Origin of the sequence: Halomonas sp. OfavH-34-E (genome assembly GCF_024124525.1) — a bacterium.
GTDB classification, from domain to species: Bacteria; Pseudomonadota; Gammaproteobacteria; order Pseudomonadales; family Halomonadaceae; genus Halomonas; species Halomonas litopenaei.
This window is the reverse complement of record NZ_JAMXRY010000039.1, coordinates 1-50630: the sequence shown is the minus strand read 5'-3', so window position 1 is coordinate 50630 and position 50630 is coordinate 1. Positions and strand designations below refer to the sequence as shown.

Below are 50630 nucleotides of genomic sequence, written 5' to 3'. Positions count from 1 at the left end.
GTGCAGGAAGCAGGACTGGATGGCGGTGCAGGTCAGTCCCCGGGCAGTAACGCCGCCAGCAACAGCGAGACCACCGACGGCCAGTTCAAGAGCAGCACCGGCAACGATGACCTGGTGCGCTACGAGGTGAAGGACAAGGACGGCGACTGGGTCCCGATCAATACCGATGGCACCACGGTCACCGGCGATTACGGCAGCCTGACGGTGAACACCGACGGCAACTGGTCGTACACCCTGACAAGCAGCGCGAGTCAGGACGACAAGGACAAAACGGGTCTGGACGATAGCGTGCCCGAGACCTTCGGCGTGCGGGTGGTGGACAGCGATGGCGATACCTCCGACCCGGCCAATCTCACTATCGACATCGGTGACGATGGCCCGAGTGCGGTGGCCGACACCACCAGCACCGATAAAGGTACGTCGAAATCCTACAACGTGCTGAATAATGATGACGGCACCAGCGACACCCAGGGTGCCGATGGCGCGATCCTGACCGAGGCCAGGGTGCAGGGCGGGGCCAGTGTGGGTTCAGTGAGCTTCACCAGCGACGGCAACGTCACCTTCACCCCGGCGGCGGGCTTCGAAGGCAAGGCGGTCATCGACTACATCCTCACCGACGGCGACGGTGACACCGCGTCCTCGACGCTGACCGTGACGGTGGAGCCCGACACCACGCCAACCACACCGTCGACCGACACCGATCCGACCACCCAGAGCCCCGTGGCGATCGTCGATGAGGATGGTTTGTCCGGTGGCAACAAGGGGGGTACTGGCGATGTGGACGGACAGTTCACTGTCGCCACCGGAGATCTGGGTTACCGCTTTGGTGACGATGGTGCGGCCAGCACCAAGGCTTTCCAATGGAATCTGAAGGATCTGCCCGAGCTCTATACAGCAGACGGGCGCAAGGTCGCGTTCTCACTTGTCGACGGTGGACATACCGTGGCCGGCAGCGTAGCCGGCGCCAGCGGCGCCGAGTCAGTCATCACCATAAAGCTGACAGATGAGGCCGCCGGCGATTACCAGGTGACGCTGCATCAGGCGCTCGAGCACGCCGAGCGCGAAGACGAGAATGATGTGTCATTTGACGTCGGCTATACCATCACCGATGGCGATGGTAGCAAGGCGATTGGCAAGTTGACGGTAGTGATCGATGACGATACGCCGGTGGCCTTCGATACCGTCGATGGCGTGTTGTCTTCAGGCACCGTTGGCGATATCAACTTCGCAGATGCAGCGGGAGCCGACGGTATCGGCGCCGTGCAGTTTTCCTCGGCGTTGGATGGCAGCGCTGTGCTGAGCCTGAACGGCGCGACCCTGGTGACCTCAAATGGCGAACGTCTCACCTACCAGCTGAACGATGGAGGAAAGACGCTTGAGGCGACGACTGCCGGTGGCGACGTGGCCTTCGAAATAGCTCTGGCGGCGGATGGCTCCAGCTACGAGGTGAATGTCCTTGATGATGCCATCATGACGCTGGCGGACTCAGGCCAGGCTATCAGCGATGGCAGAACAGAAGTCTTCTATGAAGGGCACAATACCTCTACTCAAGGCCATCGGTTTGTGGCGTTTGACGGTAGCGATGGCGGCCCCGATGTGGTGGTGTCCGCCTGGTCTTTCAATTTTCCGGGCGAGTCCTGGTTAAGAACGGATGGCGGCACCCAATTGGCACCAGGCGGTGACGACAGGACCACGTACAACGAAGTGGCACGTTTCGACTTCGTCGATAATCTGAGCTTTTCCGACGAGGAGCCTAGTTGGGAGCAACACCGGGGCGTTACTCGTTTTGAACAGGTAGTCGACCTCGCCAACCTGGATGGGCGGACAACACCCGCATCGTTCAAGGTAACCGCCATTGCCTTGGCGCCTGACGACGACAACACCAGCGGTCATCCGCACGAGGTCAGCGGCGATGTGCTTGCCCTGGACCCTGATGAGCTTCGTTTTCTGGATGGCGCCGGAAACGACATTACCGCGTCCGTGACGATCGTGGAGAATTCTGATGGAACTCTTTCGGTGTCTGGGGTTCCCGATGGCGCTCGACTCGTCCTCGAGACCGAGAGTGCGTTCGAGGCGATCGAAATCCGCGCCACGAATACCAATACGCGAGTCGGTTTTACCCTGGGGGATTTCGAGTACACCTGGCTGAACGGGACCTTCGATGCTGACGACGCTTTGTCCCTGGCGCTGCAGGGAACCGACGGGGATGGTGACACCGCCGAGGGGACTCTGGAGCTTACGCTGCCGGGCAGGGCTCAGTTGGCCGGACTCGACCCTTTCGCTTCCGAACTGGTCGTCAGCGAGGCCAACCTGGCCGATGGTAGTCAGCGCAATAGCAGCGAACTGACACGCGCCGGCAGCTTCGATGTCGATACGCCGGATGGACTCGAGACGCTGAGCATCGGAGGTCGAAGCCTGACGCTTGCCGACCTGCAAGCCTTGTCCGGCGATCCCGTCGCCCTGGATACCCCGTACGGCACTCTGACCTTGACGGGATACAGCGGTGATGCGAGCGGAGGTACGCTCAGCTACGAGTATCTGCTGGAGCGTAAGGTCGACAACGACAGTCAGAGCGGGGCCACGGATACGGAATTCGCGGATACCTTCGCTGTTGAGGTGGTTGATGTCCGGGGCAATACGGCGTCTGGCGAACTGGATGTCGCCATCATCGATGATACTCCCTCTGATTTTGTGGCAGACACCGGGCTCCTGGTGACGGGCTCCAGCGGCCATATCAACTTCGAAGAGGCCGGCGCAGACGGTCTTCGCGATATCGGCTTCGACGCCTCGCTCAATGGACAGCGAGTGTTTGATCAGGATGGTAACGCGCTTTTCCTGGTGACTCGGCCGCTATTCTGGAAGTTGAGTGCCGACGGCTCGACCCTGCAAGCGGTCGGTGGTGACACAGTGGCCTTTGAGGTGGGCCTGTCCGGCGATGGGTCACAGTATGATGTCACCAGCTTCGAGCGCATCAACGCTGGCCAGGTACAATCTGGTTTCGTTCAACGGGATGCCAAGACCTTCGGGGGAGGAAACAGCGCTCGTACCTTTACCAACTCCGCTGATGACGATGCCCCGGTCGTGTTGTTTACCGGCTATAACACCAATGCCAACAGTGCGATTGGCGCGAATTTCAACAGTGCCAGTAGTGCGGATCGGCTCTTTGTTGGCGGGTTCAACCGCAATGATGCGGGAACGCAGAAGACCGGTGCCAACGAGGTGATGCGCTTCGATTTTGTCGATTCAGCCGCCTATGGCGGCCAAGGCCTGTCCTGGGGGGAGCATCAAGAGGTCGTTCGCTTCAGCTACGGTATCAACCCCGGCGCGGCCGGCGGTCCTTTCAGTCAGGCAACCTCTTCCCATATCTTGCAGGCTATCGTCTATGACGGTGATGGGGGCGGTTCAGGGATACCCTTCGAGCAGCAAGGCAGGGTGCTTGCGCTTTCGCCAGACGATGTGAGATTGCCGTCGGGTGGCAACGTGACGGTGCTGGCTGACGGTAGTCTGAGGATCAGTGGCGTCCCCAGTGGCGGATACGTGCATCTAAACACCGATGAGCCGTTCGAGGCCATCAACTTGTATGGCGTCAGCAATGCCAGTGCCTTCTATCTGACGCGCACGTCGAACTCGGCCTTGACCGAGGCCGGCAGCATCGACATCGCCCTGAGTGCGACCGACAACGACGGGGATGCCGCCAGCGGCACGCTGACGCTGGAAAACAGGGAGGCATCCATCCCGTCCACGCCGGAAAGCGATGGCGATCCGAGCAGCCTGAACCCGACGGCCACCCTCGACGAGGATGGCCTGGCCGGTGGCAACGCTGGCGGCAGCGGCGATGTGGCGGGTGAGGACACGGTCACGACCGGTAAACTGGGCTACAGCTTTGGCAACGATGGCGCTGCGGCGAGCGGGGCCTTTACCTGGAACGTCGCGAGCCTGCCGGGCGATCTGAAGACGGCAGATGGTCGAGCGGTAAGTTTCCAGTTGAGCAGCGATGGCCACACCCTGACCGGCACGGCGAGCGATGGCAGTGGCGGCAGCGAAGACGTGATCACCATCGCCTTGACCGATCAGAGCAGTGGAGCCTATCAGGTGACGCTGCACCAGGCGCTCGCTCATGCGGCCGGCAACGACGAAAACGATCTGGTGTTCGATGCCACCTATACCATCGTCGACGCCGATGGCAGCCAGGCCGATGGTGCCCTGTCAGTGGTCATCGATGACGATGCCCCGGTGGCGACGAGCGACACCAACGCCATCATCGAGAACATGGCGCCGGTCTCCGGCAACGTGATCGGTGGTCCGGGGGCATCCAGCGGTGATCAGGCCGATGCCCCCGGTGCTGACGGGGCCAGCGTCACCGCCGTCAGCGTGGGTTCTACCACGGTGTCCTCGTTGAATGCCGACGGCAAGCTGGTGATCAAGGGGCAGTACGGCACCCTGACCCTCGACGCCCAGGGCGGCTATAGCTACGCGCTTGATAGTGACAATGCCGAGGTCGCGGCGCTCGACAAGGGCCAGACCGTCGATGAGAGCTTTACCTATACGCTGACCGATGGGGACGGCGATGCCAGTGACGCCAGCCTGACCATTACCGTGACCGCCACCGACAACGACGCCCTGGTGGTTGGAACCAACAGCGACGATACCGTCCAGGGTGGTGGTGGCAATGACGTCCTGATCGGCGACACCGGTGGCAAGTACACCGTGGTGGAGCCGGCGCAGAACTATAACCTGTCCTTTATCCTGGATACGTCGGGCAGCATGACAGCCGAGCTTGACGATACCGGAAAGACACGGTTTGAGGTGGCGGTTGAGGCTCTTAAAGCCAAGATCGACGAGTTAGCCACATTTGAAGGTATCATTAATGTGCAGATCCTTGGTTTTTCCGACACAGTAAGTGAAGACGACAAGGCCGAATTTTTGGCACTGTCTCCTGCCGACCTGGGAGACGTCCACGCGTTTCTAGATGGCCTGACTGCCAAGGGGGAAACCAACTACCAAGCGGCCTTCGAAGCTTCTGGTGAATGGGTGAAGGGCAAGAGCGATAATGGCTTTAATAATGTTGCTTATTTCTTGAGCGATGGAAGCCCGAATCAGAATAGTGCAGTAAATTCTTCGAACAGTGAAATCAATGAGGCTGATATTGCCGAAGGTCTGAAGGCGTACGCGAAGCTTGCCGAGATTAGTCAAGTCGAGGCTATTGGTATCGGTGACGGTGTGACAAGTCAGCTGCTCAGGCTGTTTGACAATACCTCGGAGGATGGGCTGCAGTTGGTCCCTCTTCCTTACGCCGAGGGAAAATTGGTCGGCGCCAAGGAGTTTCTGGCGACCTTTGATAAAGATGATCAAAGTGTTCTGGGGCAACTGGATAAGTGGACGCTAAACGACCCCGATGGTACGGGGGTCCTCACGATTGACAGGAACAATGGGAATTCGCTGCGTATCGACGATAGGGGAACTGACAACAGTGTCTCCGCGACCAGCGCAGCCTTCACTATCCCGGAGCCAACCGAGGGCAACCAGTTTTACAGTCTGAGCTTCTCTTACCACACACAGATTCCGACGACGGCGAGCGACGATCGATTCGACAACATTAGCTGGCGGCTGGAGAAGCAGGCGGAAGAGGGCGAGTGGGACCTCGTGGCAAACGGCAACGATAGAAGTTCTACCGGTGGAACCGAGCAGGTCATCGCCAATAGCTTGAAGGGTGGCACTTACAGGTTGGTATTTGTTGTAGAGAACGTCGCGAGCGCGCAATACGTACTCGAAGTAGATGACATTACTCAGAGTCTCTACAGCTATGCCGACGATGAACTGGTGCCAGCCGGTGAAGAAGTCATCGTCAATTCCGCCGAGGAGTTCGAGACCGCGCTCGATGGTGGCTCGTCTTCCGATGTGCCGCAGGAGGTGGGTAACGACCATCTGATCGGGGGCGCTGGGGACGACATCCTGTTCGGCGATCAGATCGAACCCGCAGGCGTCGGTGGTGAGGCCGGTAGTGGCTACGACGGTCTGGTCGACTATCTGACCCGCCAGAACGGTGCGGAGCCGACCCAGGAAGAGACGCTCGACTTCATCAAGGCCAACTACGACAAGTTGATCGATAAGACCCGTGCCGATGGCGGCCAGGACATTCTGGAAGGCGGCCAGGGCGACGATCAATTGTTTGCCAGCGCCAACGATGACATCTTGATTGGCGGCGCCGGTGACGACTTCCTGCTGGGTGGACTGGGGTCCGACACCTTCAAATGGAATCTGGGAGACGCCGGCAGTGCCACCGACCCGGCCCTCGACGTGGTCAGTGATTTCCACGTCGAGGACCAGACACAGAGCATGGATCCGAATGCCGACAAGCTGTCCCTGGAGGATCTGCTCAACGACTTTGACTCCTCGAGCACTGACCCTGACCAGTCGGCGTTGGATAGTTTTGTCTTCGCCCAAGAGGAAGACGGTGGCACCGTGCTCTACATCAAGAGCGATGGCGGGCTCGATGATCAGCACAGCAACGCCGATCAGAAGATCACCCTGAGCGGTGTCAGCATGGACGGTCAGTCGTCGGAGGCCTTCCTGACGATGCTGCGTAATTACGGGCAGCTCGACGTGGAGTAGGCCTGGGTCATCATGACCAGAGTTGCCATAAGAGAGAGCCGGGCCACCTTTGGGTGGCCCGGCATTTTCTTGTTCTTGGATTGCGAACAGGATGTCAAAAGGAAACTTTTATTTCTGCTCGATTCCTTTTTTCTTCGTTCTTTGCCCCTTTTCCTTTCGCCTTTAATTGCCTATTAAAGATTCGCCTTTCCTGTATGTTCTCCAGCCGGCGGTCTCTTGCAACGGAGTATCTAGTGACACGCTGTTCTAGATCGGGCACAACAGAAAGGAATGTCCTACAAAATCTGCAATAACAAGCATATCCGTTTACAGCGGAGAGCAGAAAATACCGCAACTGCAAAGAAAAAAGGAAAAATCAGGGCGATACATTTCGATGTCTAATGTCCTATTGTCCATTGGTACACTGTGTATCCTCCTGTTACATGGATAGCATTATTCGTATTAGTTTGTGATTATATTATTACTTTTATATGCGAATATTGCGAGGTCCATGTGCCTGTGACAAACGTCGTCGTCACTTCTCTGCAAGGTAAGGCCTGGGCTAAACGCCCGGATGGTGAAGTTATCGCTCTGGAAGAAGGAGATAGCCTGAACGCCGGCGATATCATTGTCACTGCCGAGGATTCGCGTGTGGCTCTTCAGTTCGATGATGGTAGACCCGCGGCCCTCCTCGTAGGAGCCCAACAGGTTTCGTTGCCCGAAGAGCAGGGACAGGGCGATGCAAGCTCCGTCGACTTTTTGGGCCGGGAGGATGTTTCGAAACTGTTGGAATTGATCGCTGAGGGTTCCACCGACATTCTCGAAGCGCTCGAGGAGCCCAGTGCGGGTGGTGGGGAGGGGGTAAGCCATGATGGGTTTGACTTTGTACGTTTGATGAGAATTACCGAAACCTCTGGCTCACAGTCCTATTCCTTCGGTGATCCTTTCATTGTCGAATCGGCTGGGCACGGGGAGGTGGGTAGTATAGCTGATGACATGGATGATAGCGATGCCGACTCGGGCGCTCCGTCAATAGAGTTTGAAGACGGTGATGGAGGGGCAACTGCCGGGTTCCACAGTGCCGTCGAGGGCAGTCAGGCGTTTGTGGCCGGCCGTTTTACTGTGTCTGCGCCGGCTGGAGTCGCATCGATCAGTGTTGGTAGGCGAGACATCGCAGGTACTTCCGACGAGAGTCCACTGGTGCTTGAAGGGGAGCACGGTACGTTAACCATTACCGGTTTTAATCCGGAAAGCGGAATCGTTACCTACCAGTACACCGAGAATGGACTGGCTGCCAACCACGCGGCTGGTGACGGTAGCGTGTTTGATCGTTTTGACATCGTGGTGACCGATTCTACCGGTGAAACTGTCAGCGAGAGTCTGGACATCAATATCATCGATACCGCCCCCGACGCCAACGATGACAGCGCGGCACTGGGTGAAGAGGCGGTGACGGCCATCAGCGGTAATGTGCTCGACAATGACAGCGCCGGCGCCGACAGCATGACCTTTGATGGTTTCACCGGCAACGCCTCCGCCAGCTATGGCAGCTTCATCCACAATGACGACGGTAGCTGGAGCTACCGCGTGGATCCTGACAACGCCGACGTTCAGGCGTTGAAGGACAACCAGACGCTGAAAGAAACCTTCAGCTACACCCTCACCGATGCCGACGGTGATACCAGCAGCGCGACGCTGACGATCACCATCAACGGCAGCGACGACGACGTGCCGACGATCGAGATTCCCGACGGCAACGAGCCGGGCGGCAACGAGCCTGATGGCAACGAGCCGGACGGCAGTGATCCGAACGGTCCAGAGGTGGTGGCCGGCGATCACAGCGTGGTGGAAGGTAGCGGAGCCACGGTCACTGGCAGCATGACGGTGGCGGCAGATGCCGGCATCAAGCAGGTGAGCCTGACCGACCAGAGCGGCAAGACTGTCGATATCACTGGGGCGAGCACTGGTCCGGGGGCACCCAAGAGCGTTGTGGTGGAAGGCAAGCACGGCAGCGTCACGGTGACCGACTACGATGCGGCTAGCGGCAAGATCACCTACTCCTACACCGAGAATGGCGAGAGGGCTGATCACAGCGATGACGCCACGGTGCTGGACAGCTTTGCGCTGACGGTGACCGACAACGAGGGCGATAGCACGAGCGCCAACCTGGAGATCAACATCCTCGATACCTCACCAGCGGCGGTCGCCGACACCACCGAGACGGCGGAAAACACGGCGAAAACCTACAACGTGTTGACCAATAATGACGGCACAAGCGACACCAAGGGCGATGATGGCGCAATCCTGACCAAGGCCTCGGTCCGGGGTGGGGAAGGCGTCGGTACGGTGGCCATCGCGTCCAACGGTGAGATCACCTTTACTCCGGCAGGGGCCTTCGAAGGCGACGCCGTGATCGACTACACCATCACCGATGGTGACGGAGACAAGTCGTCTTCGACATTGACGGTGAAGGTGGCGCAAGACTCCACGCCCAGCGTTCCCGGAGATGGCGACAACCCGACTACCCAGAGCCCGAAGGCGACCGTCGACGAAGACGGACTGGCCGGTGGCAACGCCGGGGGTAGTGGTGATGTGGCAGGAGAGGCCACCGTCGTGAAAGGCGAGCTGGGCTACCGCTTTGGCGACGATGGCGCCGCCGACAGCAACGCCTTCCAGTGGAACCTGGCTGGTCTGCCCGACGACCTCAAGACGGTGGACGGTCGTGAGGTGAGCTTTGAACGAAGCACCGATGGGCACACGCTCACCGGAACGGTGACCGATAGCAACTCCGAAAAAGAACCGGTGATCACCATCACCATGGCCGATGAGGCCGAGGGCAAGTACAAGGTGACGCTGCACCAGGCGCTTGAGCATGCGGCAGGCGATGACGAGAACGACCTGACGTTTGACATCGGCTACACCGTGAAGGATGCCGATGGCAGCGAGGTCCAGGGCAAGCTGTCGGTGCTGATCGATGATGACAGCCCGGTGGCAGTCGACGACAGCGTGACCCAGAGCGCCGCTCAGGAAAACCAGCCGGTGACGGTCAAGGTGCTGGCCAACGACGCCGTGGGTGCTGATGGAGGGAGGCTGACGAACGCCACCGAAGTGGTGGCGGACGGTGCGTCTTCCAAGGGCAGCGTCAGTATCGACAAGAACACCGGTGAGGTGACCTTTACCCCGAATGCCGGCGCCGAGGGCCCGGTGGAGATTCGTTATACCCTTACCGATGGTGATGGGGACACCAGCGTGGGGACCCTGAGCGTGACCCTGGCGCAAGACTCCACGCCCAGCGTTCCCGGAGATGGCGACAACCCGACTACCCAGAGCCCGACGGCGACGGTCGACGAAGACGGGCTTTCCGGTGGCAACGCCGGGGGTAGTGGTGATGTGGCAGGAGAGGCCACCGTCGTGAAAGGCGAGCTGGGCTACCGCCTTGGCGACGATGGCGCCGCCGATAGCAACGCCTTCCAGTGGAACCTGGCTGGTCTGCCCGACGACCTCAAGACAGCGGACGGTCGTGAGGTGAGCTTTGAGCGCAGCCCTGATGGGCACACGCTCACCGGGACGGTGACCGATAGCAACTCCGAAAAAGAACCTGTGATCACCATCACCCTGGACGATGAGGCCACGGGCGATTACACCGTAACGTTGCACCAGGCGCTGGAGCATGCGGCGGGCGATGACGAGAACGACCTGACGTTTGACATCGGCTACACCGTGACCGATGCCGATGGCAGCGAGGTCCAGGGCAAGCTGTCGGTGCAGATTGACGATGATTCGCCTGTTGTCTGGGAGGCGGAGCAAGCGCAGTTAAAATCTGGCCAGACGGGTGAGGTTCGCTTCGAGGCGGGTGCCGATGACATTGGTAAAGTGACATTCAGCGACGTAATGAACGGTACCGAGGTCACGAGTGTCAATGGCGGGACGCTGCTCACGTCGAACGGCGAGGTTCTGACTTACCAATTGAGTGACGACGGCAAGACGTTGGAGGCGAAGGCCGCGAGTGGCGGCGTGGCCTTCAAGGTGAGCCTGTCGGCGGATGGCTCTACCTACGAGGTAGAGGTCATCGATGAGGGGGTCAGGGCATTTGATGATGCCAGCAAGGAAATCAGTGAAGGCAGCAAGCACGTAGTGCGTGAGTATGGCACCGATGGGTCCGGGTCGGGCCATCGTTTTATCGCCTTTGATGGTGCCGATGGAGCAGCCGATGTCGTGGCGTCCGCCTGGACCTATAGAGGACCCTGGGCCTCCTGGTTGCGAACTGATGGGGATACGCAACTAGCCGCGGGTCACGACGACCTGACGGGACTAGACGAAGCTGTGCGCCTGGATTTCGTTGATAACCTGCGTTTTTCTGACACCGCACCAAGCTGGGATAACCACCGAGGCATTACGCACTTCAGCCAGTTTATCAATGCGGAAAACGGGACGTTGACGGATGTCGGGATCAAAGCGATTGCCTCGGCTCCAGATGGTACCGATACCAGTGGCCATCCGGTTGCCGTCAGCGGCCACGTGCTGGAACTTGCGAAAAGTGATGTTCGCCTCGTGAATGGTGCCGGCAAGGATATCACCTCGTTGGTGACGATTGAGGAAAACGCCGATGGCACCCTCAATGTGAGAAACATTCCCGCCGATGCCCAGCTGGTGCTTACAACCGGCGAGGCCTTTGAAGCGATCGAGTTTCGTGGCTTGGACGGCACAAGGCCATTTTCGGTCGGCGACTTCGCCTATTCCGAGGCGGAGAAAGATCCTGCGCTGTCCTTGTCACTGGCCGGAACGGATGGTGACGGCGATACTGCCGATGGCTCCCTGACCCTGTCACTGCCGGATGATGACCAGTTACTCGTCGGAGGCGGTGGCGATGACAGCATCACCGGTGGGAGTGGTAATGATGTGGTTCTAGGTGACGCTGGCGGGAAGCATTCCGTGCTTGAACCTGCCAAGGACTACAACCTTTCCTTTATTGTTGATGTTTCGCCGAGTATGGGCGCCGTGTTGGAAAACGGCAATTCACGCTTCAAGGTGGCGATCGAGGCGATACGTGCCAAGCTTACCGAACTTGCCGATTTTGAGGGGACAATCCATGTCCAGATCGTGGCGTTCGGCGGGAAGTATTCGCCTTCGATCGCATTCAATGATTTCTCACCTGAAGATATGGGTGACGTCAATGAATTTCTGGATAGTAGAGCGATTATTTCTGGCACCAATTTCGAGCAAGCCTTTGTTACCGCTACTGAGTGGGTGACGGATGTTAGTCGGAGCGGTTTCAATAACGTTGCCTACTTTATGACGGATGGTCAGCCTAATTCTCACAATTACAACGGTCAAATTGGTGTCAGTGATGCGGGGAATATTACCACCTATAAGGATGTGACCAATGCGCTTGAAGGATACAAACCTCTGGCCGCCATCAGTCGGGTGGAGGCGATCGGGATAGGTGATGATGTAGGTCGCGATTTTCTGAAGATTTTCGACAACACGGCAGATGGTGAGTTGGAGATGGTGCCGATTCCTCTGGAATCCGGGGCTTCGGTAGGCAGTACGGAAATGCTTGCCACTTTTGACACGGGTGACACGGGAAGACTCGCTTCCATCGATAATTGGTCGGTGGAGACAACCAATGGCCACATAGCCATTGATAGAACCCCGGTCGGCACCTATCTGCGAGTTCGAGACAGTGGCACTGGCGATGGCAGTACTGTCGCCACCAGTGATGCTATCGTCCTGGAAGAACCTGCTGGTGCCAATCGGTTTTATACCTTGTCATTTGACTACGTGACCGACACCCCCAACGATTTCGAAAAGGAAGGGAATCCAAGCGACAGATTCTCTTGGTCACTGGAAATGCAAAATGAGGAGGGCGGCTGGGATGTTGTCGCCACCTCGCTGCCAATATTGCCGTCGGGCAATATCAATAGTAGTTCGACTCAGATTATGGCAAATGGGTTGAAAGGAGGAACATACAGGCTGCAGTTCGAAGTAGAGAACGCTGCAGGGAACTTCTTCTCACTGCTTATTCATGACATCTCACTCGATCTTTACAGCTACACGGACGACCAGCTTGTACCGGCTGGTGAGGTGGCCATCGTCAATTCTGCCGAGGAGTTTGCAACGGCGCTGGACGGAGGGTCGTCCTTCGATCAGCCGGCGGACCTTGGCGGTGACAGCCTGGATGGTGGCGCGGGTGATGACGTGCTGTTTGGTGATCAGATCGACCCTGCGGGTGTCGGTGGTGAGGCCGGTAGTGGCTACGCCGGGCTGGTCGATTACCTGACCACTCAGAACAGCGGGACAGAGCCGACCCAGAAAGAGATATTGGCCTTTATCAAGGACAACTATGAAGCCCTGTCGGGTGACAGCAGTAACGACGGTGGTCAGGATCGCATCGATGGTGGAAAAGGCAACGATCAGCTCTTCGCGGGCAGCGGGGACGACGTGCTGATTGGCGGTGCTGGCGATGATCTTCTGCTTGGTGGGCTCGGTTCCGACACCTTCCAGTGGAGTCTGGGTGATGTCGGTAGTACGACGGACCCCGCCCACGATACGGTCAGTGATTTCCACGTCAAGGATGCGGCTCTGAGCATGGACCCAGAGGCCGATAAGCTGGCATTGGGGGATCTGCTCAACGACTTTGACTCCACGAGTACTGATCCCGATCAGTCGGCGCTGGACAGCTTTATCTTTGCCCAGGAGGAGAACGGAGACACCGTGCTCTACATCAAGAGCGATGGCGGGCTCGACGTCCAGCACAGCAACGCCGACCAGAAGATTACCCTGGACGGTGTCAGCATGGAGGGTCAGTCGTCGGAGGCCTTCCTGACGATGCTGCGCAATAACGGGCAGCTCGACGTGGAATAGTTTAGTGCCGTCACCACCTGGGTTGGGGTTTATACAGCCCGGAGTGTCATAAAGAGTGCCGGGCCACCTTTGGGTGGCCCGGCCTTTTCTTGTTGGTGGATCACTGATGAGGAGGCAGTGGAGAGGGCGTCAGTAGGGAGCGCGGAAATGAGGGTTGCCTGAACATAGACAACCGGTGCAGAAGACGCTGAGCGACGGCTACTCGGAGTAACTCAGCCCAACTCAGGTCAGCCCGATTCAGGTCAGGCGTTCGAGTTCGTCAATATTGGCCAGCGCCTGGTCTCGATGGCTGCCACAGATATCGGCATCGTAGTCGAAGCGCTCGCACACCGCCGGACGCTCGGGTCGGCCGAACAGGCAGCACAGGTTGTCGTCGTCGAGCTGCACGCAGCGGATGCCGGCGGGCTTGCCCGCTGGCATGCCGGGAATCGGGGAGCTGATCGATGGCGCAATGCAGCAGGCGCCGCAGCCGGGGCGGCAGCCCTGTTCGCCGGTCGCTGTGTGGGCCTCGTGCGGCGAGGAGGAGGCGATCAGTTCGCTCATGACGTTGGTTGGCTCATTGCATTCTTCAAATGCGCTTGGTTGTCTCGGTGGTCGGTCACTCTTGCCGATCTCGAGAAGTTATCGAGAAGTTATCGAGACCGTTCGCCGGGGCTTCTTGCCGTGGCGCCCTTGTCGACGCCTTCATAGGCGCGCACCGCGGTGTCCTCTCCGGTGTCCCGGGCGACGGTCGCCGCCAGCCACTGGGCGATGCGTTCCACAGTGGTGGCGCCGGGCAGGATGTGACAGCGCTCGCGGGGCAGGCGCAGGTGAAACAGGCCCTGGGGCGAGCGGTAGCCGCACTGCAGCATGTCGCCCAGGAGCTGTTTCAGGTCGTGTTCGTCCACCAGGTAGGTATCGTCGAGCCAGCGGGCGTAGCGGCGCTCGAGCTCCGGCTGTCGCACGCCGCGCTGAACGATTTCCAGCCGCGAGCGGTGGCCGTGGGCGATACGCTGGCAGTTGCCGGCGTGGCGGCGAAGGCCGTGGCTGTAAGTGTAGGCGGCGCCATCGATGGTCTCATCGGCGAGGTGCAGTTCGATGCTGGATACCCGCTCGGGCGGTTGGCGCATCAACTGGCGTGACAGGTGCTCGGCCATGGCCTCGGGGGTGATTCTGCGCCAGGGTAGCAGGGTAAAGGCCTGGCGGGGCCCGCGCACCTCCATGGCGTAGGGCGTCGTGGTGCGTACGCAGATACCTTCGCGACACTCGCTGACGCTGACGCCAGGGGCTTCGGTAGGCACCAGCAGGGTGTGATCGGCGCCACCGTCGAGACGCGCCTTGATCCAGGGTTTGACCTCGCCGAAGTCGAACAACATGCCGTCTTCACCGAGCTCTCCATCGAGTTCGACATCGACCAGCCAGCTTGCGCCGATCAGTCCACGATCGGGACACCACAGCGATACGTCGAGATGTGTCAGTCGTCGTACAAAGAGTGCCATCAGTCGATCCCCGCGATCTTGTGGGTCTGCAGCGACAGCCGCCAGCGTGGATGCGCCATGCAGTGCTCTACCGTGGCTGAGAGCGGCTCCTTGCGAGCGTCGCTGGCCATCAGCCCGGAGGTGTCCATCGGCTGCAGCAGAAAATGGTCGAAGTCGAGCCCCTCGAAACGTTCCGGCGGGGCGTCGGTCTGGGGATGGACGAGCTTCAGCTCGTCACCGCGGGTCTGCACCAGCGGCGCATTGCCCTTGGGGCTGACACATAGCCAGTCGATACCGTCCGGCGCGGCCAGAGTACCGTTGGTCTCCACGCCAATCTCGAAGCCGGCAGCGTGCACCGCGTCGATCAAGGCGGCATCCAGCTGCAGCAGGGGCTCGCCACCGGTGAACACGACGTAGGGCGTGACACCCTCGTGGGGGTGTGGCCACAAGCGGGTGATGTGCTCGGCCAGGGCGCCGGCGGTGGCAAAGCGTCCGCCGTTCTGACCATCGGTGCCGACGAAGTCGGTGTCGCAGAAGCGACACTGGGCGCTGGCGCGGTCCTGCTCGCGACCCGACCAAAGATTGCAGCCGGCAAAGCGACAGAAGACGCTGGCGCGGCCGGCCTGTACGCCTTCTCCCTGAAGGGTATAGAAGGCTTCCTTGACGCTATACATCCTGGTGCGCTCCGCCCTGGTCTGCCTGTGCAATCGCCGGCTCCTGCCGGGTATTGGCGGCGTAGGCCAACGGATCTTCGACACCCTGGTCGGCGAAGGCGGCGAGCCGCTCCAGACAGCTGCCGCAGCGGCCACAGGCCAGGCGCCGGCCCTCGTAACAGGTCCAGGTGTCGCGGTAGTTCAGTCCCATGGACAGTCCGTCGGCCAGGATCTCGCTCTTGCTGGACCGTAGATAGGGTGCGTGGATCTCTACCGGCGAGAAATTGGCGATGGCGGCTACCGCATTCATCTGCTCGACAAACTCGGGACGACAATCCGGATAGAGCACGTGGTCACCGCCGTGGGCGCCGTAGTCGACGCGACTGGCGCCGATATTCACCGCCTTGGCGATGGCCAGCGACAGCAGCACCATGTTGCGATTGGGGACCACCGTGGCGGCGAGGTTGTCTTCGGCGTAGTCACCGCCAGGGATCTTGCGATTGGCGTCGGTCAGCGCAGAGTTGTCGATCAAGCCATGAATGGCGGTGATGTCGACGACCTGATGAGGGAGCTTCAACTCCTGACAGACATGGCGGGCCACCTCGAGTTCGCGGGCGTGGCGCTGGCCATAGTCGAATGACAGGGCGTGAACTTCGAGGCCTTCGTGCAAGGCGCGATGAAGTACGGTGAAAGAGTCCATGCCACCGGAGTAGATCACCACGGTGGAGCGGGAAGTCGTGCTCATGAAGGGGGTCTCGATTCGGAGAATTTGGGGTGGCGACAAGAATCGCCAGCGGCCGGGGTCCGGTCCGGCGCGACAAGGGTAACGAAAGCCGGACGGCAACACCAGTGCGGCGTTGATGCCGGCGACTTGCTCCTTGTCAACGTCCGTTGCTCGCGGTTGTGGCAGGCTGCGCGGTTTACTGCTGTCTGCCCGGCTTAACCCTGGCCAAAGCCCGGCCCACGAGAGAGACGCCTGGATGAATGCCCCTGAACTACTGTCACCGGCCGGCACCTACCGGCATATGCGCTTCGCCTTCGCCTATGGCGCCGATGCGGTCTATGCCGGTCAGCCGCGCTACTCACTGCGTGTACGCAATAATGACTTCGGCCTCGACAACCTGACCCGAGGCATCGCTGAGGCCCATGCGTGTGGCAAGCGCTTCTACGTGGCCTCCAATATCGCTCCGCACAATGCCAAGCTCAGGACCTACCTGAAGGACATGGCACCGATCGTCGAGGCGGGGCCGGATGCGCTGATCATGTCCGACCCTGGCTTGATCATGATGGTGCGAGAGCGTTGGCCTGACCAGGTGATACATCTGTCGGTGCAGGCCAACGTGGTCAATCACGCGGCGGCTCGCTTCTGGCAGTCCCAGGGTATCTCTCGGGTGATCCTGTCGCGAGAGCTGTCGCTTGAGGAAATCGCCGAGATCCGTGCCGAGTGCCCGACCCTGGAGATCGAGACCTTCGTTCACGGTGCCCTGTGCATCGCCTATTCCGGACGCTGTCTGCTGTCGGGCTACTTCAACCGGCGCGACCCCAATCAGGGCACCTGTACCAACGCCTGTCGCTGGAACTACCGGACCCACCCGGCCGGCACTGACGCCTGTGGCGATCTGATCCCGGCGCAGGACGTGGCACAGGGCCGGGAGGAGAACTCGGCGCTGATCGAGGACCCACAGCGGCCAGGCGAACTGATGCCGGTGTTCGAGGACGAGCACGGCAGCTACATCATGAATTCCAAGGATCTTCGCGCCGTCCAGCACGTGGCGAGGCTCGCCGAGATGGGGGTCAGTTCGCTGAAGATCGAAGGGCGGACCAAGTCGCCCTACTATGTAGCACGTACCGCCCAGGTCTATCGTCGTGCCATCGATGACGCCGTGGCCGGGAGGCCCTTCGACATGGGGCTGATGGATGAGCTCGAAAACCTGGCCAACCGGGGGTACACCGAAGGCTTCTACCGACGCCACGTCCACGACGAGTACCAGAATTACGAGCGTGGACACTCGGTGGGCGTTCACCAGCAGTTTGTCGGCCAGATCCTGGAGCAAGCGCCATCAGGTTGGCTGGACATCGAGGTCAAGAACCGCTTCGAGGTCGGTGATTGCCTCGAGCTGATGCTGCCCTCCGGCAACCGTCGTTTCACCCTTGAGGCGATGGAGGCGGGCAACGGCAGCTCGCTGAAGGTGGCGCCCGGGGACGGTCACCGGGTAAGGCTCAAGCTGCCGGGGAAGGCGCTGTCGCCCGACGAGTTCGAGTTCGCTCTGTTGCTGCGGGACCTGCCGTCAGCCTGATGATAGGCACGTCTTTACAAGGGCCTGGGGAACCGGGATGCTAGGCTCCGTAGCAGCCTTACCTTGGAGCATCCCTCAGGCAAGGAGTCGGTCTGGCCATGCCCACCATCGAACACAGCGCCACGCTTCCCGCGCCTCCCGAGCGCGTCTTCGCCCTGCTCGAAAAGGTCGAGGATTTCGCCGACTATTCGGATCTGATCACCGAGATCGAGCCGCTCGGGGACGATCGCTATCGCTGGCATGTCCACGCGGTCGGCATGGACTGGACCTTCGAGGTGCAGGTAACCGAGAAGTCGCCACCCAGCCGACTGGCCTGGGAGTCGATCGACGGTGTGCGCAATCAGGGCCGCTATGAACTCGAAGCGGTCGATGAAGGTACCGCGGTCAGCCTGATCGTCGACTATCAGATCCGCAATCGGCTGGTCGCCAAGGCGGTCAATCGCGCGGCTCGCCCGCTGGTCGCCAAGGTCAGCGCCCAGATCCTGGAGCGGGTCGAGGCGCGTCTCTAGCGAGCGCCTTGGCGTCTACTGCTGCGGCGTCTGGCAGAGATCTTGTTCTGATCAAGTGCTGCTTCAGGGTGTTTCCCCGGCGCGCTCCTGCAGTTGTTCAGCTTGACTGATGCGGGCACGGCCGGCCTGCTTGGCCTGGTACATCTGCAGGTCCGCCTTTTCCACCAGCGACGCTGCGTCGATGCTGTCCATGCCGGGCTGCCATTGGGCGATGCCGATGGAGGCGCTGACGTAAAGGGGGCGCTGGTCGACCTGGGCCATCGGCTGCTCGGCAAGCCACTGCTGTAGCCGCTGCGCGACCCGCAAAGCTCCTGGCTCCGGCGTGTTCCGCAGGGCGATGACGAACTCCTCTCCGCCGTAGCGGGCCGCCAGGTCCGACTCACGGATGGCGTCACGCAGGGTAGCGGCGACATTGACCAGCACGATGTCGCCGAGTCGGTGGCCGTAGCGGTCGTTGAGCGGCTTGAAGTGATCCAGATCGAGAAACAACACCGACAGCGGCTTGTCTCGCGCATGGGCGTCCTCGAGCATCTCCTCGAGGCGCCGTTCCAGCGCGGCGCGATTGGCAAGACCGGTGAGGGCATCGGTGCTGGCGCGCACATCCAGCGCCTCGTTGTCGCGTTGGAGCGAAATTAGCTGGTCCTCACGATGGTGCAACCGCTCGGCCAGGCTCATGGTCAGCCCATGCAGGCGCTGCTTGCCGGCGACCAGCAGGCGTTCGATATCCTCCTCTGCCGACAGCGTGGTGGCGAGAAAATCCGGCAAGGTCTCAAGGCGACTCGCGAGTTCATCGACAAGACGTGCCTGGGCATTGCCGTCCATGTTCATGCGTTGCTGAAAACGATGAAGCACGGCGGGGATGGCGTCGCTGTCGTCGTCCAGACAGCATCCGGCCAGTTCGTCGGCGAGCTCCAGGCAAAGGCCGTCGAGCCATTCGTGGTGACGCTGGCCTTCCGGCTCGACGGGGCGCTGAAGGAACAGGTTGGTGGGCAGCTGCCAGCGCTGTGCCAGCCAGCTCGACGCCTGATCGCGGTCGCAGCCAAGATGCCGGTGTTCCAGAGCCAGGCGCTGTTCGCGGGTGGCGGCCTGGGCGGTCAGATCGAAGTAGTTCGGGTCCAACGCGTACAGCAGCAGTACCCCGACCTCGCGAAGCAGGGCGCGCGTCGACAGCTCGCCCGGCTGGCGGGGATTCACCACCTTGGCGATGGCCGGAATCAAGTGCGCGGCTGCGAGGGTGCGTCGCCAATAGTCGGCCAGGGGGCCGCGGGTCGCGTCGCGCACCAGGGTGAAACCCAAAAGCGCGGTGAGGGTGCCATCGATACCGAGGCGTGTCACCGCGTGCTCGCAGCAGATGACGGGATCGCAACCGCGGCGATAGTAGGGGCTGTTGGCCAGCCGCAGCAGCTGCAGGCACAGGGCCGGGTCACGGGACAGCAGGGTCGCGAAGTCGGTCAGCGGTGCGTCGTGATTGCTCGCCAGTACCAGCAGCTCGGATACCACGGCAGGCAGAGAGGGAAGACGCGTGGCGGGCTCGAGCCGCGCTTCGATATCAGGGGGAAGACAGGTCACGTCGAAAAGGCCATCGATTGTCGTTGTGCGATTGGTGTCAGGGCCGATCCATCGGCCTGATAGTGGCGCGAGCCGCCGACATCAGCGGCTCGCGCAGCTTGTAAAGGACTTGTCCGAAGAGTCGACGAGCGCAGCTACTTTTCAGACGAGCGCCAGGCTTTATACGAAAAGTCGACGAGCGATGGTTAGACAAGGCAAAAATCGGTGAGAAAGCGCAGTTTACGAGGTGTAAATGAGCGTCTTGACCCGATTTTTAACGCCGTATTACCAAGCGCAGGCACTTTTCGCACAAGCCCTTTTCACACAAGCCCTAGGGTTTGCGCAGTGAAGCGTCCAGATGATCGACTACCTCGGCCCAGTCGGCATCGGCCTCGATGGCTTCGCGCAGAAATTCCGACTGTCCCTCATTCCAGCAGGCCGCATCGGGCAGTTCGACCCCCTCCGGAATCGGCGAGTTGCGATCGATGAATCGTTTGATGGCTTCCGGCTCGGAAGCCAGGCCCAGCTGTTCAAACAACTCGCTGAAGGGATGATCCGGGTGTTCCATGAGCAACTCCTTGTCATGACGGGGACTCCCTAACCTTACTCCATCATGGCCCCTTGAGTGTCAATAGAGCATAAAATTGCTCTGTGACCTGCGGGATGTCAACCTCGTTCTCCGACCAGCGGGGTTCGAAACAGCCGACGTCTCTGTTCCAGCGAGAGGGGCAGCGACAGCAGATGCACCAGTTTGGTATAGGCCGACTCAGGGGTCATGTCGTCGCCGGATACCACCTCGGCGTCGGCCAGCATCTTGCCGGCAGCGTAGTGTCCGATGTCGATGGTGCCGTGTGGGCATTGGCTGATCGCGACCAGTAGCTTGCCCTGGCCGCTGGCCTCTGCCAGCACGGCGCCAAGCTCGGGGTCGTCAGGTACATTGCCGCCGCCCCACACCTCGATCAGGGCGCCCTTGACGCGGTCATCACCCAGCCAGGCCGCCAGCTGCCAGGGTTGAATGCCCGGCCACAGGACCACCCGCACCACCTGCTCCCCCAGGCCATGATAGTCGCCGAGCTCGTAGCGGGGTGCGCCGCGCTGCGTAGCCTCGAGGCTGTGCTCGCGATGCAGCCGGAAGTCGTTGCCGTGGCGCTTCCCCAGCAGGTCAAGGTTGGGGCTTTCGAAGGCATTCGGCTCGCGAGTGTGCCACTTGCGAGCCCGGCTGCCCCGCAGCAGCTTGTCACCAAAGCTCACCGCCACTTCCTGCAATTCAGGCATGGCGGCGTAGCGCAGCGCGCTCTCGAGATTGTACAGGGCGTCACTGTGCTGCTGGGCCAGCGGCGCCATGGAGCCGGTCACCACCACCGGGCGATCGATGCCCTGAAGCTGGTAGGCCAGGCTCGAGGCGGTCCAGGCCAGGGTGTCGGTGCCGTGCAGCACGACCACGCCGCGATGGCGATTGGCCTGCTCGGCGACAAGCGCGGCCAGCCGGGCCCAGTCCTCGGGACGGGCGCCGCTGGAGTCGATGGGTTGGTCGACCTCGATCCAGGTAAAGGGTGGCAGAGCGGTTCGGCGATCGTCGGGTAGTGTGGCCAGGGCGTCGCGCACCCGGGCTTCCATGTCGGGGCCGGGGGCGAGGCCTGAGGGGGTCTCGATCATGCCGATGGTGCCGCCGGCGTAGATCACCAGCACCGGGTCCAGGGGTGAGTGGGTCATGGGTGGGCTTCCTGCACAAGGAGTGAAGACACGAGTGACAGTATCAGCGTGAGCCTCGGCGAGGCGCGCAGCGGGTGATGACGTTATCGTCGGCGTCGAAGCAGAGCTGACGCTGACGACCGGCGAACCAGGCGAAACTGGCGGCGGCGGCGGCGATCCCCATCAACAGCCAGGCGATGGCGGTGATCGGTGCCTGCAGGTCAAGCATGATGCCGACGCTCAAGGGGCCCAGGGCGGCCAGGGCATAGCCGCCACCCTGGGCCAGTCCGGACAGGCGGCCTGCCAGACGCGAATCTGCGCTGCGCAGCACGATCAGGGTCAGCGCCAGGGAGAAGTTGCCGCCCTGGCCGAGCCCCAGCAGCAGTGCGCCGAGGTAGCGCAGGGAGGTGTCGGCCATCAACAGGATCCACAGGCCGCTGGCGGTGCTGGCGAGGACCAGCAGCAGCGCCGGGCGCTGATCGCGACCGAAGCGGGCCAGCCAGGGTGCCAGCAGCGCAGAAATCAGCTGGACCATCACCGACATGCCCATCAACAGGCCGGCCTCTGCCTCGCCGATGCCGCGCTGCATCAACAGCGTCGGCAGCCAGCCGAAGACGATGTAGGCCAGCGACGATTGGGTGCCCATCAATAGCGCCACCTGCCAGGCCAGGGGCTGGCGCAGCAGGCCACGGGTCATGCCGGTGCCGGGGTCACCCGCCATCCGCGGGGTAGCGGCGGTGCGCGGCATGTAAAGCTCCCAGGCGATCAGCGCCGCCATGGCCAGCAGCGACCAGGCCGCCAGACTGCGTGTCCAGCCACCCAGCAGGTCGCTCAGGGGAATCGCCAGACCGGCACCCAGGGCGCCACCCAGACACAGGGCCATGGTGTAGACCCCGGTCATCAGGTCGGCGCCCCGGGGCAGCTCGCGCTTGACCAGCGCCGGTAGCAGGGCGCCCGATACACCGATACCGGCACCCACCAGCAGGGTGCCGGCGTAGAGCGCGAGGGGACTTCCCTGCCAGCGCAGCAGCAGACCGCTGGTGATGACCACCAGACCCAGCGACAAGGCGCGTTCCGGGCCGTACTGGCGCGACAGGCGGGGCGCCAGCGGAGCGAACAGCCCCAGGCACAGCACCGGCAGGGTGGTCAGGGCACCGATGGCGCTGGGGGACAGGCCGGTATCCTGCTGCACACGGGCGAGCAGCGGGGCAAGCGAAGAGAGTGCCGGTCTCAGGTTGAGGCCGACCAGTACCATCAGCACCAGAAAGCGCCAGGGCAGGGACGTGACCTTCATCGGGGGCTCCAGCGGGTGGACCACCGCAGCGGGGAAGGCGCGCCGCCGGAGGCGCAGGCCCCGCGGACGGCGGCCGATACGGTTATTTCAGGAAGCGACGCAGATCGCCACGCACCTGATCATTGAAGGTCAGGAACTGGCTGTGGCGATCGCCGTCTACGCCATCGATGCGCACGGCCGTGGCCATGCCCTTGTCGACCAGCAGCTGGTCGTAGATCTCCAGGGTGATCTTTTCGACCGGGGTGTCGCCGGGGGCGCACTGGCCATTCTCCAGGCGGAAGGTCTCGAGCAGGCTGGCGCGTACGCGAGTGGCACCGCCTTCGGCCAGCACGCGACGCACGAACATCCAGCCTTCGCAGGTCAGCGCCACGCCGTCATGGTCGCGCAGGTAGAGGGTGCGATAGCAGGCCCCCTGCTCGGCGCCTTTCTCTGCCATGCTGCGGTAGGCCTCGGTCATGCGAGCGGCACTGACCCGCGCCTCGTCGATCTTGGTCTGGGCGCCGCGATGCTCGTTGTCGAGTTGCGCCTGCTTCTGGAAGGCCCGGAAGCGGCGATATTCCTTGATCAGTTCTGGAGATGCCATATCGCTGTCCTGCTGAGATGGAAGGGGGCGGCAAGCCGCCCCCTGGATTGCTCTTGTCTAGCCGCTCGGGGCTATGCCTGAGGCGATGCTCGAGCTTATGCCTGTCCCTGGCGGTTGCCCTGGCCGGAGCCCCTGCGCCTGCGACGTGCAGGCTGCTCGCCATTGCCGTTGCGGGCATTGCCGCCGCCACCGCCACCGTCACCACGTCGTCCGTTGCCGCGCTGGGAGCTATTGTTGCCACCCTGGCTGCGGCGCTGACCACCACCGCGCTTGTTGCGGCCGTTCTCGATGGGCTCCGGCTTGGCGTTGGGGTCAGGCTCGAAGCCCGGCTCGATGCGCTTCTCGAGGTCACGCTTGATCATGCGCTCGATGTTCTTCAGCAAGCCATGTTCATCGACGCACACCAGCGAGATGGCCTGGCCTTCGTTGCCGGCACGGCCGGTACGACCGATGCGGTGGACGTAGTCCTCGGCGACGTTGGGCAGCTCGAAGTTGACCACGTGGGGCAGTTCGTCGATGTCGAGACCACGGGCGGCGATGTCGGTGGCCACCAGAACCTGCAGCTCGCCGGCCTTGAACGCCGCCAAGGCGCGGGTACGGGCTGACTGGCTCTTGTTGCCGTGGATCGCCATGGCAGAGATGTCGCGCTTGTCGAGGTGCTCGGCCAGGCGGTTGGCGCCGTGCTTGGTGCGAGTGAACACCAGCACCTGGAACCAGCGTTGGCTAGTGATCAGGTGTGACAGCAGCTCGCGCTTGCGTTCCCGGTCCACTCGGTAGACGGCCTGGTCGACGGTCTCGGCAGTGGTATTGCGGCGTGCGACCTCGATCATCTCCGGGCGGTCGAGCAGCTTGTCGGCCAGCGCCTGGATCTCGCTGGAGAAGGTCGCCGAGAACAGCAGATTCTGACGCTTCTCGGGCAACAGCTTCAGCACACGGCGGATGTCGTGGATAAAGCCCATGTCGAGCATGCGGTCGGCTTCGTCGAGCACCAGGATCTCGACGCTCGACAGATCCACGTGGCCCTGCTGGTGCAGGTCGAGCAGGCGGCCAGGCGTTGCCACCAGCACATCGAGACCGGGCCGCAGGGCGTCGATCTGGGGCTGCTGGCCGACGCCACCGAAGATCACGTGGTGACGCAGTGACAGGTGCTGACCGTAGTCGCGCACGCTCTCGCCGACCTGGGCGGCGAGTTCACGGGTGGGCGTGAGCACCAGGGCGCGGACCTGGCGCTTGGAGGGGCGAGGGCCATCGGCCAGGCGCTGCAGCATCGGCAGGGTAAAGCCCGCTGTCTTGCCGGTGCCGGTCTGGGCACTGGCCAGCAGGTCACCACCCTTGAGTACCGCGGGGATGGCCTGACGCTGAATCGGAGTCGGGGTGTCATAGCCTTGCGCCGTGACGGCGCGAAGCAATTCGGCACGCAGGCCGAGATCGGAAAAACTCATGCAAACTCCAGCACGCACGCACTCGCTGGACGCCACCGTTCTGATGGCGTCGGTCCCGGACAAGGCGTGGGGAAAAATTCGGTGACCGCTCTAGCGGGGGACCCCCGTCACCGTTGCGGGCATGATGCCAGATTTGCCGGCCCGGCGCATCGGCGGGGGTGAAAAGAAGTCGGGCCGGCAGAACCTTGATGAGGGGCGGGGAGGCGTTGTCGAGACGCTCAGGGGGCGACACGGACCCGGGCGGCGATATCATCGGCCACCTGATCCCAGGTGCGCCCCAGCGCCCGTACCAGTGCCGAATAGCCGTCGCTGTCCAGCGACTCGGTGGCCTCGAAGCTGTCGCTGTCCACCACCTTGCGCTGGCCGTCACGCAACAGCCACTGACCAGAAGCCACGGCGTAGCCGTCGTAGTGGCCCTGGAAGCGGTCGACGCTCAATTCCAGCGTCAGGGCGTTGCCACTGTCGCCGGACAGCAGCACCCGGCGTCCAGGCAGCCTGGCCTCCAGGCGGTCGCGCAGGCCGCGTTCGAGTTGCTGTGCCAGCGGTGCCGCCCATTGGTGGGACTTGGCCTCGTTCAGCGAGATGTCGTCGAGCTGAAGGACGATGCCTTCGGCCTCGAGGTAGTTGGCGAGCCTGGGTGTGGACACCAGCAACGGCGTTTCGTCGGCGCTGGGGACCCGGGCATCGCTGCTGCCTGCATCCGAGGGCAGCACGTAGTGGTTCATGGGGGCGGTGCCGCTGGCGCAGCCGCCCAGCCACAGCGCCAGCAGGGGAACACACAGGCGATGTATCGGCCTCATGGAGAACTCCTTTCCGGTGAGGTCAGTGTTGTCGATGCTTCCGTCTATCCCGCCCGAGTCCGCAGACTCGGGCGGGAGGCGATCAGCGCGGTGCCCGCGGGATCGGGTCCTCGGTCTGGATGCTGTCGAACAGCAGCGCGCGGGGATCGTCGCTGATCTTGCGAGCGGCCGGCTGCAGGTCACGCACCAGGCGTTCGACCTCGTTGAGGGTGCGGGTCAGGTCCTGGTAGACGCTGGATTCCGGCGACAGCCCGTCGAGGGTGCGGCGCAGCTCGACCAGGGTCTGGTTGAGGTTGCCGGGCAAGCCCTGGGTCTCGGGGTTGTCGAGCAGACTGTTCATGCTCTGCACCAGTGAGCGGGCCTGGGTCAGCATCGCCTCTGAGACCTGAAGGTTGCGGTCGAGTCCCGACAGGATAGGCTCGATCTCGAGGCGGTTGAGCTTGTCGAGCAGGGCGGTGACCTGGGCCTGGATCTGGGCAAGGCCAGCCGAGGCGGTGGGGAACACCGGGCGGTCGGCGAAGGTCTCGGCCAGATACTGGCCCTGCAGCTCTTCGTCGATCTTGAGGTCGACGAACAGCGCCCCGGTCAACAGGCTGCCGCTCTTGAGGGTCGCGCGCAGGCCACGCTCGAACAGACGGTCGAAGCGCTCACGCCACTCCTGCAGATCCAGTTCGTTGGCGCCGATGCCCAGACGCTGGGGTTCGATGCGGATCAGCACCGGGATGGCCAGCTTGTCGCGGTTTTCCGGCTGGGGCGAGGTGAAGTTCCAGGGGACGGCCGCCACGGTACCGATGCGCACGCCACGGAATTCCACCGGGGCGCCGCGGGACAGGCCGCGTACCGTATCCTCGTTGAGCAGCACGTACTCGAGATAGCGATTGAAGGTACCCTGGCGGGCGGCCTCCTCATCGGCATAGAGTTCGTAGGTGGCGTCCTCTTCCGCCTCCTTGCCGGCGGGAACATCGTCGGGCACGCCAAAGGTGACGCCGCCGCCGAGCAGCGCTTCCAGCGACTCGACCTGCACCTGGAAGCCGTCGGAACCGAAGCGCACGTCGATGCCGCTGGTAGCCCAGAAACGGGTGTTCTCGGTGACCAGGGTGTCGTAGGGGCTCTCGATGAAGATGCGGTGGTGCATGCTCTGGGTGGAGACATCGAAGTCGGCCTCCTCGACGCGTCCGACGCTGACCCCCTGGAAGGTGACGGCGTCGCCGACGCTGAGCGAGTTGCCGACCTGGCTGACCAGGTTGAGGCGGAGTCCCTGGGCGCCAGGTGGTGCCACCGGAGGCTGGTCGCTGACGTCGAATTCGCGGGCATCCACCTCGCTCTGACCCGGCTCGAGCTGGATATAGGCACCGGAGAGAACGGTGCCGAGTCCGCTGATACCCTCGCGCCCGATGCGCGGCTTGACCACCCAGAAATGGGTGTCCTCGACCAGCATCTTCTCGGCCTGGGGTTCCATCTGAGCGGTGATCTCGACGCCGGAGAGATCGTCGCTGAGTGCTACCGAGGTGACCTTGCCGACCTCCACGTTACGGGTCTTGATCAACGTCTTGCCGGCCTCGATGCCGTCGGCGGATGGCAGGTGCAGAGCGATCTGGGGGCCGCGGCTGGCGTAGTTGTCGTAGACCAGCCAGGCGCCGATCAGCAGTGCCACAAAGGGCACGATCCACACCGGCGACAGCCGTTTCTGCTGGGTCGGCGCGGCGCGGTGCATGTCCTTGCTGGACGGCGCTGGCGGGTTGTCGGGGTGGCGCTTATCGGCGTCACTCATGGTGTGCTTCCTTGTTCATCCGGCGCAGTGCGATGGGGTGAAGGGGCGGCGTCGGACGCCAGGCCCGAGTGGTCGCCGTGCAACCCGTCATTATCCGGGGAGTCCATCGGGTTGCAGGGATCCTCGCTGCCGTCCCACAGCAGGCGAGGCTCAAAACTCATGGCCGCCAGCATGGTGATGATCACCACGCCACCGAAGGCCAGCGCAGCGGGGCCTGGATCGATCGACATCAGCGCACCGGCGCGGATCAGGGCCACCAGGATGGCTACCACGAAGACGTCGACCATCGACCAGCGTCCGATCAGTTCGGTCAATCGGTAGAGCCGCGCTCGCACCACCGAGCGCATGCCCGGTGCCCGCGGCGCCACCAGGCACAGCCAGACCAGCGCCAGCAGCTTGCCGATGGGCACGATGACGCTGGCCACGAAGATCACCAGCGCCACCGGCCAGGACCCGTGACTGACCAGGTAGATGACGCCGCCGATGATGGTCTGCGGGTCCGAGCTGCCGAGGCTGGTGGTGTACATGATGGGATAGACATTGGCGGGGATATAGAGCACTGCGGCGGTGAACAGCAGCGCCCAGGTGGTCTGCAGGCTGCGCGGCCGGCGGGCGTGCAGCTTCTCGCTGCAGCGCACGCAACGGCCATGGCCCTCGCTGTCCAGGCAGTTGATCAGCCCGCAGGTGGGGCAGCCGGTGAGCCCCTGGGAAGCCGCGGTCTCGCCGGTGCGGGTGCCCTCCGGTGCCAGAGGCTCGCCGCTGAGCGAGAACCACAGCCAGTCCTTGTCCAGTGACAGGGTCGTCGCCAGCAGCAGGATGGCGTAGGCGATAAAGGCCCAGAACGACGGTCCGAGGGAAATTTCGGCAAGTCCCGCCACCTTGATCAGCGCCACCATGGTGCCGACGATAAAGACATCGGCCATCAGCCAAGGCGCGATATGGGAAAGTCCGCGGGCCAGGGTGCGGCTATAGGGCAGACGGCGGGGCAGCATCAGGCTGATCTGCAGCCACACCACCGTCAGCAGATAGATCGCCGGCAACACGATGATCGACATCAGCACCACCATGGCGACGATGGGCTGGTGATGCTCGAGCATCTGGGTGGCGGTCTGGGCCACTTCTATTTCGTTGCCGACGCCACGCGTACTGAAGCCGATAAACGGAAAGGACAGGGCCAGCGCCAATGCCACCAGCGATGCCAGCGACAGCGCCAGGCTGCGCTGGGCGGGGAAGGCGTGACGCTTGACCAGGTCGTGACCACAGCGGACACAGTCCGCTTCTTCACCGGGACGCAGCGGCGGCAGCGCCATGATCCAGTCGCACTCGTGACAGGCACGCAGGCGCCGGCGCGACCTGATGCGCACCTCGGGGGGAGGATGCTGGGTGACGGAGGCGTTGCGGATCCGTTCCAGGGGGCCACGTACGGGGGTCGTCACAGTGGTGGGGGGACTCCGGTCTTGAAAGAGGGTTCTGTTCGTCTGCATTTCGTCGCGAATCAGGCGCTGATGGCTTAACAAGCTGATCCTGCGAATTAAATAGTGTGGCACGTTGACGTGGGTGACACCATAGACAAAGATGCGACCGATATCATGGGTGAGGAGTTGACATGTTGCTTCCCGTTTTGGCGGTTCTGGGTGGCCTGGTGGTACTGGTGTGGAGCGCCGAGCGCTTTGTCGAAGGCGCCGCGGCCACCGCTGCGCGGCTGGGACTGTCGCCCTTGCTGGTGGGCATGCTGGTCATCGGCTTCGGGACCTCGGCACCGGAATTGACGGTGTCGGCGCTGTCTGCGGCACAGGGCAACCCGGGGCTGGCACTCGGTAACGCCTATGGCTCGAATATCGCCAACATCGGCCTGATCCTGGGGCTGGTGGCGCTGATCTCCCCGCTGGCGGTGCATTCATCGGTGATTCGGCGCGAGTTGCCGGTGCTCGGTGCCGCCACCCTGGTGTCGGCGTTGATGATGTGGGGCGGGCTTATCTCCCGGCTGGAGGGCGCGCTGCTGCTGCTGGCGCTGCTGGTGTTCATGGTCGCAAGCGTGATCCAGAGCCGGCGCGAGGAAGCCGCCGCCAGGGCGGACGCCCTGGCCACCGATACCGTGCAGGAACTCGATGCTCACCCCATGTCGCTGGGCAAGGGCATCTTCCTTACTCTGCTGGGCCTGGCCCTGCTGGTCGTCAGTTCCCGGCTGCTGGTGTGGGGCGCGGTGGATATCGCCCAGGGTCTCGGGGTGTCCGACGTCATCATCGGGCTGACCGTGGTCGCCATCGGCACATCGCTGCCGGAACTGGCCTCGTCCATCAGTGCCCTGCGTCGCAAGGAGCATGATCTGGTGCTGGGCAACGTGGTCGGCTCCAACCTGTTCAACACCCTGGGGGTGGTGGGGCTGGCCGCCGTCATCGCGCCGATCGAGGCCGAGCGTGAGGTGCTGATGCGAGACTGGTCGTTGATGACCGCCATGACCCTGATGATGGCGGTGTTCGCGTTGGGCTGGAAGGGCCGGGCGGGGCGTATCAATCGGTTCGAGGGTGGCGTCCTGGTCGCCGTCTACCTGGCCTACACCGCCTATCTGGTATCGCTGGTGCTGGGGCAGTCATGACCTGACACCTGGCTAAGTGCCCTTGTCACGGCAAAGGCAAGGCTGGTGGGCGCACAAATGGGTACGTAATCGGCCATGGGTGCGTGCGACAATTGGCCATGGGACAGAGGCCTGCGGGACCTCTATGCTGGGGGCAAGCGGGATCGAAGATGCATGATTGTGCATAGATAGATTGCCAGGCTAGCCGAGCAAGGCTGCGCTCTATCGATTCGATTCCGCTCGGGTTCGATGCTGTCCTGCCAGGGTCGGGTTGTGTTCCCGAGGCAGGGCGGTGCCGTCGGTCATCCCTGCCTCGAGGAGTCGCTCATGGAACTGGATCCCGTGCTTCTGTCACGTATACAGTTCGCCTTCGTCGTATCCTTCCACGCCATCTTCCCCGTCTTTACCATAGGGCTGGCGTCCTATGTCGCTGTCCTGCATGGACTCTTCTACAAGACCGGCAATCCCGCCTGGGATCGACTGGCCGCCTTCTGGGTCAAGGTCTTCGCCGTGGTCTTCGGCATGGGCGTGGTCTCTGGGATCGTCATGGCCTTCCAGTTCGGAACCAACTGGAGCAACTTCAGTCAGGCGACGTCCAACTTCCTCGGCCCCATGCTGAGTTATGAGGTGGTCACCGCCTTCTTCCTGGAAGCCGGCTTCCTCGGGGTGCTGCTGTTTGGGCGTGGCAAGGTGGCCGAGGGGGTTCACCTGTTCGCCGCCATCATGGTCGCGGTGGGCACCTTCATCTCGGCCTTCTGGATCCTGTCCACCAATAGCTGGATGCAGACCCCCGCCGGGGTGGAAATGATCGACGGCCACTTCAGCGTCACCAGTTGGGGCGAGGCCATGTTCAATGCCTCCTTCCCTTATCGCTTTGCCCACATGGCGCTGGCTTCCTTCCTGACCGGCGGCTTCGTGGTGGCCGGCGTCAGCGCCTGGTATCTGCTGATCGGTCGCGACGTCGAGGCCAACCGCAAGGCCCTGTCCATGTGCATGTGGCTGTTGCTGGTGCTGGCGCCGGTACAGGCGGTGGTTGGCGACGCCCACGGTCTCAATACGCTTGAGCATCAGCCGACCAAGGTGGCGGCGATGGAGGCAAACTGGGAGACCCAGTCCGGGGTGCCGCTGCTGCTGTTCGCCTGGCCGGACAAGGAGGCCCAGGAAAATCACTTCGAGATCGGCATTCCGCGCCTGGCCAGCCTGATCCTGACCCATGACCTGGACGGCGAGGTACCCGGGCTCAAGGAGGTCCCGGTAGAGGAGCAACCACCGGTGTGGTTCGTGTTCTGGTCATTCCGCGCCATGGTCGGCATGGGCATGCTGATGATCGCGGTGGCCTTCACCGGCCTGTGGTTGCGCCGTGGCGGTCGTCTGTACAAGAGTCGCCCCTTCCTGCAGACGCTGAGGCTGATGAGCGTGGCGCCCTTTATCGCGGTGCTGGGCGGCTGGTTCGTCACCGAAGCGGGCCGCGCGCCCTGGCTGGTGTACGGCATGATGACCCAGGCCGAGGGGGTGACGCCGTCGCTCAGTGGCTGGATGGTGCTCGCCACCCTGATCGGCTACGTGCTGGTCTACGCGGTGGTGTTCCTGACCGGGGGCTACTACCTCACCCGGGTGGTGCGCCAGGGCATGCTGGCCGAGGAGCCCCACGACGACGAGGTCGAGACGGCCAAGCGACCGCTGTCCGCCGCCCACGCCACCCTCGAGGCCGACGCCGGCCGCCAGTTCGGGAGTTGATGACATGGAATTGATCAACCTTTCTGCCATCTGGGCCCTGATCATCGGGTTCGGCGTGATGATGTACATCCTGATGGATGGCTTCGATCTCGGGGTGGGTATCCTCTACCCCTTCGCCCCGGACGAGCACGCCCGGGATGTGATGATGAACTCGGTAGCGCCGATATGGGACGGTAACGAGACCTGGCTGGTGCTCGGCGGGGCGGGACTTCTGGCGGCCTTTCCGCTGGTCTACACCATCCTGCTGCCGGCGCTCTATCTTGGGGTCTTCCTGATGTTGGCCGGCCTGATCTTCCGTGGCATCGCCTTCGAGTTCCGCTTCAAGTCGGTTCGTAATCGTCACTGGTGGAACCGCGCCTTCTGCTGGGGCTCGATGGTCGCCACCTTCTGTCAGGGGGTCGTGGTCGGCGCCTACATCGAGGGCTTCGAGGTCGCCCACAATGTCTACGTGGGCGGTCCTTTCGACTGGCTGACGCCTTTCACCGTGATCACTGGCCTTGCACTGATGGCGGGCTATGCGCTGCTGGGGGCGACCTGGACGATTTTGAAGTCCGAGGGGCAGGTGCAGGAATGGGCCTACCGCATCACGCCCAGGCTGCTGGGACTGGTGCTGGCGGGCTTTGCCGTGATCAGTATCTGGACGCCGTTCGTCGACGACTTCGTGCGTGAGCGCTGGTTCGGCCACCTGACACTGTTCTGGGTGTTCCCGGCACTGGCGTTGCTGTGCGCCGCCATGGTGTGGCGTTCGGTGGCCCGTCGCCGTGAGGGCCAGCCGTTCGTGGCTACCCTGGGACTGTTCTTCTTCACCTACCTGGGGCTGGTGGCCAGCAAGTGGCCCTACCTGATCCCGCCGGACATCACCCTGTGGGATGCCGCCTCGGCTCCGGAGAGCCAGCTGTTTCTGCTGCTCGGGGTGCTGTTCGTGATCCCGGTGGTACTGGGCTACACCGCCTGGTCCTACTGGGTGTTCCGCGGCAAGGTAAGAGGGGGCGGCTATCACTAAGTCGTCTGGTGCTGAGTCGTCTCGTCCTGAGTCGTCTCGTTCTGAGTCGTCTCGCGGCGAGGCCACCAGGGCGCGGCTGTGGCTCGACCAGCACACCGGGGCTCAGCGTCGTCCGCTGACCCTGGCCGCGGCCTTCGCGGTGCTGGCAGGACTCGCGGGTGTGGTCCAATGGGTACTGCTGGCCAAGGTGCTGGTACTGGCGATCGAGGGTGAGCGTTCCCTGAGCCAGCTATGGCCCTGGCTTGTCTCTCTACTGGGGTTTCTGGCGCTGCGTGCCGGGGCTGGCTTTGCTCAGGAGTGTCTGGCCCAGCGAGCCAGCCAGCGCCTTCGCCGCGCGGTACGCCACGAGTTGCTCGAGCATCTGTTTGCGCTGGGACCGGTGCGTGCCGGTCGCCATCACAGTGCCGGGCTGGCCCATCGCCTTGTCGAGCAGGTCGAGGCACTGGACGGCTACACCTCACGTTTCTGGGTGCAACTTCGGGTGGTGATGGTGGTGCCGCTGGTCATCTTCGCCATCATCGCCTGGCACAACTGGCTGGCGGCGCTGCTGCTGGCGATCACCGCGCCGCTGATTCCCTTGTTCATGGCGCTGGTGGGCATGGGCGCCGAATCGCTCAATCGCGACCAGTTCGCGGCGGTGACGCGACTGTCCGGGCACTTCGTCGATCGGGTGCGGGGCATCGCCACCATTCGACTGTTCGGTGCCGGCGACAGGGTCACCGACGAGGTTGCCCAGGTCGCCGACGACTATCGCCGGCGCACCCTGAAGCCCTTGCGACTGGCCTTTCTGTCATCGGCGGTGCTCGAATTCTTCTCCTCGGTGGCGATTGCGGCGCTGGCTATCTACATCGGCTTTGGCCTGCTCGGGGACCTGCCGCTGGAGGTGGCCGATTCGCTGACGCTGGCCAGTGGCCTGACCATCCTGCTGCTGGCCCCGGAGTTCTTTCAGCCGCTGCGCACACTGTCCCAGCACTACCACGATCGTGCCTCGGCGCTGGCCGCCGCCCAGGCCCTGACGGAACTGCTCGATGAACCCATCGATCCGTCGCGAGTGTCGCCCGTCTCGGCGCCTGGCGCGACGGAAAGTCCCGCTTCTTCAGTGTTGTCCGGTGGCCAGCTTGTGCGGCTCGAAGGCGCCTGCCTGGATCACCCTGGGCGTGGCCGCGTGCTGGGTCCGCTGGACTTTCGGGTGGACGCCGGTGAAGTGGTGGTGATCAGCGGCCCATCGGGTGCCGGCAAGTCGAGCCTGTTGGCGATGCTCGCGGGGTTTGTCGGGCCTGGCGAGGGGGCGCGCCAATCGGCACCGGGCATCGCCTTCGCCTGGATGGACCAGCGCCCGCTGCTGATCCAGGGCAGCCTCGCCGACAATCTTCGCCTGACGGCGCCGAACGCTGGCGATGACGACCTGCGCACTGCGCTCGAGCAGGCGGGCCTTGAGCCGCTGGTCGCGGCTCTGCCCGAGGGACTCGATACCCGGATCGGCGAAAATGGCCTGGGCCTGTCCGGCGGGCAGGCCCAGCGCCTGGCGCTGGCGCGGGTGTTCCTGAGTGATGCCGCGCTGGTGCTACTGGACGAGCCGACGGCGAGTCTGGATCGAGAGACCGAAGCGGTACTGATTCGCGGCTTTCGGCGTCTGGCCGGCCAGGGCCGGGCGCTGGTCATCGCCAGCCATCACCCGGCCATCCTGGCGATGGGGGACCGGCGTGTGGAGCTGCTCGATGGGCGAGTCACCGCGAGTGGAAGAGAACAGCAAGAGGTGGCCGATGGCGTCGTCGACTGAGCGCACGGATACGGGATTCACTGCGGCGATTGCCAGTCTGCGTCCGTGGATCGAGGTGCATGCGTCGTTTCGTCGGCGCCTGGTGCTTGGCGTGGTGCTGATGGTGCTGACCGCGCTGTCGGCGCTGGGGCTGCTGGCGGTGTCGGGCTGGTTCATCACCGCCAGCGCCCTGACCGGCGCGGCCTTGGCGGCGGGTATGGCGGCGACCCTGGACGTCTACACTCCCGGGGCGGGCATTCGTCTGTTTGCGGTGTCCCGTACCGTGTCACGCTACGTCGAACGCCTCTACAACCACGACACCATCCTGCGACTGCTGGCACGCCTGAGGGCGCGCTGCTTCTCGGGCCTGGTGGCGATGGACGGCGCCAGCCTCGGGGCAAGGCGATCCGGCGACTGGCTCAACCGTCTGACCGCCGATATCGATACCCTGGACGCGCTTTACCTGCGACTGCTGGCGCCGGCGGCGATGGCGCTGGTGCTGGGGGCGGCGCTGGTAGCGTTGGTGGCGGTGTGGTTGCCCCAGGCCGCGCTGGTGCTGGGCGTCTTGCTGCTGTTCGGCTGGAGCTGGCTGACCCTCGGACAGGCCCGCCTGGGTCTGGCGGCCTGTCGTCGCCGCGTCGCCGGGCTGGAGCGACTGCGCTCGGCAATGATCGAAACCCTTGGCGGTCTGAGTGAACTCGAGGCCTACGGCGCGTTGGCGCGCAGCCGTGGCGAGCTTGAAGCCCTCGAGGACGAGCTGCTGGCGGCCCAGTGGCGACTGTCACTGATCACCGGGTTTGGCAATGTTCTGACGACGTTGGTGATGGGGGGCGCCTGGTGGCTTGTGTTGATCGGTGGCCTCGCCGCCTTCGGCAGCGGCCAGTTGGGCGCCGCCGTGCTGGTGATGCTGCCGTTGGCCTCGCTGGCCCTGGCCGAGGGGTTGGCAAGCTTGCCCGCCGCCTTCACCCAGGCCGGCGCGAGCCTCGCCGCCGCCGAGCGGCTCAATGCTATCGACCAGCAGCGTGCAGCGCCTGCAAACGTCTCAGACACCACCCGAGCTGTTGCAGTGCACGCTGCGCCTCGAAGCGGGACCGCCGAGTCTGGAGGGCTGGAGGTCTGTGCTACGTCGCTGAGTTTTCGTTATCCGCGGGCACTCGATCAGGCGCTGTCGCCCCTGAGCTTCCGGCTGGCGCCGGGGGAAAGGGCCGCGATTTGTGGCCCCTCCGGCAGTGGCAAGTCGACGCTGTTGGCGCTGCTTGCCGGGGAGCTGCGTGGCCACCAGGGTCGCTTGACCCTGGACGGCCAGGCGGTGGAAGCCCTGGACCCGCAGTGGTTGAGCAGCCAAGTGGGCTGTCTGAGCCAGCGGGTGGAGCTGTTCGACGCAAGCCTTGCCGAGAATCTGCGGCTGGGCGCCCCCGAGGCGAGCCCGGAGCGGCTGTGGCAGGCGCTTGTTGCGGTAGACCTGGCCGACTGGGCGCAGGGTCTGCCCGGCGGGCTCGAGACACGCGTGGGGGAAGGGGGGCGACAGCTTTCCGGCGGCCAGGCGCGACGTCTGGGTCTGGCGCGTCTGTGGCTGACCGATCCCGCCCTGGTGGTGCTCGATGAGCCTTTTGCCTCGCTGGATGCGGCCACCGCGCGGCGGGTGGCCGATGGCATCGGCCCCTGGCTGGCCGGACGCACGGTGCTCATGCTGGTGCACCATCATGATCCCGACTCGCCGTCACCCGGCATGGAGCACATCCCCAGGGTCATCGACATGGCGGTCGGTGCGCCATGGCAAGCCCGGGGCGAATGCGTCACCATGTGAAAGATGACACCTGATTTCTACGGTTCGATGCCACAGGGCCAGACACCATGACCGACGACTTTCTGACCCGCCTGCCCAAGGCGGAACTGCATCTGCACATCGAGGGTACGCTGGAGCCGGAGCTGATGTTTGCGCTGGCCGAGCGTAACGGGGTCAGCCTGCCTTACGCCGATATCGAGGCGGCCCGGCAGGCTTACGACTTCAGCGACCTGCAGTCCTTTCTCGATCTCTACTATCAGGGCATGAGCGTGCTGGTCCGTGCCCGGGACTTCGAGGACCTGGCGATGGACTACTTCCGGCGCGCCGCCGCCGAGGGGGTGGTGCATATCGAGATGCACGTGGACCCCCAGGCCCACCTGTCCCGTGGCGTGGCGCTGTCCGAGGTGATGGAAGGCCTGACGGCCGCCTGCGCCAAGGCCCGCTCCGAGCTGGATATTTCCACCGCCATGATCCTCGCCTTTCTGCGTGATCAGCCCGCCGCCGATGCCATGCAGCTGCTCGAGGACAGCACGCCCTGGCATGACCACTTCAGTGCCGTGGGGCTGGACAGCGCTGAGCGAGGCAATCCGCCGAGCAAGTTTCAGGAGGTCTTTGCCCGGGCGCGGGAGCTGGGCCTCGAGCGCGTGGCCCACGCAGGCGAGGAGGGGCCGCCGAGCTATATCCGCGAGGCGCTGGATGAGCTTCAGGTGTGTCGCATCGACCATGGCGTAAGGGCGATCGAGGACGTCGAGCTGATGGAGCGGCTGGCCGACGAAGGCACCGTGCTGACGGTGTGTCCGCTGTCCAATGTGCGCCTGAAAGTGGTGGAACGGCTCGAGGATCATGGTCTGCCGACGCTGATCGACGCTGGACTGGTGGTAACCATCAACTCCGATGACCCGGCTTACTTCGGCGGTGGCATGCGCGATAACTTCGCCGCCTGTCAGCGGGCCTTCGGCTGGTCCAACGAGACCCTCAAGTGGCTGGCCGGCAACGCCATCGAGGCGGCCTTCATGGATGAGGACAGGAGGCAGGCGCTGAGACAGCGGCTGGTCGCCGTCTAGGACTTGTTCGGAACGTCAAGCGCCGCCTTGCCCCTTGTCGGGGGAGGCGGCGCTGGCATGTTGCGGGGTGGTATTGGTGGCTGGGTTGGCTTAGGGCAGAGCGGGTACTGTCACGACCGGCTGCTCTCCTGTCAGGGCATGCAGGAAGCTGACCAACCGTTCGACGGTCGCTTCATCAAGCTCCCGCTTGAGCATCTGCTTGGCCATGATGGGCACGACGTCTTCAAGCGTCTTGGCCGAGCCGTCGTGAAAGTAGGGGTAGGTCAGGGCGACGTTGCGCAGTGACGCCGTCCTGAAGGCCTGGCGATCGCTTTCCTCGTTGGTGACCGCGAAGCGCCCGGGGTCATCCGATCCCGGCACCTGAATCGGATGGAACAGGCTGTCGCTGAAGTTGGCGCCGCGGTGACAGCTGATGCACCCGACGTCCACGAAGTCTTTCATGCCTGCCTTCTGCTGATCGGTCAGGGCAGCCTCGTCACCGAGCAGGTAGCGATCGAGCGGAGCGTTCGGCGTATTCAGCGTGCGCTCGAAGCTGGCGATGGCGTCGGCCAGGTTGCCGGAGGACAGCGGAGCCTCGTCATCGGGAAATGCCGTCTGGAAGTGATCGGAATAGCCGTCGACGGCGGAAAGGCGGGCAAGGGCGCCGTCCAGGTCGTGGGCCATCTCGATGCTGTTCTGGATGGGGCCTAGTGCCTGGCCTTCCAGGTCGGGTTCGCGACCATCCCAGAACTGTGAGCCAAGAAAACCCGAGTTGAGCACGGTGGGGGAGTTGCGTTCTCCCACCTGGCCATCGTGGCCGACCGCCGTCGGCAGCCGGTCCGTCCAGGCCAGGGCCGGGTTGTGACAGGAAGCGCAGCTGATGTTGCTGCTCTTCGACAGCCGGGGTTCGAAGAACAGCATCTTGCCAAGCGCTACCTTCTCAGCGGTGAGGCTGTTGTCGGCGGGGATGGGGGGAAGCGAGGGCAGAGGGGTGAAATACTGTCGATAGTCTTGTTGGTCTGCGGATTCGGTGTCTGATGTGGTTGCCGCCGATGCCTGGGAGGCGACGGCCATGCTGCAGGCGAGAAAGGTGCCAGTCAAAAAAGTGCTGGCCAAGAAAGTGCCGGCCAGAACAGGGGGAAGGTAGTTGGGCCAAGGTCGCATCATGTATTCCCTTCGTTGCGTCACGTCACGGTTTGCCGTCCAGGCGGGCGATCTGAGCCTGCCGCTGTCCGGCGACCGACAGCGGGAATCAGTAGCGGCACAGGTTGATGGCGAACCCTGATGCTCAAGGCGTGCTTCATGTCACCAGATGGCACTGAGGCTTGCCCGCGCTGGTGTTAGTAATAGGTGATCCTGTGTGGGCGGCGGCCGCTTTTCAGGCAACGGGCGGGGTGGAAGGTTGCTGAGGCATGATGTCGAAGCGAAAACGTCGGAATCTAAGGTGTTTTCGGCGTGATCGCCGACCGAGGCGAGGAAGAGGTTGAACAGGCCGACGCCGTTTCTTTCAACACAGTTTGGCGCGCTTCGGCGCGCCCTTCGCTACCGGCGAAGTCCTCGGTGACACGCAAAAGAGGCGCCCGTCTCTGGTATAAATCCCAGGGCGCCTCTTGTTTGGTCTGGCAGGTGTTGTGGCGGGTGTTGTGGATGGAAGGCCGGCGTGCATGAGCCGGCATGCATCAACGGTCGTGCAACACCAGAAGCCGTGCATCAGCCCTGTTGGCGATTGGCCTCGCGCGCCGCTTCCCTGGCGCGTCGCTTGGCCTCGCGACGCTCTTCCATGCGCGCCACCGCGTCGGCGCCCAGGTGGGCCTCGCCGCGCTCCTGGGCGAGGCGCATCTGGCGCTCACGCTCGGCGAAGCGGGCCTTCTGTTCGTCGCTCAGACGGTCGTAGCAGCGCGGGCAACAGACGCCTTTCTGGTAGTACTCGCTCTGCTTGTCCTGCTCGGTGATCGGCATGCGGCAGGCGTGGCACTGGTCATAGCGCCCGGGCTTGAGGTCGTGGTCGACGGTCACCCTGTCGTCGAACACGAAGCACTCGCCACGCCACAGGGTCTTGTCCTTCGGTACGTCCTCCAGGTACTTCAGGATGCCGCCCTTGAGGTGGTAGACGTCCTCGAATCCCTGCTCCTTGAGGTAGGCGGTGGACTTCTCGCAACGGATGCCGCCGGTACAGAACATCGCCACCTTCTTGTGGCGACTCGGGTCCAGGGTCTTCTTCACGTACTCGGGGAAGTCGCGAAAGGCGCTGGTGGCCGGATTGACCGCGCCCTCGAAGGTGCCGACCTCGACTTCGTAGTCGTTGCGGGTGTCGATCAGCAGCACCTCGGGGTCCTGGATCAGCGCGTTCCAGTCCTTGGGGTCCACGTAGGTGCCGACGGTATGGCGCGGGTCGATGCCCTCGACGCCCATGGTCACGATCTCGCGCTTGAGCTTGACCTTGGTGCGCATGAAGGGCGCACGACGGGTCAGTGACTCCTTGGTGTCGAGCTCGGCCAGGCGTGGGTCGGCGCGCAGCCAGGCGAGCACCGCGTCGATACCCTGGCGGGTGCCGGCGACGGTGCCATTGATGCCTTCACGGGCCAGCAGCAGGGTGCCGCGCACCTGATGCTCGAGCAGGGTGTCGAGCAGCGGCTCGCGCAGCGCCTCGTAGTCGTCGAGGGTGACGAACTTGTAAAGCGCGCACACCACCAGGGTGTCTGGACCTGAAGTGGCGGTTTCGGTGGCTGTGTCAGGGGGTGAGGTATCGTGACTCATGGTTGTCCTCGTGCGAGCCGGAGCGTAAATCCGGAGCAGCGTTGGCAGCGTGTGGTATTCAAGGCGCGCATTCTAGCGCACTCGCCGAGGAATTTCCCGGCCAGCCATCACCCAGTGCAAGCGCCGGTCGCCGGCGCCTGTCGTCGGGTTCTTCAGGTCTGGCGGCGGTGCTGCAGGCGCCCCCCCGCCCAGGTCTCGTAGATGGCGCGGTCGTCCCCCAGCATCATCAGGGTGAACAGCTCCTCTGCCAGCGACTGGGTGCGCCCCATGCGTCGAGCCAGCAGCGGCGAGGCGAACAGGTCGATGACCACGAAGTCGGCGTCGCGACCGGGGGTCAGGCTGCCGATCCGATCGTCCAGTGACAGCGATACGGCGTTGCCTCGGGTCAGGTCATGAAAGCCTGCCCAGGCGGTCAGTGGCGTGCCCCTGAGCTGGCCGACCTGATAGGCCGCCTTGAGGGTGGCAAGTCCCGACAGGTCGGTACCGGCGCCGATGTCGCTGGCAAGCGTCAGATTCAGCCCCTGGGCCCGGGCGCCGGCCCGGTCGAACAGGCCGCTGCCGAGAAACAGGTTGGAGCTGGGACAGAAGGCGATGTTGGCGCCGCGCTCGGCCAGTCGGGTACGCATCTCGTCGTCCAGGTGGATGCCGTGGGCAAAGGTGCTGCGCGGCCCCACCAGCCCGGATTCCTCGTAGACCGCCAGGTAGTCGCGGCTGCCCGGAAACAGCTCGGCCACCCAGTCGAGCTCGCCCAGGTTCTCCGACAGGTGGGTCTGCAGCCACAGGCTCGGATCATTGCGCAGAAGGCCTCCGGCGGCGTCGAGCTGGGCGCGGGTGGAGGTAGGCGCGAAGCGCGGGGTGACGCTGTAGCCGAGACGCGCGGTGCCGTGCCAGTCACTGATCAGGCGCTCGCTGTCGCGGATGCCGCCGTAGGTGTCGTCGGTGAGCGCGTCGGGGGCATGGCGGTCCATCAGTACCTTGCCGGCCAGCATGCACAGGTCGCGGCGTTGGGCCGCACTGAAGAAGGCGTCGGTCGAGGCCGGATGGCTCGAGCAGAACACCTGGGCGGTGGTGGTGCCTACTCGCATCAGTTCATCGAGGAAGACGTCGGCCATCTGCTCGGCGTGTTCGCGCTGGGCAAAGCGACATTCCTCGGGGAAGGTGTACTCATTGAGCCAGTCGAGCAGCTGACGTCCGTAGGAGGCCATGATCTCGAGCTGCACATAGTGCACATGGCTGTCGATGAAGCCTGGCATCACCAGCTTGTCGCGGTGGTCGATGACGCTGGCGTCGGCGGGCAGATGGGGGGCGAGCTCTGTATAGTCGCCCACCGCCTGAACGACACCCTCGGCCCACCACAGCACGCCGTCGGCGAAGTAGCTGACGCTGCCCTCGAGCGGGGTGTCGCCGTCACCGGGATCGGCGTTGAAGCTGAGGATGCGCGCGCGCATGACCCAGCTCGATGAGCAGGGGCCGCCAGCGGGGCTGGTGGAGGCGCCGGCGGAAGTTCCGGAGAAAGCCTCGGGCGCGGGTGCGGTGCTGGCAGAGGCGTTACGGGTCTCGGTCATGGGGCACTCTTTATCGGGTTGTCGCTTATAGGGTCATCGCGTCATCGCACTATGGCGGTGACGCTGTTGTCAGGGGGCGGCAGGCGCGGCGGCCAGGGAGGCAGACGCCTGGCGCTACCCGGTCAGACGGGTAACGGTCGGGCCAGGACAGGTTCAGGAAAACAGGCGTCGTACCTCTGCGCTTTCCAGGCCGCGCAGCGCGTCGCGACGTGCCCCCTCCGGCCTGGGGCTTGCCAGTGGCAGCAGCTCGGCCAGGGCGGCCAGGGCGACGGCGTAGGGCGTCTTGTCGCCGCCGGAGTCGCCGATCGGGCAGCGCACGGTGTCGATGCGATCGTGCGGGATGCCGGCACGCTCCAGTCGCCCGCGGAAGCTGGCCCACTTGCTGCGCGAGCCGATCAGCCCGATCGAGGCCATGTCGCCGCGCCTGAGCAGTGCCTCGACCAGGGCGTAGTCCTCGGCGTGGTCGTGGGTCAGCACCAGCACGTGGCTGCCGGCAGGCAGCGACTCGGCGCTGGCGTTGCAGTCGTCAAGCCGGTGGTGATGCTGGCCTGGGGCCGGGTCGAGCCCGCTGAAGGCGTCCTCGCGGCTATCGTACCAGTCGAGTCGCCAGCCAAGCGGCGCCGCCAATGAGGCCACCGCGCGGCCCACGTGGCCGGCGCCGAACAGCGCCAGGCGCGTGGCCGTACCGAGATCCGTTTCCAGCAGCACATTGACGAAGCCGCCGCAGCACTGGCCACTGCGGCCGCCCAGCGAAAAGGCCTCCAGGCTGAGGCCGGCCTCGCCGCGCTCGAGGCGTTCCCGGGCGCAGGCGATCAGCTGCCATTCGAAGGTGCCGCCGCCCAGGGTGTCGATGATGGCGTCGGCGGTGATCACCATCCTGGCGCCAGGCTCACGTGGGGTAGACCCCTGGCTGGTCACCTGGGTGGCCAGCACATGGGGCAGGCCGGCGCGTCGGAGGCGGGCCAGGGCGTCGTACCAGCGCTCGCCGCTCATGGGGTGCCCCCTGCGCGACTCTCGTGTAGCTTTCGTGCCTGGCGTGCCGCCGCCATGACCCGCTCAGGTGTCGCCGGGGTGTCCAGCCGTACCGCCTGGCGGTAGTCGGTGAGGCTCGCCAGGGCGTCGCGCAGCGCGCACCACACCGACATCCCCAGCATGAAGGGCGGCTCACCGACCGCCTTGGAGCGGTAGATGCTGGCCATGGAGTTGGGGTGGCCCTGCATCAGCTCGACGTTGAAGGTGGCCGGCAGATCGCCGTAGGCGGGGATCTTGTAGGTGGCCGGGCCGAACGAGGTCAACTGGCCCCGCTCGTTCCACTTCAGTTCCTCGCTGGTCAGCCACCCCATGCCCTGGATAAAGCCGCCTTCCACCTGGCCCACGTCGATGGCCGGATTGAGCGAGTCGCCCACGTCGTGGAGGATGTCGACCCTATCCACCTGATACTCGCCGGTGAGGGTGTCCAGTGCCACCTCGGCGACGGCGGCGCCATAGGCGAAGTAGTAGAAGGGGCGTCCGCTGCCGCTGGCCCGGTCGTAGTGGATCAACGGCGTTGCGTAGAAGCCTTTCTCGGACAGCGACACCCGACCCAGGTAGGCGTCCTGGATGAGCTCGCCCCAGGCGATACGTCGTTCGCTGCCACCGATGCCGGCGATCAGTTCGCCCTGTTCCAGACGCATGTCCTGACGGTCGAGCTGGTAGCGCTCGGCGGCGAAGTCGAACAGCCGCGACTTCAGCTTGCTGGCCGCGTCGCGGGCCGCCTGGCCGTTCAGGTCGGCCCCGCTGGAGGCCGCCGTGGGTGAGGTGTTGGGCACCTTGTCGGTACGGCTGGCGCTGATGCGTACCGCTTCGAGATCGAGCCCCAGCTCGCGGGCGACCACCTGGCACACCTTGGTGTGCAGGCCCTGGCCCATCTCGATGCCGCCGTGATTGATCATCACGCTGCCGTCGGTGTAGACGTGCAGCAGGGCACCGGCCTGGTTGAGGTGCTGGGCGGTGAAGGAGATGCCGAACTTCACCGGGGTCAGCGCCAGGCCCCTGCGGATGACCGGGCTGTCGGCGTTGAACTCGGTGATCGCCTGGCGCCGGGACCAGTAGTCGCTCGAGGTCTCGAGCCGCTCGATCAGGTCATGCAGCAGCGTGATCTGGTCCACCGTCTGGCCATAGTGGGTCTGGTCGCGGCCTTGGCGATACAGGTTGCGCTTGCGCACCGTCAGCGGGTCCTCTCCCACGCGGCGGGCGATGTCCTCCATGGCGGCTTCGATCACCATCATCCCCTGGGGACCACCGAAGCCACGAAAGGCGGTGTTTGACGCGGTGCTGGTACGGGCGCGATGACCGGTGACCCGAGCCTGGCCCAGCGAATAGGCGTTGTCGGCGTGGAACATGGCGCGGTCGACGATGGCTTCGGACAGATCCGGCGAGTAGCCGCAGTCGCCGATGACGGTGATGTCACCGCCCTGGATCACGCCCTGTTCATCGACACCGAGACGATAGCGGTTGTGGAAGGGGTGGCGCTTGCCGGTGACCTTCATGTCCTCGGCCCGGGGCAGGCGAACACGGCAGCTCTTGCCGGTGCGTCGGGCGATCAGGGCCGCCAGGCAGGCCCAGGGCGAGGCCTGGGTCTCCTTGCCGCCGAAGCCGCCACCCATGCGGCGCACCTCCACGGTGACCGCGTGGAAGGGGATGCCCAGCACCTCGGCGATCAGCTTCTGGGTCTCGCTGGGGTGCTGATTGGAGGTGTGGACCATCACGCCTTCGTCTTCGGTGGGGTGGACCACGCAGGCCTGCCCCTCCAGATAGAAGTGCTCCTGGCCACCGACGAACTGCTCGTCCTCGATGACGTGTGTCGCGCCGGCCAGGGCGGCCTCCCAGTCACCGCTCTGCTGGCGGTGGGTCGGGCGCACCACGTCGCCGGCCTCGGCGGCGGCCACTGGGTCGAGGCTCGCCTCGACCTCATCGATCTCCAGGCGCGCCTTCTTGACCGCCTGACGCGCCGCACGATGGCTGGTGGCGGCGACGCAGAAGATCACCTGGCCGGCGTAGAGTACCTCGCCGTCGGCCATGATCGGATCGCCGGGAAAGACCGGGCCGATATCCGTGTGGCCCGGGACGTCGGCGACGCTGATCACGTCGACCACGCTCGGGGCGCTGCGCACGGCGGACAGGTCCAGCCCGGTGATGCGTCCGCTGGCGACCGGCGAGAGTCCCACCGCCAGGTGCAGCGCGTCCGCCGGCAGCGCCAGGTCGTCGATGTAGGCGGCGCGCCCGGTGACGTGCTTGACCGCGCTTTCGTGGCGAGCGGCGCTGCCCGAGAAGCCCTTGGCCGCCGGCGCGTGGCGGGGAGTATCGGCAGTATCGCTGGCCGCGGAGGCAGGTGTGGTCAGATCAGTGAGCGTACGCATGGAGCATCACCTCCTGGGTCGGGTGCTGAGAGTCCTGGGATGCCGCGTCGGCGACGACCAGGCGCAGGCGTTCGATCAGTGCAGCGGCGGCGTGCCGACGATAGTCGCTGCTGCCACGCACATCGCTCATGGGCTGAAAGTCTTCGGCCAGCGCATCGATGGCGGCGGCGAACCGCTCGGGTGAAGGGGCATGGCCTTCCAGTGCCGCCTCGGCGCCGGTTGCCCGGGCCGGGATCGCGGCCATGCCGCCGAAGGCCAGGCGGACCTCGGCCAGGGCGCCGTCCTTCAGGGCCCAGCTAAAGGCACCGAGTACCGCCGAGATGTCGTCCTCACGCCGTTTTGACAGTTTCCAGACCTTGAGCTGGCGGTCAGCTGCCAGCGTCGGCAGGAAGATCGCTTCCAGGCACTCGTCCGGCGCCAGGGCGGTCTTCTTGTAGTCGATGAAGAAGTCCGCCGCGGCGAGTTCGCGACTGCCGCCGGGTCCGGTCAGGCGCAGGCAGGCGTCGAGTGCCAGCAGTACCGGTGGGGTGTCGCCGATGGGCGAGGCGTTGGCCACGTTGCCACCCAGGGTGCCGCGATTGCGCACCTGACCAGAGCCCAGTCGATGCAGGAGGTGATGGAAGGCGGGATAGCGCTCGGCAAACAGCGGTTCCAGTTGCGTGTAGGTGACGGCGGCGCCGACCCACATCCCTGGTCGACCGCTGGCGTCGTGGCCCGCTTCCAGCACCTTGAGTTGTTCCACCCGGGTGACGTCGATGACCTCGGCGAAGTCCGCCAGATTCTGGGTGACTTCGAGCCAGAGATCGGTGCCGCCGGCCACCAGGCGGGCGTCGGGGTGGCGGGCGCGCAGTTCGACCAGTTCATCGAGGCGGCGCGGCTGGTAGAAGCCGGTGCGGGTAGCAGGCTCTCCCACATTGGTGGCAAGCGTTCGGGCAAGGGCGTCATCATCGAGCCATTCGGGCCGGAAGCCCGGGGTGTCGCCCATGGCCAGGGCGGCGTCGCGGATCGGGCGATAGCCGGTGCAGCGACACAGGTTGCCACCCAGCGCCGCTTCCAGTCGCTCAGGCGTCAGTGGCGCGGGCCGCGTGCGGTCATCCTCATGAAGGGTGAACAGCGACATGACGATACCCGGGGTGCAGAAGCCGCATTGGCTACCGTGGTGTTCCACCATGGCGGTCTGGCAAGGATGCAGCTCGTCCCCCCGGGACAACCCCTCGACGGTGACCAGGTGGCGTCCATTGAGCTGGTGGGCCGGCATGATGCAGGCGTTGGCGCTGTGATAGCGCAGGTTGCCGTCGGCATCGGGCTCGCCGATCGCCACGGTGCAGGCACCGCAGTCGCCGGAGGCGCAGCCTTCCTTGGTGCCGGTCTGGTTGAGGCGCTCGCGCAGCAGGTCGAGCACGCTGAGGTGGGCCTCGGCGTCGACGCGCCGTGGCCGCCCGTTGAGGAAGAACTCGATCATGGTCAGGTCCGCTTATGTTGTCGTTGTCGTCGTTGATGTCCTGGTCGATGTCCTGGTTGCAGACTGAGCCGAGTGGTTGTCAGCGAGTCGGTACCAAGGGGCATCGCCATGGCAAGGGGGTAACTTCATTCTTGACCAATCGGTCAGCTTCTTCAAGTCACGCCGTCGAGTTTTTTTCGGTGCCCGCCGCGTGTTCCTGTCGGCGACCACGGCAGAGGCCTAAAAAGCTGCCCGTCACAGGCGCTGTCGCGCCAGGTTAGCCGCTTTGCCCAATTGCCAGAGCGGTGGGGTTCAGGCACTCTTTTCCTCCTTGCCGACCCACCTGCAACCGGCGGTGGCGGGCGATTCGACGACCGGGATAACCATGGGCTCACAGCTTGATGACACGGCGCTGAAGGCGCCGCTGGAGGCGGAGGCTGGTGCCATTCGCCAGCGTAACGAACGCGACATACTCGACGCCGCCGAGCGAGTGTTTTCGCGTCACGGCTATCGGGGCGCCAGCCTGAAGCTGATTGCCGAGGAAGCCGGGCTGCCCAAGTCCAATGTGCTCTACTACATGGGCAGCAAGAAGGCGCTGTACGTTCGCCTGCTGGAAGGGGTGATGGAGCGCTGGAACATGATGCTCGACGATATCTCGGTGGATGATGATCCCGCCGAGGTGCTCAGTGCCTTTATCCGCTCGAAGATGGAGATGTCTCGACGCCACCCCGAGGCCTCGCGCCTGTTTGCTGGCGAGATCCTTCAGGGCGCTCCCTTTCTGCAGGACTATCTGCGTGGCGAGCTGCGCGACTGGGTCGAAAGCCGTGCCGAGGTGTTTCGTCAGTGGGCCGAGCGCGGCCTGATGGACCCGGTGGACCCGGTATCGCTGATCTTCCTGATCTGGTCGGCGACCCAGCACTACGCAGACTTTCAAAGCCAGGTCGCCGGCATCACCGGCCACGACGACTTCACCGACGAAGATATGCAGCGTGTCACCGACTTTCTGACTCAGGTGGTATTGAAGGGCTGCGGGGTGGTGTCTTCCTCCAACAGCTAGTGCTGTCTGGCCGCTAGCAACTTGCCCCGGCGGCGGGCGCCCCGGGGCTCGCGCGCTTTTATTGCGCCGTCACCAGCATGATCGCGGACAGTACCGCGGACACCCACATGGCGGGTTTGATCTCGGTGAACTTGCCGGTGGCCAGCTTGATCAGCACGAAGCTCATGAAGCCGAAGGCGATGCCCAGGGTGATCGAGTAGGTCAACGGCATCAGGATGATCGCCAGAAAGGCCGGAAAGGCCTCCTCGAAGCGTGCCCAGTCGATCTTGCCCACCGGGGCCATCATGAACAGGCCGACCAGCACCAGCGCCGGCGAGGTGGCGATGCCCGGCACCAGCGACAGCAGCGGCGACAGGAACAGAAACGGCAGGAACAGCAGCGCGATCACCAGCGCGGTCAGGCCGGTGCGCCCGCCCTGGGCGACCCCTGCGCCGGACTCGATAAAGGTCTGGGCGGCGCTGGTGCCCAGCGGAGCGGCGATCATCGAGGCGAAGGCGTCCACCGTCATCGAGCGCTTGAGATTGCGCGGGTTGCCCTTGGCATCCTTGAGTCCCGCGGATTCCGACAGCGCCATGAAGCACGACAGCGCATCGAAGAAGTTGGTGAACAGCATCACGAAGATAAAGGGCAGGTAGGCGACCTTGAGAGCCCCCAGCACGTCGACCTGGCCCAGCGCCGAGAAGTCCGGCCAGGCGGCCAGTCCCTGCCATGCCACGACCACCTCGTCACCCCACAGACGCCCCATCGGTGCGGCCAGCAGGGTGGTGGTGGCGATGCCGAGGATCAGGGCACCGTTGAAGCCGCGAATGACCAGTACTGCGGTCACGATCAGCCCGATGAAGAAGGTGGCGAGACTTGCGTCCAGGCTGCCCAGGCTGACCAGGGTGGCGGGGCTTGCCACGATGAAGCCGGCGTTCTTGAGACCGATAAAGGTGATGAACAGGCCGATACCGCAGGTGATGGCGTAGCGCAGCGACGGCGGAATGGCGTCGATGATCGCCTCGCGGACGTTGAACATGGCCAGTACGGCGAACATCACACCGGACCAGAACACGCATCCGAGTGCGACCTCCCAGGACAGACCCGCCCCCAGTACCAGGGTGTAGGTGAACAGGGCGTTCATGCCCATGCCGGGCGCCACCAGGATGGGGTTTCGCGCGTACAGCGCCATGGCCAGGCTGCTCAGAAAGCTGATGACCACCGTAGCCGACAGCGCCGCTGAGAAGGGAATGCCGGCGTCCGACAATACCGCCGGATTGACCACGATGATGTACATGCCCGCCAGAAAGGTGGCGATCCCGGCCAGCAGTTCGGTCTTCAGCGAACTGCCCCGGCGGCTGACGTTGAAGTAGCGATCCAGCCAGGCAAGCCGGCCGACGGCGTCCTGGTTGGTTTGATCCGCAGTACCGTCGTCGCCGTCAGGGCGACTCGCGCTGGCTGCCGGATGACGGTCGCGCGGTGAAAGCGTGGACGTGGTCTCGCTCATCTCAGGGTCCTCTTGTCGTTGTAGTGGCCGCTGTCGATTGTCTGGGTGATGCCGCGACGGGCGTCGCGCTAAAAAACCTGACCTTTTGGTCAGCTTGAAGAGCGTAGACAAAAACGTCATCTACTGGCAACAAAATGTTGTTTCTAGTGTATACAAATTAGGCCTCGGGCGGGGTCGCTGCCGCCGGGCCCTGGGGGAACGGCGTGCTATCATCGGCGGCGCATTGCTGCCTTGCTTGTGCAGGCCAGTGCAGCCCAGTTCAGTCCCGTCCCGTCCCGCCCGAGGAGCCCCCGAGCCGATGTCTTCACCGCCCAGCCTGCCCATCGATGCCCGACTGCCTCAGCTCACCGCAGCGCTTGAACAGCACAACCGGGCGCTGCTGGTGGCCGAGCCCGGGGCCGGCAAGACCACTCGGGTACCGCTGGCCCTGCTGGACTGTGACTGGTGCGGTGGCGACGATGGTCGCGGGCGTCTGCTGCTGCTGGAGCCTCGTCGGGTGGCGGCGCGTCTGGCGGCGGGCCACATGGCCGAGTTGCTGGGCGAGCGGCCGGGCGAGACGGTGGGATATCGCATGCGTGGCGAGAGCCGCGTCGGCCCGACGACTCGCCTCGAAGTCGTCACCCAGGGCGTGCTGTCGCGCATGCTGCAGCATGACCCCATGCTGGAGGGCGTCACCGGCATCCTCTTCGACGAGTTCCATGAACGCAGTCTGGAGGCCGACCTGGGGCTGGCGCTGGCCCTCGACGTCCAGCAGGGGCTGCGCGAGGACCTGCGCCTGGTGGTGATGTCCGCCACCCTGGACGTGGCCGCCATGCAAGGCGTGCTGGGGCAGGACGTGGCGGTGATCGAGTGCCCGGGGCGGCAGTATCCGGTCCAGACGCTGTATCGGCCGCTGTCCCAGCGCGCCTCTGCAGAGGAGCAGCAGGGCCGGGTGGTCATGGAGGCGCTGCAGGCGTCCGATCCTGTGTCCCATGGCGGGGATGACGATGCCAGGGGTGGTGGTGATCCTGTTGGCGACGTGCTGGTGATCCTGCCTGGCGTTGCCGAAATCGAACGTCTCGGGCGCTGGCTGGGCGAGCGGCTGGAGGATATCGCGATACTGCCGCTGCATGGACGCTTGCCGCTCGAGCAGCAGCGCGCTGCCCTTCGTCCTGACCCGAATGGCCGGCGTCGGGTGGTGCTGGCCACCGCCATCGCCGAGTCCAGTGTCACCGTGGATGGCGTGCGCAGCGTGGTCGATGCAGGACTGGAGCGGGTGCCGGTGTTCAGCCCGCGTACCGGGCTTTCGCGTCTCGAGACCCGCCGTGTCAACCGAGCCAGCGCCGATCAGCGGCGTGGGCGGGCAGGGCGCCAGGGGCCTGGACGCTGCTATCGGCTGTGGGCGGAAGAGCAGCCGCTGCCGCCCCACGCCGAGCCGGAGATACACCAGGCAGACCTGTCCGGCCTGGCCTTTGAACTCGCGCGCTGGGGCGTCAAGGACGCGTCCGCGCTTGCCTGGGTGACTTCTCCAGGGACAGCGGCC

Annotated in this window: 32 protein-coding genes; 12 read left to right on the top strand and 20 right to left on the bottom strand. The window is 64.0% G+C overall.

Features of this window, described 5'->3' with window-relative positions:
- The first annotated feature begins 114 nt into the window (after positions 1-114).
- Positions 115-6612 (top strand): VCBS domain-containing protein, encoded by a 6498-nt coding sequence (locus NH448_RS16365; protein ID WP_253029031.1) that lies wholly within the window; start codon positions 115-117, stop codon positions 6610-6612.
- 498 nt (positions 6613-7110) lie between these two features.
- Complete coding sequence (locus NH448_RS16360) at positions 7111-13455, top strand: retention module-containing protein (RefSeq protein ID WP_157032926.1); 6345 nt, start codon at positions 7111-7113, stop codon at positions 13453-13455.
- Positions 13456-13692: 237 nt separating this feature from the next.
- Here NH448_RS16360 and NH448_RS16355 read toward each other — a convergent pair whose 3' ends face one another.
- From NH448_RS16355 to queC, 4 genes are all read right to left on the bottom strand, one after another.
- Positions 13693-13998 carry a YkgJ family cysteine cluster protein gene (locus tag NH448_RS16355; protein WP_083970154.1) on the bottom strand — a complete coding sequence of 102 codons (306 nt, stop codon included), beginning with the start codon at positions 13996-13998 and terminating at the stop codon, positions 13693-13695.
- Between the two features lie 89 nt (positions 13999-14087).
- A complete protein-coding gene (locus NH448_RS16350) occupies positions 14088-14933 on the bottom strand; it encodes a 6-carboxytetrahydropterin synthase (RefSeq protein ID WP_045990884.1) in 846 nt (281 codons plus the stop codon).
- Positions 14933-15586 carry a 7-carboxy-7-deazaguanine synthase gene (gene queE / locus NH448_RS16345; RefSeq protein WP_045990885.1) on the bottom strand — a complete coding sequence of 218 codons (654 nt, stop codon included), beginning with the start codon at positions 15584-15586 and terminating at the stop codon, positions 14933-14935. The genes NH448_RS16350 and queE overlap by 1 nt, the downstream gene beginning before the upstream one ends.
- Positions 15579-16310 (bottom strand): 7-cyano-7-deazaguanine synthase QueC, encoded by a 732-nt coding sequence (queC, locus tag NH448_RS16340; RefSeq protein WP_045990886.1) that lies wholly within the window; start codon positions 16308-16310, stop codon positions 15579-15581. The genes queE and queC overlap by 8 nt, the downstream gene beginning before the upstream one ends.
- Before the next feature lie 235 nt (positions 16311-16545).
- Between queC and yegQ the strand changes: the two genes are divergently transcribed.
- Positions 16546-17862, top strand: coding sequence for a tRNA 5-hydroxyuridine modification protein YegQ (yegQ, locus tag NH448_RS16335; RefSeq protein ID WP_045990887.1), 1317 nt, complete (start codon positions 16546-16548; stop codon positions 17860-17862).
- A 98-nt stretch (positions 17863-17960) separates the two neighbouring features.
- Positions 17961-18371: an SRPBCC family protein gene (locus tag NH448_RS16330; protein ID WP_045990888.1), complete on the top strand. Its 411-nt coding sequence runs from the start codon at positions 17961-17963 to the stop codon at positions 18369-18371.
- Positions 18372-18434: 63 nt separating this feature from the next.
- Here the strand turns inward: NH448_RS16330 and NH448_RS16325 are convergent, their stop codons facing one another.
- The 9 genes from NH448_RS16325 to NH448_RS16285 all read right to left on the bottom strand — a co-directional run bounded on the left by NH448_RS16325 (position 18435) and on the right by NH448_RS16285 (position 28913).
- On the bottom strand, positions 18435-19940 hold the full coding sequence (locus tag NH448_RS16325; protein WP_045990889.1) for a GGDEF domain-containing protein: 1506 nt from the start codon (positions 19938-19940) through the stop codon (positions 18435-18437).
- A 310-nt stretch (positions 19941-20250) separates the two neighbouring features.
- Positions 20251-20487: a DUF2789 domain-containing protein gene (locus tag NH448_RS16320; protein ID WP_045994332.1), complete on the bottom strand. Its 237-nt coding sequence runs from the start codon at positions 20485-20487 to the stop codon at positions 20251-20253.
- A 98-nt stretch (positions 20488-20585) separates the two neighbouring features.
- Complete coding sequence (locus tag NH448_RS16315) at positions 20586-21632, bottom strand: asparaginase (RefSeq protein ID WP_045994331.1); 1047 nt, start codon at positions 21630-21632, stop codon at positions 20586-20588.
- Between the two features lie 43 nt (positions 21633-21675).
- Positions 21676-22905 (bottom strand): MFS transporter, encoded by a 1230-nt coding sequence (locus tag NH448_RS16310; RefSeq protein WP_045994330.1) that lies wholly within the window; start codon positions 22903-22905, stop codon positions 21676-21678.
- A gap of 82 nt (positions 22906-22987) precedes the next feature.
- Positions 22988-23488: a hypothetical protein gene (locus tag NH448_RS16305; RefSeq protein WP_045994329.1), complete on the bottom strand. Its 501-nt coding sequence runs from the start codon at positions 23486-23488 to the stop codon at positions 22988-22990.
- Positions 23489-23583: 95 nt separating this feature from the next.
- A complete protein-coding gene (locus tag NH448_RS16300) occupies positions 23584-24930 on the bottom strand; it encodes a DEAD/DEAH box helicase (RefSeq protein ID WP_045994328.1) in 1347 nt (448 codons plus the stop codon).
- A 218-nt stretch (positions 24931-25148) separates the two neighbouring features.
- The gene (locus NH448_RS16295; protein WP_045994327.1) at positions 25149-25730 is read right to left on the bottom strand and encodes an ABC-type transport auxiliary lipoprotein family protein; all 582 of its coding nucleotides are present in this window, start codon (positions 25728-25730) and stop codon (positions 25149-25151) included.
- An 82-nt stretch (positions 25731-25812) separates the two neighbouring features.
- Entirely contained in the window at positions 25813-27501 is a 1689-nt protein-coding gene (pqiB, locus tag NH448_RS16290) for an intermembrane transport protein PqiB (protein ID WP_083970576.1), read from the bottom strand.
- A complete protein-coding gene (locus NH448_RS16285; RefSeq protein WP_239452601.1) occupies positions 27498-28913 on the bottom strand; it encodes a paraquat-inducible protein A in 1416 nt (471 codons plus the stop codon). Before NH448_RS16285 ends, pqiB begins: the two co-directional genes overlap by 4 nt.
- A gap of 194 nt (positions 28914-29107) precedes the next feature.
- Here NH448_RS16285 and NH448_RS16280 point away from each other — a divergent pair, with 194 nt between their 5' ends.
- From NH448_RS16280 to NH448_RS16255, 6 genes are all read left to right on the top strand, one after another.
- On the top strand, positions 29108-30097 hold the full coding sequence (locus tag NH448_RS16280; RefSeq protein WP_045994326.1) for a calcium/sodium antiporter: 990 nt from the start codon (positions 29108-29110) through the stop codon (positions 30095-30097).
- A gap of 306 nt (positions 30098-30403) precedes the next feature.
- Positions 30404-31813 (top strand): cytochrome ubiquinol oxidase subunit I, encoded by a 1410-nt coding sequence (locus NH448_RS16275; protein ID WP_108133772.1) that lies wholly within the window; start codon positions 30404-30406, stop codon positions 31811-31813.
- Positions 31814-31817: 4 nt separating this feature from the next.
- The gene (gene cydB / locus NH448_RS16270; RefSeq protein ID WP_045994324.1) at positions 31818-32816 is read left to right on the top strand and encodes a cytochrome d ubiquinol oxidase subunit II; all 999 of its coding nucleotides are present in this window, start codon (positions 31818-31820) and stop codon (positions 32814-32816) included.
- A 76-nt stretch (positions 32817-32892) separates the two neighbouring features.
- The gene (gene cydD / locus NH448_RS16265; RefSeq protein ID WP_045994323.1) at positions 32893-34596 is read left to right on the top strand and encodes a thiol reductant ABC exporter subunit CydD; all 1704 of its coding nucleotides are present in this window, start codon (positions 32893-32895) and stop codon (positions 34594-34596) included.
- Entirely contained in the window at positions 34580-36382 is a 1803-nt protein-coding gene (gene cydC / locus NH448_RS16260) for a thiol reductant ABC exporter subunit CydC (RefSeq protein WP_045994322.1), read from the top strand. Before cydD ends, cydC begins: the two co-directional genes overlap by 17 nt.
- Positions 36383-36429: 47 nt before the next feature.
- The gene (locus tag NH448_RS16255) at positions 36430-37425 is read left to right on the top strand and encodes an adenosine deaminase (protein ID WP_045994321.1); all 996 of its coding nucleotides are present in this window, start codon (positions 36430-36432) and stop codon (positions 37423-37425) included.
- A 90-nt stretch (positions 37426-37515) separates the two neighbouring features.
- Here NH448_RS16255 and NH448_RS16250 read toward each other — a convergent pair whose 3' ends face one another.
- The 6 genes from NH448_RS16250 to xdhA form a co-directional block, all read right to left on the bottom strand.
- Positions 37516-38478, bottom strand: a complete 963-nt coding sequence (locus NH448_RS16250) for a cytochrome-c peroxidase (protein ID WP_045994340.1) — start codon at positions 38476-38478, stop codon at positions 37516-37518.
- Between the two features lie 636 nt (positions 38479-39114).
- Complete coding sequence (locus tag NH448_RS16245) at positions 39115-40161, bottom strand: rhodanese-related sulfurtransferase (RefSeq protein WP_083970574.1); 1047 nt, start codon at positions 40159-40161, stop codon at positions 39115-39117.
- Between the two features lie 152 nt (positions 40162-40313).
- The gene (guaD, locus tag NH448_RS16240) at positions 40314-41609 is read right to left on the bottom strand and encodes a guanine deaminase (RefSeq protein WP_253029032.1); all 1296 of its coding nucleotides are present in this window, start codon (positions 41607-41609) and stop codon (positions 40314-40316) included.
- A gap of 270 nt (positions 41610-41879) precedes the next feature.
- Entirely contained in the window at positions 41880-42719 is an 840-nt protein-coding gene (gene xdhC / locus NH448_RS16235) for a xanthine dehydrogenase accessory protein XdhC (RefSeq protein WP_045994320.1), read from the bottom strand.
- Positions 42716-45124, bottom strand: a complete 2409-nt coding sequence (gene xdhB, locus NH448_RS16230) for a xanthine dehydrogenase molybdopterin binding subunit (RefSeq protein WP_045994319.1) — start codon at positions 45122-45124, stop codon at positions 42716-42718. The genes xdhC and xdhB overlap by 4 nt, the downstream gene beginning before the upstream one ends.
- Positions 45108-46586, bottom strand: coding sequence for a xanthine dehydrogenase small subunit (gene xdhA, locus NH448_RS16225; RefSeq protein ID WP_045994318.1), 1479 nt, complete (start codon positions 46584-46586; stop codon positions 45108-45110). Before xdhA ends, xdhB begins: the two co-directional genes overlap by 17 nt.
- 364 nt (positions 46587-46950) lie before the next feature.
- Here xdhA and NH448_RS16220 point away from each other — a divergent pair, with 364 nt between their 5' ends.
- Positions 46951-47622 carry a TetR/AcrR family transcriptional regulator gene (locus NH448_RS16220; RefSeq protein WP_045994317.1) on the top strand — a complete coding sequence of 224 codons (672 nt, stop codon included), beginning with the start codon at positions 46951-46953 and terminating at the stop codon, positions 47620-47622.
- A gap of 58 nt (positions 47623-47680) precedes the next feature.
- Here NH448_RS16220 and NH448_RS16215 read toward each other — a convergent pair whose 3' ends face one another.
- Positions 47681-49108, bottom strand: coding sequence for an NCS2 family permease (locus NH448_RS16215; RefSeq protein WP_239452598.1), 1428 nt, complete (start codon positions 49106-49108; stop codon positions 47681-47683).
- A gap of 298 nt (positions 49109-49406) precedes the next feature.
- Here NH448_RS16215 and NH448_RS16210 point away from each other — a divergent pair.
- On the top strand, positions 49407-50630 hold a 1224-nt coding region (locus NH448_RS16210; RefSeq protein ID WP_290442831.1), incomplete at its 3' end, for a helicase-related protein.

What these genes read in the sequence shown, in the direction of transcription:
- xdhA (WP_045994318.1), bottom strand. Translation starts at nt 46,586, where the DNA reads ATGATCGAGTTCTTCCTCAACGGGCGGCCACGGCGCGTCGACGCCGAG.
- xdhC (WP_045994320.1), bottom strand. Translation starts at nt 42,719, where the DNA reads ATGAGCGGCGAGCGCTGGTACGACGCCCTGGCCCGCCTCCGACGCGCC.
- queC (WP_045990886.1), bottom strand. Translation starts at nt 16,310, where the DNA reads ATGAGCACGACTTCCCGCTCCACCGTGGTGATCTACTCCGGTGGCATG.
- guaD (WP_253029032.1), bottom strand. Translation starts at nt 41,609, where the DNA reads ATGCGCGCGCGCATCCTCAGCTTCAACGCCGATCCCGGTGACGGCGAC.
- NH448_RS16215 (WP_239452598.1), bottom strand. Translation starts at nt 49,108, where the DNA reads ATGAGCGAGACCACGTCCACGCTTTCACCGCGCGACCGTCATCCGGCA.
- NH448_RS16315 (WP_045994331.1), bottom strand. Translation starts at nt 21,632, where the DNA reads ATGACCCACTCACCCCTGGACCCGGTGCTGGTGATCTACGCCGGCGGC.
- NH448_RS16305 (WP_045994329.1), bottom strand. Translation starts at nt 23,488, where the DNA reads ATGGCATCTCCAGAACTGATCAAGGAATATCGCCGCTTCCGGGCCTTC.
- pqiB (WP_083970576.1), bottom strand. Translation starts at nt 27,501, where the DNA reads ATGAGTGACGCCGATAAGCGCCACCCCGACAACCCGCCAGCGCCGTCC.
- NH448_RS16220 (WP_045994317.1), top strand. Translation starts at nt 46,951, where the DNA reads ATGGGCTCACAGCTTGATGACACGGCGCTGAAGGCGCCGCTGGAGGCG.
- queE (WP_045990885.1), bottom strand. Translation starts at nt 15,586, where the DNA reads ATGTATAGCGTCAAGGAAGCCTTCTATACCCTTCAGGGAGAAGGCGTA.
- NH448_RS16250 (WP_045994340.1), bottom strand. Translation starts at nt 38,478, where the DNA reads ATGGCCGTCGCCTCCCAGGCATCGGCGGCAACCACATCAGACACCGAA.
- NH448_RS16275 (WP_108133772.1), top strand. Translation starts at nt 30,404, where the DNA reads ATGGAACTGGATCCCGTGCTTCTGTCACGTATACAGTTCGCCTTCGTC.
- NH448_RS16300 (WP_045994328.1), bottom strand. Translation starts at nt 24,930, where the DNA reads ATGAGTTTTTCCGATCTCGGCCTGCGTGCCGAATTGCTTCGCGCCGTC.
- NH448_RS16355 (WP_083970154.1), bottom strand. Translation starts at nt 13,998, where the DNA reads ATGAGCGAACTGATCGCCTCCTCCTCGCCGCACGAGGCCCACACAGCG.
- NH448_RS16255 (WP_045994321.1), top strand. Translation starts at nt 36,430, where the DNA reads ATGACCGACGACTTTCTGACCCGCCTGCCCAAGGCGGAACTGCATCTG.
- xdhB (WP_045994319.1), bottom strand. Translation starts at nt 45,124, where the DNA reads ATGCGTACGCTCACTGATCTGACCACACCTGCCTCCGCGGCCAGCGAT.
- cydB (WP_045994324.1), top strand. Translation starts at nt 31,818, where the DNA reads ATGGAATTGATCAACCTTTCTGCCATCTGGGCCCTGATCATCGGGTTC.
- NH448_RS16245 (WP_083970574.1), bottom strand. Translation starts at nt 40,161, where the DNA reads ATGAGTCACGATACCTCACCCCCTGACACAGCCACCGAAACCGCCACT.
- NH448_RS16330 (WP_045990888.1), top strand. Translation starts at nt 17,961, where the DNA reads ATGCCCACCATCGAACACAGCGCCACGCTTCCCGCGCCTCCCGAGCGC.
- yegQ (WP_045990887.1), top strand. Translation starts at nt 16,546, where the DNA reads ATGAATGCCCCTGAACTACTGTCACCGGCCGGCACCTACCGGCATATG.
- NH448_RS16320 (WP_045994332.1), bottom strand. Translation starts at nt 20,487, where the DNA reads ATGGAACACCCGGATCATCCCTTCAGCGAGTTGTTTGAACAGCTGGGC.
- NH448_RS16350 (WP_045990884.1), bottom strand. Translation starts at nt 14,933, where the DNA reads ATGGCACTCTTTGTACGACGACTGACACATCTCGACGTATCGCTGTGG.
- NH448_RS16280 (WP_045994326.1), top strand. Translation starts at nt 29,108, where the DNA reads ATGTTGCTTCCCGTTTTGGCGGTTCTGGGTGGCCTGGTGGTACTGGTG.
- NH448_RS16310 (WP_045994330.1), bottom strand. Translation starts at nt 22,905, where the DNA reads ATGAAGGTCACGTCCCTGCCCTGGCGCTTTCTGGTGCTGATGGTACTG.
- cydC (WP_045994322.1), top strand. Translation starts at nt 34,580, where the DNA reads ATGGCGTCGTCGACTGAGCGCACGGATACGGGATTCACTGCGGCGATT.
- NH448_RS16295 (WP_045994327.1), bottom strand. Translation starts at nt 25,730, where the DNA reads ATGAGGCCGATACATCGCCTGTGTGTTCCCCTGCTGGCGCTGTGGCTG.